The organism is Pseudomonas sp. KK4, from assembly GCF_001984065.1.
In the GTDB taxonomy this organism is placed as follows: domain Bacteria; phylum Pseudomonadota; class Gammaproteobacteria; order Pseudomonadales; family Pseudomonadaceae; genus Aquipseudomonas.
The window spans coordinates 1-56,348 of sequence record NZ_LYVP01000001.1 but is presented as its reverse complement, the minus strand read 5'-3'; the positions used below and the strand labels follow the sequence as shown (position 1 = coordinate 56,348).

Below are 56,348 nucleotides of genomic sequence, written 5' to 3'. Positions count from 1 at the left end.
TAGTAGAACCCGTCGTGGCCGCCTTCCTGGGCCAGCAGTTGGCGACCGTGGGGCTGCTTGATGCCGGCCGCGGTGGCCAGGTCCAGCTCACGTGCACCCGGGGTGCGGGTGAGGAAGGCTTCGATGACTTCGGTGTTCTCGGTCGGCAAGGTGGAGCAGGTGGCGTAGAGCAGGATGCCGCCGACTTCCAGGGTTTTCCACATCGCGTCGAGCAGTTCGCCTTGCAGCAGCGCCAGCGCACCAATGTCATCGGGTTGGCGGGTGAGTTTGATGTCCGGGTGGCGGCGGATCACGCCGGTGGCCGAACATGGCGCGTCCAGCAGGATGCGCTGGAACGGCTTGCCGTCCCACCAGGTGTCGGTGTCGCGACCGTCCGCGGCGATCAGTTCGGCGCTCAGGCCCAGGCGTTCGAGGTTTTCCCGCACCCGCACCAGGCGCTTGGCTTCCAGGTCCACGGCGACCACGCCGGCGAGGGCCGGCTCGGCTTCAAGGATATGACAGGTCTTGCCGCCCGGCGCGCAGCAGGCGTCCAGCACCCGTTGGCCCGGTGCCAGGTCGAGCAGATCGGCAGCCAGTTGCGCGGCTTCATCCTGCACGCTGATCCAGCCTTCGGCGAATCCCGGCAGGCTGCGCACGTCGGCGGCTGCGTCGAGGATGATGCCGTCGCGGCTGTAGACGCAGGGGCTGGCGGCAATGCCAGCCTGCGCCAGCAGCTGCAGATAGGCATCGCGAGAGTGATGGCGGCGGTTGACCCGCAGAATCATCGGCGGATGGGCGTTGTTCGCCGCGCAGATCACTTCCCATTGTTCAGGCCAGAAGGCCTTCAGGGATTTTTGCAGCCAGCGTGGGTGAGCGGTGCGTACCACCGGATCGTGTTCCAGCTCGGCCAGCAACGCTTCGTTTTCGCGCTGGGCACGGCGCAATACGGCGTTGAGCAAGGCTTTGGCCCAGGGTTTTTTCAGCTTGTCGGCGCAACCGACGGTTTCGCCGATGGCGGCGTGGGCCGGCACCCGGGTGTAGAGCAATTGATAGAGGCCGACCAGCAACAACGCTTCGACATCGGCATCGGCGGCCTTGAACGGCTTTTGCAGCAACTTGGCCGCCAGCGCCGACAAGCGCGGCTGCCAACGTGCGGTGCCAAACGCCAGGTCCTGGGTGAAGCCGCGATCGCGGTCCTCGACCTTGTCCAGTTGCGTTGGCAGTGAGCTGTTGAGTGAGGCTTTTCCGCTGAGTACGGCAGCCAGTGCCTTGGCGGCGGCCAGACGAGGGTTCATTGAGCGTCCGCCGCTTGACCGAGAACGGTGCCCGTGGCGAATTTCTCACGACGGCTGTTGAACAGATCGCTGAAGTTCAGCGCCTTGCCACCGGGCAATTGCAGGCGGGTCAGGCACAGGGCCTGCTCACCGCAGGCAACGAGCAAGCCATCCTTGCTGGCGCCGAGGATTTCACCCGGTGCGCCCTTCCCTTCAGTCAGGCTGGCGGCCAGGACTTTCAAGGCTTCGCCGTTCAACGTGCTGTGGGTGATCGGCCACGGGTTGAACGCGCGCACCAGGCGTTCCAGCTCAACCGCCGGGCGGGTCCAGTCGATGCGCGCTTCGTCCTTGTTCAATTTATGCGCGTAGGTGGCGAGGCTGTCGTCCTGCACTTCGCCCTCCAGGGTGCCGGCGGCGAGGCCGGCGATGGCCTGCACCACGGCCGGTGGGCCCATTTCGGCCAAGCGATCGTGGAGGCTGCCACCTGTGTCTTCGGCGCTGATCGGCGTGGTGACTTTCAGCAGCATCGGCCCGGTGTCGAGGCCTGCTTCCATGCGCATCACGGTCACACCACTTTCGCGGTCCCCGGCTTCGACGGCGCGCTGGATCGGCGCCGCACCGCGCCAGCGCGGCAGCAGGGAGGCGTGGCTGTTGATGCAACCCAGGCGCGGAATGTCCAGCACCACTTGCGGCAGGATAAGGCCGTAGGCAACCACCACCATCAGGTCCGGTTTCAGCGCGGCCAGTTCGACCTGGGCGTCTTCGTTGCGCAGAGTGGGCGGTTGCAGCACCGGGATGTCGTTCTCCAGGGCGAGCTGCTTGACCGGGCTCGGCATCAGTTTCTGCCCACGACCTGCCGGGCGATCCGGTTGGGTGTAGACCGCGACGATCTCGTAAGGGCTGCTCAGCAGGGCCTTGAGGTGTTCAGCGGCGAATTCCGGGGTGCCGGCAAAGACTATGCGCAGTGGCTCGGTCATGGGGGGCTCTCTATTGCAAAGCTTCTTGAAAAGAAAAAGGCTTGCCGCGGCAAGCCTTTGAAGAGGGGCATCAGGCGTTCTGGCGATGAAGCTTTTCCAGTTTCTTCTTGATGCGATCGCGTTTGAGCGTAGACAGGTAATCGACGAACAATTTGCCGTTGAGGTGGTCGCATTCGTGCTGGATGCACACGGCGAGCAGGTCTTCGGCGATCAATTCGTAGGGCTTGCCGTCGCGGTCCAGCGCCTTGACCCTGACCCGTTGCGGGCGATCGACGTTTTCGTAGAAGCCGGGTACCGAAAGACAGCCTTCCTGATACTGGCCCATGTCGTCGGTCAGGGGCTCGAGTTCGGGGTTGATGAACACTCGCGGCTCGGTGCGGTCTTCGGAAAGGTCCATCACGACGATGCGCTTGTGTACGTTGACTTGAGTCGCCGCAAGGCCGATGCCTGGCGCCTCATACATTGTTTCAAACATGTCATCGACCAACTGACGTACTTCGTCGTCCACTACGTCCACCGGTTTGGCGATGGTACGCAGGCGCGAGTCAGGAAATTCGAGGATGTTCAAAATGGCCATAAGCTTGATGACTGCACGTGTGAGGTAAGGTCGGGTCGGTGCCTGGCGAGTCCGAGGATGCAGGCTACCTTTGTAAAACGTAGCTCCCTTCTTTTCATAAGCAAGCCGGGAGCGAGCCACTGACGGCTCTGGCGTTTCACGCGAACGTACATAATAAAGGGATTCACCGCATGAGGAAATCACTACTCGCCCTGCTCCTTCTGGTCTCGGCAGGTTGGGCGCAGGCGCAAGTGCAACTTCGGGAAGGTTTTCCACAGCAATACACGGTGGTCTCGGGGGACACGCTCTGGGACATCTCGGGCAAGTTTCTCCGTGAACCGTGGCAGTGGCCGCAGCTGTGGCGCGCCAATCCACAAATCGAAAACCCCAATCTCATCTATCCCGGCGATACGCTGACCCTGAGCTACGTCGACGGCCAGCCACGCCTGACTCTCAATCGCGGCGCTTCGCGCGGCACCATCAAACTCTCGCCGAGTGTGCGCAGCAGTCCGGTGGCCGATGCCATCCCGAGCATTCCGCTCAAAGCGATCAACAGCTTTCTGCTGAGCAACCGCATCGTCGACAAGGTCGAGGACTTCGACAAGGCGCCGTACATTGTGGCCGGTGATGCCGAACGCGTCCTCAGCGGCATGGGCGATCGTATCTTCGCCCGCGGCCACTTCGACATGGCGCAGCCGGTCTACGGCATCTTCCGCCAGGGCAAGGTCTACACCGATCCACAAACGCGGGAATTTCTGGGGATCAACGCCGATGACGTCGGTGGCGGTGAAATCGTTGCCACCGAGGGCGACGTTGCCACGCTCGAGCTGCAGCGCACGACCCAGGAAGTGCGCTTGGGCGATCGCTTGTTCAGCGGTGAAGAGCGCTCGATCAATTCGACCTTCATGCCCAGTGCACCCAAGACTCAGGTCGACGGCCTGATCATCGACGTCCCGCGCGGTGTTACCCAGATCGGAGCGCTGGACGTTGTCACGCTGAACAAGGGCCAGCGCGATGGTCTGGTGGAAGGCAACGTGCTGGAAGTCATGAAGACCGGTGAAACCGTACGTGACCATATCACCGGCCAGCCATTGAAGATCCCCGATGAACGTGCCGGCCTGCTGATGGTTTTCCGTACCTACGACAAGCTCAGCTACGGGCTGGTGCTCAATGCAACGCGCTCGCTGGCGGTGTTGGACAAGGTGCGCAATCCGTAAGCAGGCTTCACAAGTTACCAACAGAGTTATCCACAGCTTATTCCCGCTTGGGCGGGTGCTTATAACGATCAAGGATGATCCATGTCGCAGTCTGCTGTTGCACCGGTTTCCCCATCGGAACTGGAAGCTCGTTTACGCCTGCACCGTTTGCCGGAACTCGGTCCGGCGCGGTTCAAGAAACTGCTGGAAGCCTTCGGCTCGGCGTCAAAAGCCATCAGCGCACCGGCCAGTGCCTGGCGTGCGCTGGGCTTGCCGCTGGCCTGTTCCGAGGCTCGGCGAAGCACGGAAATTCGCGATGGCGCCAGCCATGCATTGGCCTGGCTGGAGCGTCCGGCCCAGCATTTACTGATGTGGGACCAGCCAGACTACCCGGCGCTGCTGGCGGAGATCAGCGATGCGCCGCCGCTGTTATTCGTCGCGGGCGACCCTGGCATTCTGGAAAAACCGCAACTGGCGATGGTCGGCAGCCGTCGCGCTTCAAGGCCCGGCATGGACACCGCTGCCGCCTTTTCCCGCAGCCTGGCCAGCGCCGGTTTTGTCATCACCAGTGGCCTGGCCCTGGGTATCGACGCTGCTGCGCACCAAGCCGCACTGGACGTTGGCGGCCAAACAATCGGCGTGCTGGGCACAGGGCTGGAAAAGTTTTATCCACAGCGCAATCGTCGACTGGCCGACGCGATGATAGCCACCGGCAGCGCGGTCGTTTCCGAGTTCCCGCTGGACGCCGGCCCCACCGCCAGCAACTTCCCGCGGCGTAATCGAATCATCAGCGGTTTGTCCCTCGGCGTATTGGTGGTCGAGGCCAGTGTCGCCAGCGGTTCATTGATCACCGCCAAGCTTGCCGCGGAGCAGGGGCGCGAGGTGTATGCGATTCCGGGCTCGATCCATCACCCCGGTGCCAAGGGCTGTCACCAGTTGATCCGCGACGGCGCGGCGTTGGTGGAAACCGTCGAGCATATCCTCGAAGCCCTGCGCGGCTGGCAACAGACCTCCTTCTCTCTGGCCCCGGCCCCGATGGCGCGCCATCCTTTGCTGGCGTTGCTCCACGCCGCGCCCCATAGCAGTGAAGCATTGGCCGATGCCAGCGGCTGGAGCCTGCCCAAAGTGCTGGCGGCGCTGACCGAAATGGAAATGGAAGGCAGCGCCGTCTGCGAAAACGGGCGCTGGTTTGCGCGGGTGAGCTAGGTTTTACAAGGAAGATCGGTAAACTGCGCAGAGCCTTATTCTGGAGAGTTTATTCATGGTCAACAGTTGGCGTGTGCAACAAGCCGCACGAGCCGTTCGCGCCGGGGCGGTGCTTGCCTACCCAACCGAAGCTGTCTGGGGTCTGGGTTGCGACCCGTGGGACGAAGAGGCAGTGGAGCGTTTGTTGCTGATCAAGGGCCGGTCTGTGGACAAGGGCCTGATTCTGGTGGCCGATAACATCCGCCAGTTCGATTTCCTGTTCGAAGACTTCCCTGAGCTGTGGATGGACCGCATGGCCAGCACCTGGCCTGGGCCCAACACCTGGCTGGTGCCGCACCAGAATCTATTGCCGCAGTGGATTACCGGCGTGCATGAAACGGTGGCCCTGCGGGTCAGCGATCATCCGCAGGTGCGGGAATTGTGCGCTCTGGTCGGCCCGCTGGTGTCGACCTCCGCCAACCCACAGGGCCGGCCGGCAGCGCGCTCGCGGATTCGTGTCGAGCAGTACTTCCGCGGGCAGGTTGATGCGGTGCTCGGTGGGATGCTGGGTGGGCGCAAGAATCCCAGCGTGATTCGCGATTTGGCGACCGGTCGCGTTGTGCGACCGGATTAAGACCGAGCAGGCCCCATTCGCGAGCAAGCCCGCTCCCACCTCTGATCATCAGTGAACACAGAGCTTGTGTTCGAAAACGATCAAAGGTGGGAGCGGGCTTGCTCGCGAAGAGGCCCTTAGTACCGCCCCGAATCTCAGGGCAACAGCACAACCGACCCAGTCGTGCGCCGCGCTGACAACTCAGTCTGCGCCTTCGCCGCATCGGCCAGGGCAAACCGCTGGCTGATATCCACGGTCAGCTTGCCGCTGATGATCATCCCGAACAGCTCATCCGCCATCCGCTGCAGGTTCTCGGCGTTGTTGGCGTAGGTCCCAAGGGTGGGACGGGTCACATACAATGAACCCTTCGCCGCCAGAATCCCCAGGTTCACCCCATCCACCGCGCCGGACGCATTGCCGAAGCTCACCACCAGCCCGCGAGGCGCAACGCTGTCAAGGGATGTCAGCCAGGTGTCCTTGCCCACGCCGTCGTACACCACCTGGACTTTCTTGCCGTCGGTCAACTCCAGCACCCGTTGCGCGACATTCTCATGGCTGTAGTCGATGGTCGCCCAGGCACCGTTGGCCTTGGCCAGGGCGGCTTTTTCCGGCGAACTCACGGTGCCGATCAAGTTTACGCCCAAGGCCTTGGCCCACTGGCACGCCAGAGACCCGACACCGCCGGCAGCGGCGTGGAACAGGACGGTTTCGCCGCCCTTGAGCTCGTAGGTCTGGCGCAGCAGGTACTGCACGGTCAGGCCTTTGAGCATGACCCCGGCGGCCTGCTCGAAGCTGATGGCGTCCGGCAGCTTGACCAGATTGGCCTCAGGCAAGACGTGAACATTACTGTAGGCACCCAGCGGGCCGCTGCCGTAAGCCACGCGATCGCCGACCTTGAACCGGGTGACTTCGCTGCCGACCGCTTCGACCACACCGGCGCCTTCCGAACCCACACCCGATGGCAGGGACGGCGGTGGATAGAGCCCGCTGCGATAATAGGTGTCGATGAAGTTCAGGCCGATGGCCTTGTTGCTCACGCGGACCTGTTGCGGGCCGGGCTCGGCGGGCTGGTAATCCACATACTCGAGTACTTCGGGGCCGCCATGGGCGCGGAACTGGATACGCTTTGCCATCTGCCTTCTCCTTGATTCGTCGATACGAAGCGCCCTATCGGACTCCTAACCACGATCTTCGTCAACTGCGATCGGTGCACCGCCAGTGGTATGCTACGCGCCCATTTGCGCCAGCCCGCTCCGATGGAGCGTCGCGTAGCTTTGCCCGATCCAAGGTGATGTCATGACTACCCGCACCGAGGCCGTAAAAGCCTACCTGCTCGACCTGCAAGACCGAATTTGCGCCGCCCTGGAAGCGGAAGACGGCGGCACGCGCTTTGTCGAAGACGCCTGGACCCGGCCCGCCGGCGGTGGCGGACGTACCCGGGTCATCGAAAACGGTACGGTGATCGAAAAGGGCGGCGTCAACTTTTCCCACGTGTTCGGCAGCGGCCTGCCACCGTCGGCCAGCGCCCATCGGCCGGAACTGGCCGGGCGTGGCTTCGAAGCCCTGGGCGTATCGCTGGTGATCCACCCGCACAACCCGCACGCCCCGACGTCCCACGCCAACGTGCGCTTTTTCATTGCCGAAAAAGAAGGCGAAGAGCCAGTCTGGTGGTTCGGCGGCGGTTTCGACCTGACCCCGTACTACGGCAACGTCGAAGATTGCGTGCACTGGCACCGCGTGGCCGAACAGGCCTGCGCCCCGTTCGGCCCGGACGTCTACTCGCGCTACAAAGCCTGGTGCGACAGCTATTTCCACATCAAGCATCGCCACGAGCCTCGGGGCATCGGCGGTCTGTTCTTCGATGACCTCAATGAATGGGACTTCGATACCAGCTTCGCCTTCATGCGCGCCATCGGCGATGCCTACATCGACGCCTACCTGCCGATTCTGCAACGCCGCAAGAACGCTGCCTTCACCGCCCAACAGCGCGAATTCCAGGAATTCCGCCGCGGGCGCTACGTCGAGTTCAACCTGGTATACGACCGCGGTACCTTGTTCGGCCTGCAATCGGGGGGGCGTACCGAGTCGATCCTGATGTCCCTGCCACCGCAGGTGCGCTGGGGTTACGACTGGAAGGCCGAGCCCGGCAGCGAAGAAGCGCGCCTGACCGAGTACTTCCTGCAAGATCGCGATTGGTTGGCCGAGGCCTGAACGAGGAGTGTCGATGGACCGTTATGTCGTTTTCGGTAACCCGATTGGCCACAGCAAGTCGCCACTGATTCACCGTCTGTTCGCCGAGCAGACCGCGCAGCAGCTGGACTACAGCGCTTCGCTGGCACCGCTCGACGATTTTTCCGAGTTTGCCCGGGCGTTTTTCCTTGAAGGGCGCGGGGCGAATGTCACGGTACCGTTCAAGGAAGAAGCGTTCCGCCTGGCGAACAGCCTGACTGCCCGGGCGCAGCGGGCCGGTGCGGTGAATACCCTGAGCAAGCTGGCTGATGGCTCGTTGCTTGGCGACAACACCGACGGCGCCGGCCTGGTGCGCGACCTGACGGTCAACGCCGGGTTCAGCCTCAAGGGCAAGCGCATATTGCTGCTCGGCGCTGGTGGCGCGGTACGCGGTGCGCTGGAACCGTTGCTGACCGAACAACCGGCGTCGGTGATCATCGCCAACCGCACGGTGGACAAGGCCGAGCTGCTGGCGGAATTGTTCTGCGACCTGGGGCCGGTATCGGCCAGCGGCTACGACTGGTTGCAGGAATCGGTGGACCTGATCATCAACGCGACGTCCGCCAGCCTGTCGGGCGATGTGCCGCCGATTGCCGCCAGCCTGATCGAACCGGGCAAGACGCTGTGCTACGACATGATGTACGGCAAGGAGCCGACGTCGTTCTGTCGTTGGGCTACCGAGCACGGCGCGGCGGTGTCGATGGATGGCTTGGGGATGCTGGCCGAGCAAGCGGCCGAAGCCTTCTATCTGTGGCGCGGCGTGCGCCCGGATACCGCGCCGGTGCTGGCTGAACTGCGCCGACAACTGGCCGCATAACACCCCGACTGTCTGTAGGAGCGAGGCTCGCCCGCGAAGGCGTCCTCAAGTACGCCAAAAGCTTCGCGGGCAAGCCTCGCTCCTACGGAGAAAGATTCGGGTTTCAATCTTCGAAGCGAATCGGGCATTTCTCCGCGCCCTCAAGTTTCCTCAATTCTTCCACCACCTGCGGCCGTGCCTGGCGCAAGGTCAAACTGCGATCCTGCCCCAGCAACCGCCGCGCCTCCTGATGCAGCATCTCCACCCCCGAATAGTCGATGAAGTTGATCTGCTGCGCCTCGATCACCACCCGCGCGCCTTGCATCCGTTGCAGGCGCACTTGCAGGTAATGGCTGGCGCCGAAAAAGATCGAACCGCCCACCCGCAGGATATCCTCATCGCCATCGCACACATGCTGCACCCGCGGTTGCGAGGTGCGTTTCAAGTAAAAGAACAGCGACGCCAGCACCCCGGCATAGATCGCCGTCTGCAGTTCCAACAGCAACGTGGCGATGCAGGTCAGGGCCATGACCACGAACTCGGCGCGGCTGACCCGCAGCAGGGCGCGAATCCCGCGGTGGTCGACCAGGCCCCAGGCGATCAACAAAATGCTGCCGGCCATGGCCGGGATTGGAATGTGGGCAATCAATTGCGCGCCGAAGATCGCGAACAGCGACACCCACAACGCCGAAAAAATACCCGCCAGGGGCGAACAGGCCCCCGCTTCGTAGCTCAGGCCCGAGCGGGTGAAGGAACCGGCGGACAGCGATCCGGAAAAAAACGCCCCGACGATGTTGGATAACCCCTGGGCACGGACTTCCTGGTTGGCATCGAGCAACTGCTGCGAACGCGCTGACAACGAGCGGGCTATCGACAGGCTGGTGACCAGACCGAGCATGCCCACCGCTACCGCACTGGGCAGCAAACGCAGAATCAGGTCGAGGTCCAGCGGCAGCGAGCTCAAGGGCGGCAGCTTGCCGGTGAAGGCACTGACCAACTTCACGTGACCGAACATCGATGGCCACAGCCAAACCAGCAGCGCTCCCAGCACCAGGGTAATCAACAAGGTCGGCCAGCGCGGCAACCACAGTTTGAGCGTTACACCCACCACCACCGTCGCCAGCCCCAGCAGTAAGGACGGTTTGTCGATTTCCCCCAGGTGCTTGAACAAGGTGATGAAGCTGTCCAGAGCGGTGGCTTGGCTGGGCAGGTCCAGCCCCAGCAGGTTGGGCAACTGGCCAATGGCAATCACCACGGCCGCGCCGAGGGTGAAGCCGAGCACCACCGAATGCGAGACGAAGTTCACCAGCGCGCCGAAGCGCAACAGGCCCAGCAGCCATTGGAAGATACCCGCCAGAAAGGTCAGGAGCAGGATCAACGTCACGTAGTCCTGGGTCGCCGGAACAGCCAGAGGACTGACGCTGGCGTACAGGACAATCGAGATGGCCGCCGTAGGGCCGCAGATCAGATGCCACGACGAGCCCCACAGGCAAGCGATCAATACCGGAATGATTGCCGCGTACAGGCCGTACTCCGGTGGCAGACCGGCGATCAAGGCGTAGGCAATGGATTGCGGCAACGCCAGGATTGCGCCGCTGAGGCCGACGATCAGATCGCGGCCGACGCTGGCGCGGGTCTGGCGGGGCAGCCAGCTGAGGAACGGGAAGAGTGAATGGCGACTGGGAAGGGCCATGGGTCCTCTCGGTTGGGGGTTGGCGCAAGGGTATCAGGATCAAGCAATTATTGTGGCCGGCAAGCCTGGTGTTCTGAAGGCGCTGTGTGTGGCGAGGGAGCGTGCTCCCGCTGGAGCGCGGAGCGCTCCCAAACCCTTCAACATCGCTACCGAGTTGTCAGGGTTGCGTCTGCTGCGCAGCCGAGCGGGAGCGAGCTCCCTCGCCTCCGGTCATCATTGCAAGTTCTGGCCAGCGGTCATCTTCACAACTTGGCTTTGACCGCCGGCAACGCCTCCTTGCCGTCCACGGTTTTTACGCCATCAAGCCATTTATCCAGTACCGCCGGGTTGGCCTTGATCCAGGCCTTGGCCGCATCGGCATTGCTGACTTTCTTGTTCACCACCTCGGCCATGATGCTGTTCTCCATGTCCTGGGTGAAGCTCAGGTTGGTCAGCAGCTTGCCAACGTTCGGGCAGGCCTGTGCATAACCCTTGCGGGTCAGGGTGTGGACGCTGCCGGTGTCGCCGAAGTATTTCTCGCCGCCCTTGAGGTAGTGCATTTTCAGCTGCACGTTCATCGGGTGTGGGGTCCAGCCGAGGAAGGTGACGAATTTCTGTTTCTTCACCGCCCGGGACACTTCAGCCAGCATCGCCTGCTCGCTGGACTCCACCAGTTTCCACTGGCCCATGTCGAAATCGTTCTTCTTGATGATCTCTTGCAGTGAAATGTTCGCCGGCGCACCCGAGCCGATGCCGTAGATCTTGTGGTCGAACTTGTCGGCGAACTTGTTCAGGTCGGCAAAGTTATGCACACCCGCGTCCCACACATAGTCCGGGACGGCGAGGGTGAATTCGGTGCCATCGAGGTTCTTGGCCAGTTGCGTGACATCGCCCGTGGCCACGAACTTGTCATAGAAGCCCTGCTGCGCCGGCATCCAGTTACCCAGGAACACATCCACCTGGCCATCCTTGAGACCGCCAAAGGTGATCGGCACGGCCAGGGTGTCGACCTTGGCCTTGTAGCCCATGCCGTCCAGCAGAAACCCGGTGATGGCGTTGGTCGCGGCGATGTCGCTCCAGCCGGGATCAGCCATTTTCACCGTCTCGCATTGATCGGCGTAGGCCGATGCACTGCCAAGGGCCAGAAGCCCGACAGTCAGTACTGTGGATAACCTTTGCATGGACTTCCCCTTAACATTATTGGTTTTGGCAGGGTTGTGGATAACGTGCTTTACGCTCCAGATCATCGAGGTCGATATGGTTGCGCATGTATTGCTGACTGGCGTCCACCAGCGGCTGGTGGTCCCAGCTCTTCAGCTTGCCGATGGTCAGCGCGTCGGCGACGAACCGCCGCCGGCGCTGGCTCGCGAGCACCTGGTGGTGTATCGCCGGAATGTTCCATTTGGCCCGTGCTTCGGCGATAAAATCGGCGAACAGCTGGCGATGTTGCGGCGACTGGCTGAGTTCTTCCAGTTCGCGCGGATCATTGTGCACATCGAAGAGTAGGCAAGGGTCATCTTCGCTGTAGATAAATTTATAGGCGCCGCGGCGGATCATCATCAGCGGACCGATGGTGCCTTCGGCCATGTATTCACCAAAGACTTCATCGTGGCCGCCCTGCCCTTGCAGATGCGGAACCAGAGAACGGCCGTCCAGCGGCAGGCCTGGTTCCAGGGAGCCGCCTGCCAGCTCTACAAACGTAGGCAACAGGTCCGCGGTGGAGACTGAAGCGCTGACCCGACCGGCACCAAACTGCCCCGGCGCACTTATCAACAGGGGCACTCGTGCAGCCATTTCATACCAGTGCATTTTGTACCAGAGGCCGCGCTCGCCGAGCATGTCGCCGTGGTCACCGGAGAACACGATGATGGTGTCGTCGATCAGACCGGTATCTTCCAGCGTTTGCAGGAGTTTGCCGACGTTGCTGTCGATATAGCTGCAAGCACCGAAATAGGCACGGCGTGCATCGCGAATCTTATCCACAGGCAGTGGCTTGTCCCACAGGTCATACACCTTGAGCAAACGCTGGGAGTGCGGATCGAGATCCTGCTGATTCGGCGTCGCGGGCAACGGGATATCGGCGTCGTCATACAATTCCCAGAACGCCTTGGGAATGGTGTACGGGTCGTGGGGATGGGTCATGGAAACGGTCAGGCAAAACGGCTGGTCGCCATCCTCGCGGATGTGATCGAAGAGGTATTGCTGGGCCTTGAACACCACCTCTTCGTCGAAATCCAGCTGATTGGTCCGCACGCAAGGTCCTGCCTGCAGCACCGATGACATGTTGTGGTACCAACTCGGCCGTACGTCTGGCTCATCCCAGTTCACCGCCCAGCCGTAATCGGCCGGATAAATGTCACTGGTCAGGCGTTCTTCGTAACCGTGGAGCTGGTCCGGGCCGCAGAAATGCATCTTGCCCGACAGCGCGGTGCGGTAGCCGAGGCGACGCAGGTAGTGGGCATAGGTCGGCACGTCGGCCGGGAAATCCGCGGCGTTGTCGTAGGCGCCGATCTTGCTCGGCAACTGGCCGCTGACCAGGGTAAATCGCGACGGCGCGCACAGTGGGCTGTTGCAGTAAGCGGAGTCGAACACCACGCCTTGGGCGGCGAGGCGGCTCAAATTGGGCAGTTTGATGGGCGAAGGGCCGTAGAACGGCAACATTGGCGCGGCCATTTGATCGGCCATGATGAAAAGAATGTTCTTGCGCTTCATGTGATCGCGGCATTCCATAGTGGATATTTATGCGAGAGTGCTGTGATCGAGGATGTAATCCTCACACTCTGCGGTAAAGCCCATGCGCGACAATGACTAGGATAAGCACAGCTTATGTATGACGCCCTCGGTGACCTGTCCCTGGATCTGCTCCGCGCCTTTGAAGCGGCGGCGCGACAACGCAGCTTCACGGCGGCAGCCGTTGAACTGGGTACCACGCAACCGGCGATCAGCCAGCAGATCAAGCGGCTGGAGGAGCAACTGGCGACTCGCCTGTTCGACCGTATCTACCGTGGCATCGAACTGACCGAGGCCGGGATGATCCTTTTCGAGCAGGTTCAACTCGGTTTGCAGAATATCGACGCAGGATTAAGCGCAATCAGTGCACAGGATCAGCATGAGGTGCTGCAGGTCGCCACCGATTTCGCCTTCGCCGCCTACTGGCTGATGCCACGTTTGCACCGCTTTCACGCCGCTAACCCGCAAGTGGACGTCAGCCTGGTGACCAGTGAGCGCAGCCACAACATGTTGCGCACCGATATCGATGTGGCGGTGTTGTTCGGCGATGGCCGCTTCAAGCAGGGGGAAAGTCATTGGTTGTTCAGCGAGGAAGTCTTCCCGGTGTGCAGCCCGCAGCTGCTCAATGAACGCCCCCTGCCCTTGCCGGCCAAGGCGTTGCTGGAGCTGCCGTTGTTGCATTTGCGGGGTGAAAACAGCAGCAACTGGTTCGACTGGAGCGGCGTGTTTCGCCAATTGGGCATCACCTCGCCGCCCGCCCCGGGCCAACTGCGATTCGATAACTACACCTTGCTGATCCAGGCCGCGATTGGCGGGCAAGGCGTGGCGATAGGCTGGCGGCATCTTGTGGATAACTTGCTGGCGCAGGGTTTGCTGTGCCGGCCGATTGCCGAGAGCGTGATGTCGCGGCTGGGATACTACGTGGTACTGCCGCAGCGCAAACGGCGCGGTGCCTTGATCCAGCGGTTTGTCGATTGGTTGATGGCGGAGCAGGCGAGCAGCGCGCAATCGCTCAATGGATTGGCGCTGCCGTCCATTGCAGTGTGAAAGATTTCAAAACGCGGATGCCGCGACGAAATTCACGTGTTCCCCGATATGCAGATTCAAACGCAATTCATCGGCAATCCCGGTTGCCGTGCGCATCAAGCGCTCCAGCGGTTCTTTCAGGCCGGGCTCAAGGGAGCTGCTGACCTGGCTGAAATGCTCGATGGTCAAACCGGGGACACCTCTAGGCGCATTCACCAGGGTCCACTGCAAGGCGCTGCTTTGCAGGGCTTCGCGGATTTCCTCGGCGGCGTGACGCTGCAGGGGATCAAAAGTCTCCGGATCGTCCAGGACGTCGAAATCGCCAACCAGAAACAACCGGTTAATGCCCGCAGCCTGCATCCCGTCGATCAACGCATCGGCCGCGAGTACCTGCTCCACCGGCCCCGGAACGATGGATTTTTCCACGTATTCGCTGTTTAACGGCAACCCGGGTGCGTCGAGTAGGCAAATGACCGCCGAGCTGCCGGCCACGCTTTGCTTGACGCGTTCAGCATCGAACAGATTGCCGCTCTTGGTGCGCAGACCCGGGCGTGGCGCGAGCGCCGTCAGGTCGTCGAGAATCGCGATCACTTCATGCTGGCGCCGCAGCATTTCAGCCATCAGCGCACTGCCCAGGCTACTCATGGCACCATAAAGCACCACTTTGACCACCGGGGTTTCGGCATTTTTCATGGCTGAGCTCCACACTTTCCTGTGTATATGGCGTGTGACCTGTAGGAAACGGTGAGGGTTCTACTGGGTTTTGGAGGGATTGAGATGCAACAGATCAAGGGCTATCACGCCCACGTGTATTTCGACGCCGACAGCATCGATCAGGCCCGATCACTCTGTGAGCAGGCTGCGAGCCTGTTCCCGTTGAAAATGGGCCGCGTTCACGAGCGCGCCGTGGGCCCGCACCCGGACTGGAGCTGCCAATTGGCTTTCGGACCGGAGCTGATCGGCGAGGTGCTGCCGTGGCTGGCGCTCAACCGCAAGGGGCTGGTGGTGTTCCTGCACCCGGACACCGGCAACGATCTGCTGGACCACAGCGAGCACGCGATCTGGATGGGGGCGATCCGGCCGCTGAACCTGTCTATTTTTTGATCACAACGATTCTTCGGCTTCACCCGGCAGGTGTTCGTCCAGGTGCAACCAGGGCAAACGGCTGTCGGTCCAGATGTGGCGCTCGGCAGCTGCCTGCTCGGGGTGGTCGAGGGTGGCGATGGTCACGTCGATGCTTTCGGGGCTGAGTTCGGTGATCAATGCCAGTTGCGCCCCGCAGTGTTCGCAGAAATAGCGTTGGCAGGTGGAGGACGAGTCGTACCGCTTGGGCGTCCCGGCCAGCCATTGAAAAGTTGAAGCGGGGACGGTGATCCAGGTGGTGACGATGCCGCCGCTGACTCGGCGGCAAATCGAACAGTGGCAGTGGGCGATGTCGTGCAGCGGCCCGTTGAACTGATAGCGCAGCTGTCCGCAATGGCAGCCGCCTGTGTGGATGTCAGCCATTCTGGTGCCTCCTGATGTGTCTGGAACAACGCCTTCGCGAGCAAGCCCGCCCCCACATTGGTATCCGTACCCTGTGGTAGCGGGTTTGCTCGCGACGGTTCCGGCCCGGTGTGCCGCCCTGCCCTGTCCGACGACCGGTTGTACTTCCGGTCAACGCTTTCATCGGCGAAAGCTGGCTGAAAGCTTGCGCGATTAGGATCGCCCTCACTGCCGGCAACAGACCGGTTGGCCAATGCGAGCGTTCGATTGCTCGCCAGGTCCATTTAACAACAACAATGGTGATCCTGATGTCCTTTGCTACCCGCCGCTTCGCCGCTACTCCATCCGTACGTCTCGTGCTTCCCGTTCTGCGCTGATCGACCCGGTCCGCTCATTCCCTAGCCGCGCTACGCCTGGAGTATTCCCATGCTGACTTTCCTTGGCTTTGCCATGGTCATCACGTTCATGTTCCTGATCATGACCAAGCGCCTGTCCGCGCTGATCGCCCTGATCCTGATCCCGATCATCTTCGCCCTGTTCGGCGGTTTCGGCCCGAAAATCGGCCCGATGATGCTCGAAGGCATCACCAAACTCGCGCCGACCGGCGTGATGCTGATGTTCGCCATTCTGTACTTTGCCCTGATGATCGATTCCGGCCTGTTCGACCCGGCCGTGCGCAAGATCCTGAAAATGGTCAAGGGCGACCCTTTGAAGGTGTCGGTCGGTACCGCCGTGCTCGCACTGGTCGTGTCCCTGGACGGTGACGGCGCAACCACCTACATGATCTGTGTGGCCGCGATGCTGCCGCTCTACAGCCGCATCGGCATGAGCCCGCGGATCATGGCGGGTCTGATCATCCTGGCCGGTGGCGTGATGAACATGACCCCTTGGGGGGGGCCGACCGCCCGTGCCGCCAGTGCGCTGCACGTGGACCCGTCGGCCATTTTCGTCCCGATGATTCCGGCGATGGCTGCCGGTGTTCTGGCGATCCTGGCCATTGCCTACTTCTACGGCAAACGTGAACGTGCGCGTCTGGGTGAACTGCACTTGATCGGTGATGAAATCGATCACAGCGAAATCACTGTTTCGCAGTTCCCGGACGCCCGTCGTCCGAGCCTGATCTGGTTCAACGGTGCCCTGACCCTGGGCCTGATGTGCACCCTGGTCGCTGGCCTGCTGCCGCTGCCGGTACTGTTCATGGTGGCTTTCAGTATCGCCATGATCGTCAACTACCCGAACCTGCAACACCAGAAGGACCGCATCGCGGCCCATGCCGGCAGCGTGCTGGCAGTGGTCGGGCTGATCTTTGCCGCCGGTATCTTCACCGGTATCCTTTCGGGCACCGGCATGGTCGATGCCATGTCCAAGAGCCTGTTGGCGGTAATCCCTGATTTCCTGGGCCCGTACCTGGCGGTGATCACGGCGCTGGTGAGCATGCCGTTCACGTTCTTCATGTCGAACGATGCATTTTATTACGGCGTGTTACCGGTACTTGCCGAAGCCGCCAGCCACTACGGTATAACCGCGGTGGAAATGGCACGTGCCTCGATCGTCGGTCAGCCCGTCCACTTGCTGAGCCCGCTGGTACCATCGACCTACCTGCTGGTGGCCCTGGCCGGTATCGATTTCGGTGATCACCAACGCTTTACCCTCAAGTGGGCAGTATTGGTGTGCATGTGCATACTGGTTGCAGCATTGCTGATGGGGATTTTCCCGCTGTTCAGCACTCTATAAGCCCAAGACTCACCGCATCGGGTCCAGGCTTCGCTGTTCGAAGTCGGGGCCCGTTGTGGTTTAACAATCGCTCAAAGGAATACACATGGAATGGCTGACCAACCCTGAAATCTGGGTTGCCTTCTTTACCCTGACCGCCCTGGAAATCGTTCTGGGTATCGATAACATCATCATGATTTCGATCCTGGTCAGCCGCATGCCCAAGCACATGCAGGCGCGCACCCGAATCTTCGGTCTGGCGCTGGCCATGGTCACGCGGATTCTGTTGCTGCTGTCGATCACCTGGGTCATGCGCCTCACGGCCGATCTGTTCGTGGTGTTCGGCCAGGGCATTTCCGGACGAGACCTGATCCTGTTCTTCGGTGGCCTGTTCCTGCTGTGGAAAAGCTCGCAAGAGATGTATCACGCGCTGGAAGGTGAAGACGAAACCAGCGAAGAGCCGAGCGGCAAGGGCGGCAACTTCCTCTACACCATCATCCAGATCGCGATCATCGACATCGTGTTCTCGCTGGATTCGGTGATCACCGCTGTCGGCATGGTTTCCCACGTTCCGGTCATGGTCGCGGCAATCATCGTCGCCGTACTGGTGATGATGTGGGCGTCGGGCACCATCAGCGAGTTCATCGACAAGCACCCGTCGCTGAAGATGCTGGCGCTGTCGTTCCTGCTGATCGTCGGTACCGTGCTGATCGCCGAGTCCCTGGATGTCCACGTACCTAAGGGCTATGTCTACTTCGCCATGGCGTTCTCGCTGGCGGTGGAAGCGATCAACATCAAGATGCGCACTGCCATCGCGAAAAAGAAAAAGCAGCAGGATCCGGTGAAACTGCGCAAGGACATTCCAGGGCAATAACCCGAATGCTGTAACGCAGCAAGACCTGTGGGAGCGGGCTTGCTCGCGAAGAGGGAGTGTCAGTCGACATCATTGTTGCCTGATACACCGCTTTCGCGAGCAAGCCCGCTCCCACATTTGTTTTGCGTGATGGCATGAAGCTGTTTTCATGACAGTTTTGTTTCAACTCGCTGTTTAGCTATGCGATGCTGGCGCCCAGACCGTTAGCCAACTACAGCTTAAGTACAAGACGTAGAAACTCGCGCGGTACCGTCAACTTGCTCCTTTGGGGCGCTACACCACAGGGGGCCCTTATGCTCACCCTGCTCAATTTGCTTTCCGCCGTGGCCTTGCTGATCTGGGGCACGCACATCGTCCGAACCGGCATCCTGCGGGTCTACGGTTCCAACCTGCGCCATGTCATTGGCCAGAACATGTCCAAGCGCTGGCTGGCTTTTATCGCAGGGATTGTCGTGACCGCGATGGTCCAGAGCAGCAACGCCACGGCAATGCTCGTCACCTCCTTTGTCGGTCAAGGCCTGATGGCGCTGACGCCGGCGCTGGCGACCATGCTCGGGGCCGATGTCGGTACGGCGCTGATGGCGCGGGTGCTGACCTTGGACCTGTCCTGGCTGTCACCACTGCTGATCTTCCTTGGGGTGATTTTCTTCCTGTCACGCAAGCAGACCCGCCTGGGCCAGATGGGCCGCGTCAGTATCGGCCTGGGGTTGATCATCCTGGCGCTGCAACTGATCGTCGAAGCGGCTGCGCCCATCACCCACGCCCAAGGGGTGAAGGTGATCTTTGCCTCGCTGACCGGCGACATCCTGCTCGATGCCCTGGTCGGTGCGCTGTTCGCGATGATTTCCTACTCAAGCCTGGCGGCGGTATTGCTGACCGCCACCCTGGCCGGCGCCAGCGTGATCAGCCTGCCGGTGGCCATCGGCCTGGTAATCGGCGCCAATATCGGCAGTGGCGTGCTGGCGTTTCTCAGTACCAGCATGCAGAACGCCGCCGGACGTCAGGTGGCGTTGGGCAGCCTGCTCTACAAACTGATTGGCCTGTTGCTGATCATTCCGGTACTCGACCCCTTGGTGCACTGGATCGACAGCCTGGATTACAGCCCGCAGGAAATGGTCATTGGCTTCCACCTGCTCTACAACACCGTGCGCTGTTTGATTTTGCTGCCCAGCGTCGGGCCGATGGCCAGGCTCTGCGCCTGGTTGCTTCCGCAGCGCCCGGAAACCAATGGCACGGCCAAGCCGCGACACCTTGACCTGACCGCGCTCGTCACCCCTAGCCTGGCGCTGGCCAATGCGGCCCGGGAAACCCTGCGCATGGGCGACCTGATCGACAACATGCTCGAAGCCATGCTCGACGTGCTGCGTGGCAAGCAAACCGCCGTCACCCAGGAAATGCGCCGCCTGACCGATGACGTGGAGGCGCTCTACAGCGCCATCAAGCTGTATCTGGCGCAAATGCCCCGTGAGGACCTCAGCGACCAGGACAGTCGGCGCTGGGCGGAGATCATCGAACTGGCGATCAACCTGAAACTGGCCAGCGACCTGATCGAACGCATGCTGCGCAAGGTCCAGCAGCAGAAAACCTCCCAGCGTCGCTCGTTCTCCGAAGTGGGCCTGGAAGAATTGGCGGGGCTGCACAGTCAGCTGATTGCCAACCTGCGACTGGGGTTGTCGGTGTTCCTCAGTGCCGACAAGGAAAGTGCCCGGCAGTTGCTTCGTGAAAAACGTCGCTTTCGCGCACAGGAACGCCGCCTGGCCCACGCCCATGTCAGCCGTTTGCAACGTAAGATCGTGCAGAGTATCGAGACCAGCTCCGTGCACCTGGAGCTGATTGCCGACATGAAGCGTCTGAATTCATTGTTTTGCAGCAGTGCGTATGTGGTGCTGGAAACGTCCGACACCGGGGCGTTGATTGTCGATGATTTGGCGGATACCACGCATTCGCCTTGAACGTCTTGCGGTGAGGCCAGTCAGTAACATCAGTTCGACTTGAAGGTCATTCGTGAGCGAGCCCTCTCCCACATCGGTACTGTGTACGCCGCAATCCAACTGTGGGAGCGGGCTTGCTCGCGAAGACGGCCTCACTGACGACACGGATCTCCAATCAGTCGTATGGAAGCCTGCTATGCGTTGTCTGCTGTTCGCCTGCCTATTGCTGGGCTCACTTCCCTCCTTTGCCCTGGATCGTTTCCAGGTCGAAGGCTACACCCTGCGCAACGGCCTGCAATTGCTGCTCAAGCCCGGTGCGGATCGCGGGCATGTGGCGATTCGCCTGGTGGTAGGGGTCGGTATCGATGATTTTGCCTGCGCCGACAAGGAACTGCCGCACCTGCTCGAGCACTTGCTGTTCAGCGGCATTGACGCCAGCGGCGAAGGCGGCCTGGAGGAACGCATGCAAGCGTTGGGCGGCGAATGGAACGCTTTCACCAGTAATGCCGACACCACCTTCGTGATCGAGGCTCCGGCGAAAAACCAGCGCAAGGTCCTCGATCTGCTCCTGGCGCTGCTGACCCAGACCCAATTCGACGACAACGCCATCAACGCCGCCAAGCAAGTGGTCGAGCGCGAAGACGGCGGTCATTACTCGCATCTGCAGCGTTGGCTGGATCGTCAGGATCTGGGGCACACCGCCAGTAATCAACTGGCGGTCGAGCTGGGTCTCAAATGCTCCCAACGCGCCGAGGTGGGTCGATTGACCCACGAACAATTGGAAAAGGTGCGCAAGGATTGGTACGCGCCCAACAACATGACGTTGATTGTGGTGGGTGACCTTGATCGCTTGCTGCCGGCCTATCTGGAACGGACCTATGGGGCATTGAAGCCGATCGACCCGACCCCACACCCCGAGCTGCCACAAATTCAGGCCAGTGCGGCCCATGAGCGCAGCCTGATCCGCGGCTTTGTCGGCGGCGGCGCCAAGCTGCACTGGCTGGTACCGGAACCGGTGCTGGAAAATCAGCACGACGAAACGTTCGACCTGCTCAAGGACTATCTGGACTGGGCGCTGTACCGCCAGTTGCGTCTGGCCCATGGTTTGTCCTATGGGCCATGGGCCGAGCGCGAGGTCTTCGGCGGCGTGGGCTTCATGAGCCTCAATGCTGACCTTGAGCGTGACGACGTCGATCAGGCGTTGCAGGTGCTGGATGAGCTGAAGGCCCAACTGCTCAAGGACGGCCTGAACGCAGAGACTTTCAACCGCCTCAAACAGGCGGCCATCGCCCGCCAGACCTGGGCGGTGCAAGGCAACAGCGCCCTGGCCGACTACTACTGGAGCGCCATAGGCGATTACGAGGACGGCCGTTTCGCTGACCCGGCCCGGGAGTTGCAATCGGTGACCCTGGAGGAAGCCAACAAGGCCATGCGCGAGCTGCTCCTGCAACCCGGGTACGTGCGGATTCAGAAACCGTTGCTGGGTGACGATCAACTGTTGTGGCTGATTGTCGGGGTGTTGGGGCTGATTGTTCTGATACTTTTGGGGTGGCATTTACATCGACGAGCGCGGATGTAGCCGCTGCCGAACGCAGTCTTCGGCAACTGCTACAGGTGTTTTGTGTCATGTGAACAGGCTGTAAACCCTCGCCACACCGCCCCGCCAGCGGTACCCTGTCGAGGATTTTTCCTACGACTACTGTGAGTCGCCGAATGCCGAACCTGACCCTTTTCGTACAGCGCATCCTCGAATTGATGAAGCGCTATCCAGGGGTCATCGCGCTCGGTGGTTTTATCTCCGGCGTTGGCAGTTTCATTCTGGTGGATCGGCAACAGGGCCTGGCGAGCTGGATCACCACCATCATGCTGATCAGCTGGATCTGGCTGATGCTGGAAAACAGCCTGACCAAGCTGTTCACCCGGATCTTCAAACGGGAAATTCCCCAGCCATTGCTGCGTTACGCGACGCAGATGATCCACCAGGAAAGTCTATTCTTCGTCCTGCCGTTCTTCTTCATCACCACCACCTGGAACAGCGGGCAGTTGTTCTTCACCGGGCTGTTGGGCATCGCGGCGCTGATTTCCATCATCGACCCGCTTTACTACAAATGGCTGGCACCGCGGCGCTGGGCGTTCCTGGCGCTGCATACCCTGACCCTGTTCGCTGCTCTGCTCACCGCGTTGCCGGTGATCATGCACCTGACCACCTCACAGAGTTTCAAATGGGCGCTGGGCATTGCCGTACTGTTATCGTTCCCCAGCCTGGCGTCGATCTTTCCGATCCGCACCGTGCGCAATGCCCTGGCGATCCTTTGCATCACCGTGGGCATCGGCGGCGTGGGCTGGGTGCTGCGCTCGTGGGTGCCGCCGGCGACGCTGTGGATGACCGACGTCGCCATCAGCACGCAATTGCAGGACCGCACCCCTGGCAAGAGCCTGGAACAAGTCAGTGCCGATCAGATCCGCGCAGACGGCTTGTACGCCTACACCGCGATCAATGCCCCGCGCGGCCTCGACGAGCGGATCTATCACGTCTGGCAGTTCAACGGCAAAGAGGTCGACCGCATCGCCCTGGACATCCACGGCGGCCGCAAGGAAGGCTATCGGGCCTGGACCCACAAGCAGAATTTCCCCGGCAATCCTGCTGGCAAATGGCAGGTCAGGGTCCTGACAGAAGACGGCCAGGTCATCGGCGTACTGCGCTTCGAGATCACCGACAGCACACCGACCAAAGAAAAGTGATCGGGTTCGTGCTATTACGTAGTTCTGCGTAATCATCGAAAAAGCACGGAGCCCATGACCAGCGACACAGCGCCCGGCAATGCCCTACTGGATACCTCGTACGACCCGCCTCAGATACGGGTGACCGGGGACTGGACGCTCGCCCATTACGCCGACCTCAAGCACCTGAGCGAAAAGCTCGAAGGCCAATACGACGCCAGTACCCGCATCAACCTCAACGGCCTCGGCGCCCTGGATACCGCCGGCGCCTCGCTGCTGGTGGAGATGCTGGGCTCCGAGCGCCTGGGCCGGTCCGCCGAACACCCCGATTGCACCATCTCGTCCGCCGACCGCGCCCTGTTGCAAACGGTCTACCGCTCGTTGACGGATTTCTGCGCGCCCATCAAGGAGCCGCAAATCAGCGTCGGCATTCAGTTGCTGACCCGCATCGGCCGCGCGGTCGACACGGTCTGGCAGGACACCCTGCAACTGCTGGGTTTCGTCGGCCTGATCCTGGAAACCATCCTGCGCAATCTGTTTCGCCCCAAGCGCTGGCGTATCACGCCGATGGTCGCGCACGTCGAGCAGACCGGTCTGGATGCCGCGCCCATCGTCGCCCTGCTGACCTTTCTGGTGGGCGCCGTGGTGGCGTTTCTCGGGGCGACGGTGTTGGCCACTTTCGGCGCCACGGTGTTCACCGTCGACCTGGTGTCCTTCGCCTTCCTGCGCGAGTTCGCGGTATTGCTGACCGCGATCCTGATGGCCGGTCGCACCGCCAGTGCGTTCACCGCGCAGATCGGCTCGATGAAGGCCAACGAAGAAATCGACGCCATCCGCACCCTGGGCCTGGACCCGATGGAGTTGCTGGTGGTACCGCGGGTGCTGGCCCTGCTGATCTCGTTGCCCATGCTGACCTTCCTGGCGATGGTTTCGGGGATCGTCGGTGGCGGCGTGGTGTGTGCGGTGTCGCTGGATATTTCGCCGGCAATGTTCCTCTCGCTGCTGCAGTCGGACATCGGTGTTCAGCACTTCCTGGTGGGGATCGTCAAAGCTCCGGTGTTTGCCTTCCTGATCGCGGCGATCGGTTGTCTGGAAGGCTTCAAGGTCAGCGGCAGCGCCGAATCGGTCGGTGCGCACACCACCTCCAGCGTGGTGCAGTCGATTTTCGTGGTGATCGTGCTCGATGCCGTGGCTGCGATGTTTTTCATGGAGATGGGCTGGTGAAACGTTCAATCCACATTCCTGGCGAAGCGGTGATAGAAGTCCGTGGCCTGTGCAATCGTTTCGGCCTGCAGAGCGTGCACGAGAACCTCGACCTGAACCTGTACAAGGGCGAAATCCTCGCAGTGGTCGGCGGTTCCGGCAGCGGCAAATCGGTGTTGTTGCGCAGCATTGTCGGGCTTCGTCAGCCCAGTGAAGGCGTAGTGAAGGTTTTTGGCAAAAACCTGCCGAGCCTGTCCGAACATGAGCGTTCGTTGGTGGAGCGGCGCTTTGGCGTGCTGTTCCAGAAAGGCGCCCTGTTCTCTTCGCTGACCGTGACCGAAAACGTCGCCCTGCCCCTGATTGAACACGCCGGTTTGAGTCGCGATGACGCCGAGCATCTGGCGGCGGTGAAAATGGCTCTGGCCGGGCTGCCGTTGTCGGCGGCAGACAAGTACCCTGCGTCCCTGTCCGGCGGCATGATCAAGCGTGCGGCGCTGGCCCGGGCCCTGGCGCTGGACCCGGACATCCTGTTTCTTGATGAACCCACCGCCGGCCTCGATCCGATCGGCGCCGCCGCCTTCGATCAATTGATCCTGACCCTGCGCGACGCCCTGGGCCTGAGTGTTTTCCTGGTGACCCACGACCTCGACACGCTCTACACCATCACCGACCGGGTGGCGGTGCTGGCGCAGAAGAAGGTGCTGGTGGCCGATGCCATCGATGTTGTTTCAGAAACCAACGACCCATGGATTCACGAATATTTTCACGGCCCTCGCGGCCGCGCGGCGCTGAGCGCCGCCCAACAGCTCAACGAGGTCTGACATGGAAACCCGAGCCCATCATGTATTGATCGGCCTGTTCACCGTGATTGTGGTGGCGGGCGCCCTGCTCTTTGGCCTGTTTCTGGCCAAATCCAGCGTCGACACCGAGTTCAAGGATTACGAAGTGGTGTTCAACGAGGCAGTCAGCGGCCTGTCCAAGGGCAGTTCGGTGGCGTACAGCGGGATCAAGGTCGGCGACGTGATTTCGTTGCGCCTGGACCCGAAAGACCCGCGCCGGGTGCTGGCGCGGATCCGCCTGGGCGGCGATACGCCGGTCAAGGAAGACACCCAGGCCAAACTGGCGCTGACCGGTGTCACCGGGACCTCGATCATCCAGCTCAGCGGCGGTACGCCCCAGAGCCCTACGCTAAAGGGCAAGGACGGCAACCTGCCGACCATCATTGCATCGCCCTCGCCCATCGCCCGCCTGCTCATGGACAGCAACGACCTGGTCGCGGGGGTGAACACGCTGATGCACAACGCCAACCTGATGTTTTCCACCGAGAACATCGAGCGCATCAGCAAGACCCTCGAGCACCTGGAGCAGACCACCGGGGTGATTGCCGAACAGCGCGGCGATCTGCGCCAGGCCATGCAGCAACTGGCGTCTGTGGGTAAACAGGCCAGCAGCATGATGGAGCAGACCTCAGCGCTGATGCGCAACGCCAATGGGTTGCTCAACGATCAGGGCAAACAGATGTTCGGCAGTGCCGAGCAGGCCATGAAGTCGTTGGAACAGAGCAGCGCGACCATCAGCAAACTGCTCGTCACCAATCAGGATTCACTCAACAGCGGCATGCAGGGCCTCAATGGGCTGGCGCCGGCGATCCGCGAGTTGCGTGAAACCCTGACCTCGTTGCGGACCATCTCCAATCGCCTGGAAGCCGACCCCAGCGGTTACCTGCTGGGCAGTGACAAGCACAAGGAATTCACCCCATGAAGCTGACTACCCTCGCCCTCCTTGCCAGCTTCACGCTGATCAGCGCGTGCTCGATCCTGCCCAAGCCCGAGCCGTTTGAGATCTATCGATTGCCGACGGCGCAAAGCGGCGCATCGGTCACGCACGCAGCCCCGCAACGCTGGTCGCTGCGCCTGAACAAGCCCCAGGCCAGCGAGGCGTTGAACAGCCCGAACATTGCCGTCATTCCCCAGGGCGATGTGATGAGCAGCTACAAGGGTTCACGCTGGAGCGATCCGGCACCGGTGCTGCTGCGCAATCGTCTGCTCGATGGTTTCCAGCGCGATGGCCGGGTAACGCTGCTCAGCACCGACGACAGCAATTTCCAGGCAGACCTGGAGCTGGGTGGCAGCCTGCAGGCGTTTCAGACTGAGTACCAAGGCACTGCCGCCAGTGTCGTGGTGCGCTTCGATGCGCTGCTGGTACGCGGTTATGACCAGCGACTGCTCGCCAGCAAGCGCTTTGAAGTGCGCCAGGCATTGAGCGATGTAAAGGTGCCGGCGGCGGTGTCCGGGTTTGGTCAGGCCAGCGATCGGTTGACAGCGCAGGTGGTGGCTTGGGCGGTAGAACAAGGGCAGAAATTCGCCCCGCCACCGAGACCTTGAAAACACGCTCAATCAAAATGTGGGAGCGGGCTTGCTCGCGAAAGCGGTGTGTCAGTCAGCAGAGAGGCTGAATGTGCCGACCTCTTCGCGAGCAAGCCCGCTCCCACAGGTTTTTTCGGTCAACCGAAGAACCAGTAGCACACCCCGATGGCGCCCAGCACACCCGCCAGCTCCGCGAGCAACGCACACCCCACCGCATGTCGCGCCCGCTGGATGCCCACCGCACCGAAGTACACCGCCAGCACATAGAAGGTGGTTTCGGTGCTGCCCTGAATCGTCGCCGCCACCAATGCCGGGAAGCTGTCCACGCCCGAGGTTTTCATGGTTTCGATCAGCATCGCCCGGGCGGCGCTGCCGGAGAACGGCTTGACCATGGCTGTTGGCAGCGCATCGACGAAACGCGTGTCCCAACCGGCCCATTGCACCAGATGGCGAACTCCGTCCAGGCCGAAATCCAGCGCCCCGGAGGCCCGGAGCACGCCTACGGCGCAGAGCATTGCCACCAGATACGGCAGCAGATTCTTCGCCACATCAAAACCTTCTTTGGCGCCTTCGACGAACGCCTCGTAGACCTTGACCTTGCGCATGGCGCCGATGATCAGGAACAGCATGATCAGTCCGAAAAGCGTCAGGTTGCCGAGGATCGACGACAATCCCGCCAATGCTGTCGCCGACATAGTGCCTAACAGCGCCATGAATCCACCCAGGGCAAGGGCGCCGGGAATCAGATAGGCCAGCACCACCGGGTCCCAGACCCGCAGGCGTTGCATGAAGGCCACGGCCAGGAAGCCGACGATGGTCGAGCAACTGGTGGCCAGCAGAATCGGCAGGAACACCAGCGTCGGATCCGGCGCACCTTGTTGGGCGCGGTACATGAAGATCGTCACCGGCAGCAGGGTCAGGGAGGAGGCGTTGAGTACCAGGAACAGGATCTGCGCGTTGCTGGCGATGGTCGCGCTGGGGTTGAGCTCCTGCAGTGCCTTCATGGCTTTGAGGCCGATCGGCGTGGCGGCGTTGTCCAGACCCAGGGCGTTGGCGGCGAAGTTGAGGGTGATCAGGCCGATGGCCGGGTGGCCCGGCGGCACTTCCGGCATCAGGCGCAGGAACAGCGGGCCCAGAGCCTTTGCCAGCCATTCGACGATCCCGGCTTTCTCGGCGATGCGCAGAAAGCCCAGCCAGAGGGTGAGGGTGCCGAACAGCAGCACCATGACTTCGACCGACAGCTTGGCCATGGCGAAAATACTTTCCACCATCGCCGCGAAGATCCCGGCGTTGCCACCGATCAGCCATTGCGCCAGCGCCGACACGGCCGCCACGATGAAGAAGCCAAGCCACAGGCCATTGAGCATCAGTCAAATCCCCCAAAAGATGGGCGAATGATAGCGGTGCGGCCAGAAACGACAAACCCCGGATTGCTCCGGGGTTTGTGGGTACAGCTCTGAGGGCTGGCCTGGATCTGTTGTGGGAGCGGGCTTGCTCGCGAAAGCGGTGTGTCAGTCAGCAGAGAGGCTGAATGTGCCGACCTCTTCGCGAGCAAGCCCGCTCCCACAGGGTTGTGTCAGTTTTTGGACACTTCACCCGTCGGCAGCGGCTCTTTGCTGCGCCAGTGCGGCAGGGAGTTCCAGTAGCGCTGGCCCTTGGCGTCGTCGTACATACCTTCCCAGCGAGCGATGACCAGTACGGCCAGTGCGTTGCCGATCACGTTCAGTGCGGTGCGGGCCATGTCCATGATGCGGTCGACACCGGCGATGAACGCCAGGCCTTCGAGCGGGATACCCACGCTGCCCAGGGTGGCCAGCAGCACCACGAAGGACACGCCCGGTACACCGGCGATGCCTTTGGAGGTGACCATCAGGGTCAGTACCAGCAGCAGTTGCTGGCTGATCGACAGGTCGATCCCGTAGAGCTGAGCGATGAAGATCGCCGCGATGCTCTGGTACAGGGTCGAACCGTCGAGGTTGAACGAGTAACCGGTCGGCACGACGAAGCTGCAGATGGCTTTTGGCGCACCGTAGGCTTCCATCTTCTCGATCACGCGCGGCAGCACGGTCTCGGAGGAGGCGGTGGAGTAGGCCAGCACGAGCTCATCCTTGAAGATGCGCATCAGCTTGATCACCGAGAAACCGAACAGGCGAGCGACCAGGCCCAGAACCACGAAGGCGAAGAAGGCGATGGCGACATAAACCAGGATCACCAGTTTGGCCAGTGGCAGCAGCGAGGCGAAACCGAAGTTGGCCACGGTCACGGCAATCAGTGCGAAAACGCCGATCGGGGCGTAGTTCATGATCATGTGAGTGACCTTGAACATGCTTTCCGATACACCCTGGAACATGGTGACCAAAGGGTCGCGCAGTTCAGGCTTGAGGCTCGACAGGCCCAGACCGAACAGTACTGAGAAGAAGATGATCGGCAACATTTCACCGCGGGCCATGGCCGCGAAAATGTTGGACGGAATCAGGTTGAGGATGGTCTCGATGAATGCATGTTCATGCTGAACCTCAGCGGCGGTCGCCTGATACTTGGAGATATCCACTGTACCGAGGGTGCTCATGTCGATGCCGGCACCGGGATGGAACAGGTTGGCCAGCAACAGGCCGACGACGATGGCGATGGTGGTGACGACTTCGAAGTAGATGATGGTCTTGAGGCCGATGCTGCCCAATTTCTTCGCGTCACCCACGCCGGCAATGCCGACGATCAACGAAGAGATCACGATCGGGATCACGATCATCTTGATCAGACGGATAAAGATATCGCCTGCCGGTTGCAGAACGTTGCTGATCCACCAGGCTTTCTCGGCACTGAAATGGTTGAGCAGCGCACCGATTGCAATCCCCAATACCAGACCGATGAGGATCTGCCAGGCGAGGCTAAGCTTTGCCTTCTTCATATCTTTACCCTTACTTCAGTTTGACTCGGACAGAAGCCAGAACTGGCTCGCTTGTGGCGAGAAAGCCCTGTGCCGCTGCCCCCGTATAAGGAGCCCCGGAGCGCTTGTTATGGCTCTCTGGCAGGCGAAAAAAGGCGCAACTATTCCGATGCAAGGATGCGGCGTCTAATGCCGTAAACGCCTACCCCATGCCGAATCGGCATGAGGGAATTTTGCCGAAAGCGACGTCGCAATCGGTTCGAATGCGACATTTCGGCAGGCATAAGTGCCGTGAACCGGCCATTACAGCGTGGGTTGAGTGTTTTTTGATCAAGGGTGCAGGTGAAGAATTTCAGGAAAATCCTACGCAGCGTCGGACAGATTCTTTGCAAAACGGCGGGGTTTTTTCTCGATATACGGTCGCGGGGGAAACACTGGGCAATGTTTGTTTCGGTGTTGGTCGCAGGCAAATGAGGAATGGGGAAGGGCAAGACCAGTGTCAACGGCCTGTGAAAGCTCTCCGCAAGTCCGTCGATTCTCAAAGGATCGGCGAACTTGCGTCGCAGCTGTTCCTGACCCGGCCCTTGCGCAGGCACTCCTTGTGCCCGTAGGTCACTCCGCCCCAGTATCAGGCAGAACGTCCCGACCCCTTGGTCATGCGCCTGCCTTCTTCGGGTGGCGCAGGGGAAAGAAGCAAGCCTGCCTCTTTCTTGTTACAACTCAATACCAGCGCGGATCCTTGCGCAGTTGTTCCATCAACAAATCCTGCATGCCCTGATCCGGCTTACCGAGGAATCGGTAAGTGGCGTGCCGGGTGGGCGACTTGTCTGCCGGCAGTGCGGCAGGCACGTCGACCAACATGGCGTAGGCGTCCTTTTTGTCGAAACTGACGGCGACGATCAAGCGTTGGTTCAGGCAGGTCGTCTGTGATTCACACAGCGGCCCTACCAGAAACTTGTCGCCATCCTCTTCGACGGCATTCATTTGTTCGGCATCGCCGGACAGGTTCATGACCCATTCCGGCAGGCGTTCCTCTTTCTTGACGACGCCCTGCCAGGTTTCACGGTACTGCGGGTCTGCATTGATCAACTCATTGACCCGCGTCTGGCCGTCATTGGCCGCTACCGCCGTGGCGCTTGTTCCGAGAACGGTGCCGCCCAACAGCAGGGCGGCAGCCAGTGTCTTCAAGGCTTTCACGGTCAGCCTCGACCGCGACGGCCAAAGAAGAAGGAAGCGATGAACATCACCAGGAACACGACAAAGAGAATCTTGGCGATACCCGTGGCGGTGCCCGCGATACCACCGAAGCCCAGTACCGCAGCGACAATGGCAATGATCAAGAATGTGATTGCCCAGCTCAACATGGTGATTCTCCTTACGCTTCTATTATTTAGAGGTAGTGCATTGCCCGGCGCTTGGAGCGCGCCAAGTGATAAAACCTAGAACACCCAGCGTTCCTGACGAGGCATGTCTTGCATCGTCTGGTGTTGGTCGACATCCATCATTCGCATTGCAGCGGTGTCGGCCATGCCGCTTGTGGCGGCACTGAAGTGGGTTTGAGTCGGATGTTGAAACGACACGCTTGGCCCTTCTGGCTGCTGGCTTTGCTCCCAGCGCAAGAATTGCTGACCGGCAACCAAGGTGATCAGCAGCGCCAGTACGGCAAACAGACCTTGCTGTAGATGCAATGGCGAGAGCCGCAATTGGGTTGCACGTTGGCGTTTCATCCTGAAGCTCCTCCCACGGGGGGTAATCGGTTGAGGGCGAGTTGTTATTGCCCTGCGTTGTTCAAGATATTGCAGCCGTCGTGCCAGATTTTTTATGCAAAAAAATCCTTATAAATCAACGATTTAAAATCGCGTAGCAATGTCCGTCGGACGCATCCTGCACGATGGGGCTTCGTGCGGTCGTGCGTAATGCACGATCAGCACGACGGGCGTCACAATAATTTTGAATTGAGGGAAGGGCGCAGCTGTCAGAAAAAGGCGCGATCCGGTGTTTGAAAAGCTGATGACTGTAAGAGGCTTACAAAATCAGGCGGAAATCACCGAGGCGGGAGATAAATACCCTGCCATGGCAGGAATGGATCAGAATAAACCATGCAACTTGCCCGATTTTTCCGGGACTAACCAAGATAATTCTCAAAGGAGCGTAGGAAAATGGAATCAGCCACTGAGCATCAAGGCCGAATTCTGCTGGTAGATGACGAGTCCGCCATCCTGCGTACCTTCCGTTATTGCCTCGAAGACGAAGGCTACAGCGTCGCAACGGCCAACAGCGCTGCGCAAGCCGACATGTTGTTGCAACGCCAGGTGTTCGATCTGTGCTTCCTTGATTTGCGCCTGGGTGAAGACAACGGCCTGGATGTACTGGCCCAGATGCGGGTGCAGGCGCCCTGGATGCGTGTGGTGATCGTCACCGCCCATTCGGCGGTTGATACCGCCGTGGATGCCATTCAGGCCGGCGCCGCCGACTATCTGGTCAAGCCGTGCAGCCCGGATCAACTGCGCCTGGCCACGGCCAAGCAGCTTGAAGTGAGGCAATTGTCGGCGCGACTGGAAGCGCTGGAAGGCGAGGTACGCAAACCCAAGGATGGCCTGGATTCCCACAGCCCGGCCATGAAGGTGGTACTGGAAACTGCCCGCCAAGTGGCCAACACCGATGCCAATATCTTGATTCTCGGTGAATCGGGGACCGGTAAAGGTGAACTGTCCCAGGCCATTCACGGCTGGAGCAAACGCTCGAAGAAGTCGTGCATCACCATCAACTGCCCGTCGCTGACAGCCGAACTTATGGAAAGCGAATTGTTCGGCCATAGTCGCGGCGCGTTCACCGGTGCCAGCGAGAGTACCTTGGGGCGAGTGAATCAGGCTGACGGCGGTACGCTGTTTCTCGATGAAATTGGCGATTTTCCACTGATTTTACAACCAAAGTTGCTGCGTTTCATTCAAGACAAGGAATACGAGCGCGTGGGTGACCCAGTCACTCGCCGCGCTGACGTTCGCATCCTCGCCGCCACCAACCAGAACCTCGAGGACATGGTTCGTGACGGTCGCTTCCGTGAAGACTTGCTCTACCGCCTGAACGTCATCACCCTGCACCTGCCACCGCTGCGCGAGCGTCGGGAAGACATCCTCAACCTTGCCGACCGCTTCCTGGCTCGCTTCGTCAAAGAGTATGCGCGCCCGGCCCGTGGTTTCAGTGACGAAGCCCGTGAGGCGCTGCTGGGTTATCGCTGGCCGGGGAACATTCGCGAACTGCGCAACGTGGTGGAGCGGGCGAGCATCATCTGCCCTCAGGAGCGAGTCGAAATCACTCACCTGGGGATGGCGGAAACGCCGATCAACAATGCACCGCGCATCGGCGCGGCGCTAAGCCTGGACGAGCTTGAAAAAGCGCACATCGGCGCGGTTCTCGCCACCGCCGGCACTCTGGATCAAGCCGCCAAGACACTGGGTATCGATGCTTCGACGCTTTATCGCAAGCGCAAGCAGTACAACTTATGAGTCGCCGGTCATGAAGCTGGCGATGAATCTGCGGACCCGGCTGTTCCTGAGCATTTCTGCGCTGATCACCGTGGCGCTCCTGGGGCTGCTGCTCGGTCTGGTCAGCGTGATGCAGATGGCCGGCAGCCAGGAAGCGCTGGTGCGCAACAATTTCGCCACCCTGGATATCGGCCTCAAGCTGCGCCAGACCCTGGGTGATCAGTTGATCATCATGCTCAGTGACAAGCCTGACCCCGCAGCCTTCGATGCATCCAGGCAGCAATACTTCCAATTGCTGGAACAGGGCATTGCCCAGGAACCGGCAGATGTCGGCAGTGATTACGGGTTCAGGAAAGCCAAGGCGGACTACCTGGGTTTCATCAAGGCCTACGAAGAGGCGGCCGATACGACCCGCGTGCTGAGCGGTAACGACGAACTCACCGCCAGATTCAACGCACTGCGCAGTGGGCTGATCGCCGAGCACAAGCGCTCGCTGGACAATATCAACGACATCGAGCGCCGCGGCCGTGAACGCGCATTGCTGATTGCCGGTCTGTTGGGGCTGGTCGGGTTGGCGGTGCTGATCATCGGTTTCGTGACCGCCCATGCCATTGCCCGTCGTTTCGGTGAGCCCATCGAGGCGTTGGCGCAGGCGGCGGACAACATCGGCCAGGGCAATTTCGATGTCACGCTGCCGGTTTCCTCGGCCGTGGAGCTGAACCAGTTGACCCGGCGTTTCGGGATCATGGCCGAGGCGCTGCGCGAACACCAGGCCACCAATGTGGATGAGCTGATGGCCGGTCAGCAGCGCCTGCAGGCGGTGCTCGACAGCATCGACGACGGCTTGCTGATGATCGATCGCCAGGGCTGCCTGGAGCACCTCAATCCCGTGGCGCAGCGCCAATTGGGTTGGGACAACGATCGGGTCGGGCAAGCGCTGGGCGTGGCCCTGCAACGCCCCGAACTCGATGAGCAGCTGCAAATGGTGCTGCGTGGCGGCACGCTGGAGCGAGCGCCTGAAGACCTGAGCATTGAGGTCGATGGTGAAATCCGCCTGCTGACCTTCAGCCTGACCCCGGTCATTCACACCCAGGGGCACATCCTCGGCGCGGTGATGGTGCTGCATGACGTCACCGAGCAGCGCGCCTTCGAACGAGTGCGCAGTGAGTTCGTGTTGCGTGCCTCCCATGAACTGCGCACGCCCGTCACCGGCATGCACATGGCGTTCGGCTTGTTCCGCGAACGTGCGCATTTTGCCCCGGACTCCCGTGAAGCGGATCTGCTGGATACGGTGAACGAGGAAATGCAGCGCCTGATGCAGTTGATCAACGACCTGCTGAATTTCTCGCGCTACCAGAACGGCTTGCAGAAACTCACCCTGTCGCCCTGTTGCATCGAAGACTTGCTGGAGCAGGCGCAGATACGCTTCAACGGTGCCGCCCAGGAAAAGGGCATCGAGTTGCTGGTGGAAGTGCAGGGGCCGTTACCGCGCTTGCAGGCCGATCAGCCGCAACTGGACCGGGTGCTCGACAACTTGATCGACAACGCCCTGCGCCATACCTCCGCTGGCGGTCTCATCCGCTTGCAGGCCCGACGCCACGGCGAACGGGTGATCATCAGCGTCGAAGACAACGGCGAAGGCATTGCCTACGGGCAGCAGGGGCGAATCTTCGAGCCCTTTGTGCAGGTGGGCCGCAAGAAGGGCGGTGCCGGGCTGGGGCTGGCGCTGTGCAAGGAAATCGTGCAGTTGCACGGCGGGCGGATGGGGGTTTATTCGCGGCCGGGGCAGGGCACGCAGTTCTACATGGCGCTGACGGTCTGACGCACGCTACGCTTCGTCATCCAGGCGTCGGCCAGCCAGGCGACGACCACGGGTAATCAGTTCGATGAACTGCACGGCGCTCAGTGCATGGGCGAACAGCCAGCCCTGACCGAACTTCACGCCTTCACTGCTCAGGAACGCTGCCTGGGCTTCATGCTCGATGCCCTCGGCGATGACCTTCAGGTGCAGTGATTGCGCCATGTGGATGATGTGCGGGGCAACGCCGCTGCTGGCCGCATCATGGCCGAGTGCGTCGATGAAGGCCTTGTCGATCTTCAGGCAGTCCACTGGCAGGGTCTGCAGGTAGGCGAGGCTGCAATATCCGGTGCCGAAGTCGTCGATGAGCACTTGATGGCCGACATCGCGCAGCGCTTGCAGGTTTTCCCGGGCCACCACCACGTCGATCAGCCCGCGCTCGGTGACCTCAAAGGCGATTTGCTGGGCGGCGACTCGATGCAGGGTCAGCAGCCGCGCCATCACCTGACCGATGCGCGGCACCATCACATCGCATGCCGCCAGGTTGACCGAGATGTACAGCTTGGGATTGGCCCGCAGCAATTGCCCCAGTTGCTCCAGCAACCGTTGCAGAACGAAGTCGGTCATCTGGCGGATCTGCCCGGTGTTTTCCGCCATTGGAATGAACAGATCGGGGCTGGTCAGGGTGCCGTCCGGCCGTCGCCAGCGCAGCAGGGCTTCGGCGCCGACGCAGTTGCGGCTGTCCAGGTCAAAGATCGGTTGATACAGGACCTGCAATTCGCCCCGGCGGATGGCGCCGGTCAGTTCCGCGTCCAGGGACTGGCGCTGGCGCACCAGCAGGAACACCAGAAAACCCACGCACAACGACAGTCCCAGGCAGACCGGCAACAGCCACCACCACATCAGCGGTATGTGGGTACCACCGCGGGGACTGATCAACACCAGTTGGTATTCCGGGTTGTCAGTGGGCATGCGATAAATCAATCGTGACTGGGTGACTTGCAGCGCATCGCGACTTTTCGGCGGCCAATGCTCGGTGGGTGGCCAGACCTGTGAAGAACCGAGCACCGGAATTGCCCGAGTACCGTGATCGAGCACCACCAGCAGACTGCTGCCCGGCGTCAGATCGACCATGTCGGTCAAATGCCCGCGGGAGGTCGCGACACGGAAATTACCGCGTCCGAGCATCAGCGCAGCACGGTTTTCATCGGGTTCGGTGGTGGTGTTGAGCCAGTAGCTGTAGGTGGGGCCCTTGATGTCCGGCGGTCGTATCAGCGACAGCCCTTCCTGGCGCGGCCGATTGGAGCAGATGCGCGTGGCATCCATGTAGGCGGCTTCGTAAACGAAGCGGTAATTGAAACTGACCTGCTGCAAAGTCGCGATCATTTCCTCGTCGCAGGTGCGCAGAGGCTGAGCTTCCAGGTCATCGAGGCTTTCGCGCAGCTGCCCGAACAGTTGCTCCAGACGAGCTAGAAATCGTTCGCCTTGAGCGTTCATTTCCAGGCTCTCGTTCTGTTCGACCTGATGCAGCGCAATGAACAGGCTGCCGGACATCAGCAGGGTCGCACTCAAGACAGCCGCCATCATCGCCAGGAACCATGGGCGATAGAACCAACTACGGAATGTCTCTCTGGCAGCAGGCATTGTGGATATCCGACGAATTACCAATGAGTTATAGCTGCTGAATGGCAAAGGTGCGCTGACCGTCGGGCGGGCGTCATTATTTTGTCTGATTCAGTACCTGAAGCAGCGCCGCCGTTTGCGCATCCGGCATACCGTCGAAGTGCGAGGGGCGAAAGTGCATCTGGAAGGCGGCGATCACATGGCGGGTGGCGACGTCCAGTTCCCCGGTCTGGGCAATCTCGTAACCGGCACGGGCCAATTGCGCCTGGTACCAACTGATGCTCGGCGGCTGTACTTCAAACTGTAGCTGCTGATGCGCCACGGCCTGCTCATTCGGCCAAATACCGAATCCCTCGGCGGCCAGGCGCTTCCAGGGAAACAACGGACCCGGATCAAGCTTGCGCAGAGGGGCGATGTCGCTGTGGCCAATGATGCTGCGCGGGCTGATGGCGTAGCGGGTGGTGATGTCTTTGAGCAGAACGATCAAGGACTGGATCTGGGCTTCGCTGTAGGGGTACCAGAGGCGCCCGGCAGGGGTCTCCTTGAAACCGGGGTTGACGATTTCGATGCCGATGGAGCTGGAGTTCAGCCAGGTCCGACCCTGCCATTGGCTTTCCCCGGCGTGCCAGGCCCTGAGGTTTTCGTCCATCAGCTTATAGATGGTTGCCTTCGGGTCGTCGCCGATCAGGTAATGGCTGCTGACCTCGCCGTGGGTCAGCAATTGCAGAGAACGCTCCAGAGAGGCTGAGGTGTAATGCAGCACCACGAACTGAATGCGGCTGTCGTGATTGGCCGAAGGGTGACGAGTGTCGTAGCGGGGGGCGCTGGCACAACCGGCCAGTAGCAACAGCGACAGAAGGAACGCGGAAAATTTCATGGCGGAGGCAATACACGCAGGACAGTAATGCAACAGTGTAACGTACTGACCTGCGTCCGGCGGGCAATCGCCGGGTTTTAAACAAAATGGAACACTTGTCCTCAGCCCAGCTCAACCCGGTTGCGTCCTGCATTTTTTGCACGGTAGAGCGCCTGATCGGCCCTTTTGAGTACCAGATCGCTTTTTTCGCCGGTCTTGAATACCGTCAGGCCCATGGAAATCGTCACGGTGACTCGCTCGCCCTTGAAGTGGAACGGACAGGCTTCGATGGATGCGCGCAGGTGTTCCAGGAGTTTCATCCCGGCCGCCGGTACCGTCGCAGGCAGTAACAGGACAAATTCCTCGCCCCCAAACCGGGCAATGAAATCCGTCCCGCGCAGGCGTTTGCGCAGCACCGTGGCAATGATTTTCAGCACCTTGTCGCCCGCCAGGTGGCCGTAGTTGTCGTTGATGCGCTTGAAGTGATCGAGGTCGAGCATGGCCAGCATCAAGGTATTGCCGTGTTGCTGCCATTCGCGAATTTCGTGCTCCAGTCGCTCGCTCCAGGCGGCGCGATTGGGCAGGCCGGTCAATGGGTCGATCAAGGCTTTCTGGCGCTGTTCTTCGAGGTGCTCGCGAAAGCCCAGGGCTTCCTGTTCCATGTGCGCCACCCGTTCGGCCAGGCTGTGCAGGCGGGCGGCCACTTCCTGCTCACGCTCGTCACGCTGCTGGCGATGCTGATCCATGGTGCCGAGCAGGCCTTCGAGATGGTTTTCCAGTATGACCTTGAGGTCTTCCAGGTCGGCGGCTTCATGCATGCTGGTCTGCAGGCCGTCGACTTGTTCGCGGATCTGCGTGTCCATGGCTTGGGCGGCGGAACGGCTGTCGGCATGGCCGGCGCTGGCGGCTTGCAGATTGCTCTGGAAGGATTCGAGGCGCTCGTTGAGGTGCTGCAGGTACGCTTCGAATTCATGTTGGCCGCTGTCGGAAATGGCCAGCATCAGGGTCGCCAGATCGTCGAGGATTGGCAGCAGTTCGTACCAGTTCAAGCCGTTTTTCAGACGATCGCGCATCGATTCCGCTTGCGGGCGATGGCGTTCCGGCAGTGTCAGGTCGTCGAGCAGGCCCAGCAACGTCTCTTCGATATGCTTGGCGACAGAACTGTAGGATGGCTCGGGGGAATCCGGTAGCGCGTACAGAATGTCGTGTTCGGACGCGTCGGGCTCGATTGCGGTTATAGGCTCAGGCAGCGCGGCGTGGGTCAGTTCGTCGGGATTGATGCGTGGCTCGCTCTGAGCGACGGGCGCCTCGGTGACTGTTGCAACGGCGTCGGGCGGGTCCGCTTTGTCCTGGGCTTGGGTTTGCGGCAATGACTGTACTGCTGGCGGCTCGTCCGGTGCAGCGGGTTCAGTCGCTGGAGGCTGCTGGTCCGGCAAAGGCTCGATGAGTGCTGGTTCGTCGGCCACGGCAACCAGGGCTGAGGCTTCGACGTGCGGTTCAACGCCAGCCGTTGCCGGCAACGTCGCGGCAATCGGCGCCGGCTCGATAGGTTCGGGCTGGTGTTCAGCGATAGGCGCGGCCTGTGTCGTGACCTCTTCAGCCTCTCGCTGACCGAACAACCGCTGCAGCAGGCCGGGGCGCTCGGGCTCGACCGGGGCCTCCAGCTGGCTCAGGGCCTTGCCTTGCAAGCCGCTCAGTTCGCTGAGCAGCAGCGGAATCTCTCGAGCCTGGCTGACGCGGTGATCCAGTTGTTTTGCGAAGTTTTTCAGCGGGCGACTGACGTCCCGCGGCAGCGGCAGGGTTAGCAGTTGAGTGACCAGCGCTGTCAGCGCCGCGCTGGTCTGGTTGATGCGGGTTTCCCTGCGCTGCTCGGAGTCGAGCACGGCTTTTTCCAGGCGCGGGAGCAGGGCGGCCAGACCGGCGTCCATGTCGTCGGTGCGCACGACTTCGCGCATTTCCTTCATGCATTGATCAACTGCGCGATCGGTGCCTTCGGCCGCCAGCGTGCTGCGTACCAGGCCCCGGCGCAGCAGGTCGAGGCGGGCGTCCCAGCGACGTTCGAGCTTTTCCTGTTGTTCGATGCTTTTGAGGTATTTCTCTTTCCAGCGCTGGGCTTCGTCGCTCATTCAGGGGTTCCGCGAAGGGCAGGACTCAACGCGGGCAATGCATCGGCCGTGAGCGAACCCGGCAGACGAATCTCTACCGCGACCGGCAGGTGATCGGAAATGGGTTGGGCCAGCACCTCGACCTTTTCCAGGGTCAGGGTCGGGCTCAGCAGAATGTGGTCCAGGCAGCGCTGTGGGCGCCAGCTGGGGAATGTCGCTTCCAGTTGTGGTGCAAGCAGGCCCAGGTCGCGCAATGGCGAGTTTTGCAGCAGGTCACTGGCGTGAGTATTCATGTCACCCATCAGTACCTGATGCTTGTAACCACCGATCAACTCCCGGATGTAGGCCAGTTGCATGCTGCGTGCCCGTGCACCCAAAGCCAGGTGCATCATGACCACCACCAGCGCCTCCGGACCTTCGCCGAAGCGCACCAGGATCGCGCCGCGACCCTTGGGGCCCGGCAATGGATGATCTTCGATCGCCCATGGACGCAGGCGGCTGAGCACGCCATTGCTGTGCTGGCCGAGGCGTCCGAGGTTGCGATTGAGTTGCTGATACCAGTAGGGGAAGGCGCCCAACTGGGCGAGGTGCTCGACCTGGTTGACGTAACCGGATCGCAGGCTGCCGCCGTCGGCTTCCTGAAGGGCGACCAGATCGAAGTCGCCCAGCAGGCTGCCGATTTTCTGCAGGTTGTCGGCGCGGCCGGTATGCGGCAACAGGTGTTGCCAGCCCCGGGTCAGGTAGTGCCGATAGCGTTCGGTACTGATGCCGACCTGGATATTGAAACTGAGCAAGCGCAGACGGCTGTCTTCGGGCAGGCCCGTCGACTCCAGATGATGCTCGTTGACCCGCGGATCATGCAGGCCAACGACACGTTCAGTTCCCCAGCGGCGCATGGTGGGTGCTGCCTTTTAGTTGGAGGCGGCCTTGTTGGCTGCCCGCTCTTTGTCGATCAGCTTGTCGGCCAGTTGCAGCGCTTGTTCGGCGCCACCGGCAGAGCCTACGTCGAAGCGATACTTGCCATTGACGATCAGGGTAGGAACGCCAGTGATTTCATACTTCTTGGCCAGGTCAGTGGCCTTGACGATCTGGCCCTTGATGGCGAACGAGTCGAAGGTCGCCAGGAACTTGTCCTTGTCGACGCCCTGGGTAGCCAGGAAGTCCGCCATGTCGTTCTTGTCGGTCAGCTTCTTGTGTTCTTTCTGGATGGCTTCGAACACGGCGGCGTGGACCTTGTGCTCGACGCCCATGGCTTCCAGGGTCAGGAACATCTGGCCGTGGGCATTCCACGGACCGCCGAACATGGCAGGGATACGGACGAAATTAACATCGGAAGGCAACTTCTCGACCCAGGGATTGATCACCGGCTCGAACGCGTAGCAGTGCGGGCAGCCGTACCAGAACAGCTCCACCACTTCGATCTTGCCAGGAACGGCGACCGGAACCGGATTGGCCAGTTCGACGTAAGGGGCGGCGGGTGTTTCGGCGGCCTGGGCATTCATGCCGAACAGGCTGGCAGCGACAAGTGCGGCGCTGATGATCAGATTACGCATGCTTTACTCCTGGACAAATTTTATCGCCTCGCGCGACCTGCATTAAGACAGATCGTGGCGGGCCTGAGTTCTGTAGTGTAACGGCAGCGGCCACAAAAAAGGGCGGCCTAAGCCACCCTTTTTATACTTGCTGCGACGGATTAATCGAGCGTTAACGTTGCAAGAGATGTACGCCTCGAGCCACCCTCGATTCGCCGGTCAGTGCAGGCCTTGAATGTAGCTGGACACTGCGGCGATGTCTTCGTCGCTCAGCTTCTTGGCAATGGTCTGCATTGGCTTGGTGTCGCCGTCGTTGGTCCGGCCGCCTTCTTCCTTGCGGAAGTCGGTCAGTTGTTTGGCGACGTATTGAGCGTGCTGGCCACCCAGGTGCGGGAAGCCTGCAGCGGCGTTGCCTGCGCCATTTGGCGAGTGGCAACCGGTGCACGATGGCAGGCCCTTGGCCAGGTCGCCGCCACGGAACAGTGCTTCACCGCGCGCCACGACTTTGGGGTCGGCGGCGCCGACGCTGCCTTTCTGGCTGGCGAAGTAGGCGGCGATGTCCGCCAGGTCCTGATCGCTCAGGTTGGTCAGCAACCCGGTCATTTCCAGAACGGTGCGCTTGCCCGACTTGATGTCGTGCAATTGCTTGGTCAGGTAGCGTTCACCCTGGCCCGCCAGTTTCGGAAAATTCGGCGCCATGCTGTTGCCATCCGGGCCATGGCAGGCCCCGCATACGGCAGCTTTTGCCTGGCCGGCCTTTGCATCGCCGGGCTGTACTGCCTCACCAGCGGCATTGGCCATGCCGCAGATGCCCACGGTCAACAGCAGACTCACGATCAATTTCTTCATCAGCTAATCCAACTACGGCTAAGGGTTAAAGAGTTATGGACCGGGCTTACTCGCTCATCCACTGGATGATGGCTTGGTAATCCTCGGCACTGCAGTCCATGCACAAACCACGCGGCGGCATCGCCTTGAAACCCTGGGTCACGTGTTGCACCAGCGTCTCCATACCTTTCGCCAACCTCGGCGTCCAAGCTTCCTGATCGCCTCTTCTGGGCGCCATGGGTAGTTGGCCGGAATGACAGGCACCACAAACACGGTTGTACACAGCTTCCGGATCCTGTGTAGCCTGAGCGCTGTAAAGCGGCATCAAGACACCGGCAGCTAGCAGCCATTTCGTCATAAAACGACCTTTTCAGGGTTGAGAGCGTGCTGCGTTCTAGTGCGCAATCAAGGTCTGTCGCTCTCGTGAACTTCATCCTACGCTGGGACAAAGCGCACACAAAATCTGCGGCATTATATACTGGCGTCACTGAAACGGAAGCGACACCGCTTGCCGCGCCCATTCCCGGCGCCGCCCACATCGGAAATCCCATGCAACTCAAGAATCCCATCCTCGGTCTGTGCCAACAGTCCACCTTCATGCTCAGCGCCGCCAAAGTCGACCAATGTCCGGATGACGAAGGTTTCGAAGTCGCCTTCGCCGGGCGTTCCAACGCCGGCAAGTCCAGCGCGCTCAACACCCTGACCCATGCCAGCCTGGCGCGAACCTCGAAAACCCCGGGTCGCACGCAGCTGTTGAATTTCTTCAAGCTAGACGATGAACGTCGTCTGGTCGACCTTCCGGGCTACGGTTATGCAAAAGTACCCATTCCGCTCAAGCAACACTGGCAGCGCCACCTCGAGGCCTATCTGGGTAGTCGGGAAAGTTTGAAGGGTCTGATCCTGATGATGGACATCCGTCATCCAATGACCGACTTTGACCTGCTGATGCTCGACTGGGCCATTGCCAGCGGCATGCCAATGCACATTCTGCTGACCAAGGCGGACAAGCTGACCTATGGCGCGGCCAAGAACACACTGCTCAAGGTTCAGTCGGAAATTCGCAAGGGTTGGGGCGACGCGGTGACGATCCAGCTGTTTTCGGCGCCAAAGCGCATGGGCCTGGAAGAGGCTTACACGGTGCTGGCGGACTGGATGGAGTTGGCGGACAAGGGGTCCGAGGCAGAGGCCCAGTAAGGGGCGGGAACTGTCCGGGGTGTGCCTGGGCACTTTTCTTGGGGCAAAAAAAACCCCGGACTTCTATGGGGAGGGGGAAGTTCCGGGGTTCAAGTTCCAGACCGCTAGGGCGGGGTCCAGATATCTGCCAACACTTAACACAACATAGGAGCATCGAAGGGCTTCACCAGCCATTCAGTAACTCTGAGTAGTGAATCTCCAGATTAGTTCAGAATTTCTTTCAAAGTGTTTGGAATAACCCCGTGCATTTTTCGGACTAAGGGCGTGCAGCCCCGATACCGCGGCACTTTGCCGCGGTAAACGGAATAATTTCTTCGCGGATTGAGCGGTTTTTCACCGACCAACGGCTTAATGCGCCTCATCCCAGTTGTTGCCCACACCCACTTCGACCAACAACGGTACATCCAGTTTCGCCGCGCCGCTCATGTGCACGCGAATCTCCTCGCTGACCTGCTCGACCAAATCTTCACGCACCTCAAGCACCAGTTCATCGTGCACTTGCAGGATGACTTTGGCGTCCAGGCCGGACGACGCCAGCCAGTTGTCCACAGCCACCATGGCTTTCTTGATGATGTCGGCAGCGGTGCCCTGCATCGGCGCGTTGATCGCCGTGCGCTCGGCGGCGGCGCGCTCCTGCGGCTTGTTGGAGTTGATCTCCGGCAGATACAGGCGTCGCCCGAAGAACGTTTCCACGAACCCCTGATCCGCCGCCTGGGCACGGGTGCGGTCCATGTACTCACGCACTCCCGGGTAACGGGCAAAGTAGGTGTCGATGTAAGCCTTGGCCGTCTTGGTATCGACGCCGATGTCCTTGCCGAGCTTCTGCGCACCCATGCCGTAGATCAGGCCGAAGTTGATGGCCTTGGCGCTGCGACGCTGATCAGAGGTCACGTCCGCCAGTTCCACCTTGAATACCTCGGCGGCCGTCGCGGTGTGCACGTCCAGATTGTGACGGAAGGCGTTCATCAACCCTTCGTCCCGGGACAGGTGCGCCATGATCCGCAGTTCGATCTGCGAATAGTCCGCCGCCAGCAATTTGTAGCCGGCCGGGGCCACGAAAGCCTGACGAATGCGCCGCCCTTCGGCGGTGCGCACTGGAATGTTCTGCAGGTTCGGATCGCTGGAAGACAAGCGCCCAGTGGAAGCCACGGCCTGATGGTACGAGGTGTGGATACGCCCGGTGCGCGGGTTGATCTGCTCCGGCAGGCGGTCGGTGTAGGTGCTTTTGAGCTTGCTCATGGAACGGTATTCCATCAGCACCTTGGGTAGCCGGTAGTCTTCCTCAGCCAGTTTGGCCAGCACCTCTTCGGCGGTGGACGGCTGACCCTTGGCGGTCTTTTTCAGCACCGGCAGGCCAAGTTTCTCGTAAAGAATCACGCCGAGCTGCTTGGGCGAACCCAGGTTGAATTCTTCCCCGGCGATCTCGAAGGCTTCACGTTCCAGCGCGACCATCTTGTCGCCCAGTTCGATGCTCTGCACACCGAGCAGCGCGGCGTCGACCAAGGCGCCCTGACGTTCGATGCGTGCCAGCACCGGCACCAGCGGGATCTCGATGTCGGTCAGCACGCTGGCCAGGCTCGGGATGGCGTTGAGCTTGTCGAACAACGCCTGGTGCAGGCGCAGGGTGATATCGGCGTCTTCGGCAGCATAGGGGCCGGCCTGTTCGAGGGCGATCTGATCGAAAGTCAGCTGCTTCACGCCTTTGCCGGCGATGTCCTGGAAACTCACCGTGGTGTGGTCCAGGTACTTCAGGGCCAGGCTGTCCATGTCATGACGGGTGGCCGTGGAGTTGAGCACGTAGGATTCGAGCATGGTATCGAAGGCGACGCCGCGCACGGTGATGCCGTTGGCCTGATCGCCGCCGATGGCGCAGTTGGCCAGGATGTTCATGTCGAACTTGGCATGCTGGCCGACCTTGAGTTTGTTCGGGTCTTCCAGAATCGGCTTGAGCGCGCGCAGCACGGTGTCGCGGTCCAGTTGCTCGGGCACGCCGATGTAGGAATGGGTCAGCGGGATGTAGGCCGCTTCGTTGGCCTGTACTGCAAACGACAGCCCCACCAATTGCGCCTGTTGCGCGTCGATGCCGGTGGTTTCGGTGTCGAAGGCGAACAACTTGGCGTTGTTCAGTTTTTCCAGCCAGACGTCGAAGCGAGCCTGGTCGAGGATGGTTTCGTAGGCGGCTTCAGCCACGGCCACCGGCGCTTGGGCCTCGGGCGTGCTGAACAGATCGGCGGCCGGTGCGGGTTCGGCGGCGCTGCTCAGTTCCTGGCGTTTGGCGTCACGGTCGAGATCGTTCAGCCAGCTCTTGAATTCCAGCAGGGTGTAGAGCTCGTAGAGCTTGGCCGGATCTTCCGGGCCCATTTGCAGGTCATCGAGACCGATATCCAGCGGCACATCGACCTTGATCGTCGCCAATCGATAGGACAGGAATGCCATCTCCTTGTGCTCTTCAAGCTTGGCCGGCAATGTTTTCGCGCCACGGATCGGCAGGGTCGGGACGATGTCGAGTTGCGCGTAGAGCTCGGTCAGGCCGCCGTTCACACCCACCAGCAGGCCGGACGCGGTCTTCGGACCGATGCCGGGCACGCCCGGGATGTTGTCGGAAGAATCGCCCATGAGCGCCAGATAATCGATGATCTGCTCGGGAGCGACGCCGAATTTCTCCTTCACGCCTTCCACGTCCATGCTGCTACCGGTCATGGTATTGACCAAGGTAATGTGGCCGTCGACCAGTTGCGCCATGTCCTTGTCGCCGGTGGAGATGACCACCGGACGATCGGCGGCGGCACTGCTGCGGGCCAGGGTGCCGATCACGTCGTCGGCTTCGACACCCTCGACGCACAGCAGCGGGAAGCCCAGGGCGATCACGCTCTGGTGCAGCGGTTCGATCTGCACACGCATGTCATCGGGCATGCTCGGACGGTTGGCCTTGTATTCTGCGTACATCTCATCGCGAAAGGTCCCGCCCTTGGCGTCGAACACCACGGCGAACGGACTGTCCGGGTACTGCTTGCGCAGACTCCTGAGCATGTTCAGCACGCCCTTGACCGCACCGGTCGGCAGGCCTTTGGACGTGGTCAGCGGCGGCAGCGCGTGAAAGGCGCGGTACAGGTAAGAAGAACCGTCCACCAGGACGAGGGGGGCTTGGCTCATGAGCAGGATCAACCTTTTCGGCGGGTCCGGCGCTAGAATAGCGGGACCGTTGACGACAAAGGGACAAGGTTATCATGCGCACACTAAATCGCCTGTTGCTGGCTGGGTTGTTTGCTATTACACCGCTGGCCGTGATGGCAGCGGACGATGCGCCTACACCGGAGCCTGAGGTCACGATCCGCACCGAAGGAGACAAAGTCATTCAGGAGTACCGCCAGAACGGGTTCCTGTATGCGATCAAGGTCACGCCGAAGGGCGCACCGCCGTATTTTCTGGTGCGCGCGGATGGAACGGATGCAAACTTCATCCGCTCGGATCAGCCCGATATGCTGATTCCGTCGTGGAAAATCTTCGAGTGGAAATAGTTTCCTAATTTCAATTGGCGCTGGCTCGCGAGCGGCGCCCGTACTGGCAGTTTAAACATGTCTGTGTTCACCCCCCTGGCTCGGCCCGAGCTGGAAGCTTTTCTCGCCCCTTATGGCCTCGGCCGCCTGCTTGATTTCCAGGGGATTGCCGCCGGTAGCGAAAACACCAATTTCTTTATCAGCCTGGAGCAGGGCGAATTTGTCCTGACCCTGGTCGAGCGCGGCCCGGTCCAGGAGATGCCGTTCTTCATCGAATTGCTCGACGTGCTGCACGAGGCCGACTTGCCGGTGCCGTACGCCTTGCGCACGACCGATGGCGTGGCATTGCGTGAACTGGCTGGCAAACCCGCGCTACTGCAGCCGCGCCTGGCCGGCAAGCACATCAAACAGGCCAACGCCCAGCACTGCGCGCAGGTAGGTGAATTGCTGGCTCATCTGCACCTGGCAACCCAGGCCAACATGATCAAGCGCAAGACCGACCGTGGCCTGGACTGGATGCTGGAGGAGGGCACGCAGTTGCTGTCGCACCTCGACGCCCGGCAGAAAGAATTGCTGCAAAAGGCGCTGGATGAAATCGGTGTGCAGAAAGAAAGAATCCTCGCCTTGCCCCGCGCGAACATCCACGCCGACCTGTTCCGCGATAACGCGATGTTCGAAGGCACGCACCTGACCGGGTTGATCGATTTCTACAACGCCTGCTCGGGACCGATGCTGTACGACGTGGCGATTGCCTTGAACGACTGGTGCTCGGACGATGAGGGCTTGATCGACGGGCCACGGGCGCGGGCGTTGCTGGGGGCTTATGCCGGGTTGCGTCCGTTCACTGCCGCCGAGGCGGAGTTGTGGCCGACCATGCTGCGGGTGGCGTGCGTACGCTTCTGGTTGTCGCGGTTGATTGCGGCGGAGTCATTCGCCGGGCAGGACGTATTGATTCACGACCCGATGGAGTTTCAGTTGCGCCTGGCGCAGCGGCAGACCGTCAGCACACCGTTGCCGTTTGCCCTTTAAATTGTGGCGAGAGAGCTTGCTCCCGTTGGACTGCGCAGCAGGCCCATGACACGGAGGTCAGCTTCGCTGCCCGGCGGGAGCAAGCTCCCTCGCCACAGGTAAGTGCCTGTTACAACGACTCCAGACACCCTGCCAAATCATTCCCCAATTTCTCCAGCACCTGCTCATACCCCTGAGCAGTCGCGGGCGTGTAACCGCCCAGCGCATCCAGTTCCGCCAGTTTCACCGGTAGGCCGGCCACCAGGGTTTCCGCCAGGCGCGGCCGCAACGGCGGCTCGCTGAACACGCACGTCTTGCCCACTTCCTGCAACCGCGCGCGCATTGCTGCGACATGCTGGGCGCCGGGCTGCACTTCCGCCGCAACGCTGAACACGCCCGTGTGCTTGAGGCCATAGGCGTCTTCGAAGTAGTCGAAGGCTTCGTGGAACACGAAATACGGCTTGCCTGCGATCCCCGCCAGACGCGCCTTCAATCGCAGGTCCAGTGCATCCAGACGCTCATCGAACGCTTTGAGGTTGCTCTGATACCGCGTGGCGTTGGCCGGGTCGGCGGCGCTCAGGTCCTCGGCCATTTTCGCCGCGATCACTCGGGCATTCACCGGGGACAGCCACAAATGGGCGTCCAGGCTGCCCGGACGATGATCGTGATCATGTTCGTCGGCTTCTTCGGCGTGCGACTGGTTGTCTTCGGCGAAATGGCGAAGTTTCAGACCGGGCAAGTCCTGCACGGCGATGCTCGGCAGCGTGCGGCCGTTCAGCACACGGGGCAGGAAACCTTCCATGTTCGGCCCGATCCAGTACAGCAAGTCCACCGACTGCACCTTCCGTACGTCGGAAGGGCGCAACGCGTAGTTATGCGGCGAAGCGCCGGGCGGCAGCAACACCTCCGGGATCGCCACGCCGTCCTGCACTGCAGCGGCAATCAACTGCAGTGGCTTGATACTGGTAAGGACGGTGACCTCGGCTTGCGCCGGGCCGATCAGCAAAAAACTGGCGAGAAATGCGACAAAGATAGAAAAAATTCGGGACACGATGACCACTCGAGGAGGCGAGAACGGGTAACATAATAACGTCTCTCACCAAATGCGTCGCCGCTCATGACTAAAACACCGCTTGCCAGCCGTCCCCACGATCACTCTCACTGCGTGCACAGCGCTCTGTCCGAGGCTGATGCCCTGTGCGAACGTCAGGGCCTGCGCTTGACCGCTTTGCGTCGGCGGGTGCTGGAATTGGTCTGGCAAAGCCATAAGCCGTTGGGCGCCTATGACATTCTCGCGGTGCTCAGCGAGCAGGATGGTCGTCGCGCCGCGCCGCCAACGGTGTATCGCGCCCTGGATTTCCTGCTGGAAAACAATTTGGTGCACCGTATTTCTTCTCTGAACGCTTTTATCGGCTGCAATCACCCCGAGCACGCGCACCAGGGTCAGTTCCTGATCTGCCGCGATTGCCACGCCGCCATTGAACTTGAACAAAAATCCATCAGCGACGCGATCGTCGCCAGCGCCAGTGAGGTCGGTTTTGTGGTCGAAGGCCAGACCGTCGAAGTGGTGGGGCTGTGCTCGGGTTGCCAGGGGGCTTGATGAGCAACGCGCTGATTCGCCTCGAGCAGGTTGCCGTCACTTTTGCCGGGCAGCGTGTGCTGGATAACATCGAACTGAGCGTCGAGCCGGGGCAGATCGTCACCCTGATCGGGCCGAACGGCGCCGGCAAGACCACCCTGGTGCGCGCCGTACTGGGCCTGTTGAAGCCCGACAGCGGCACGGTCTGGCGCAAGCCGAAACTGCGGGTTGGCTATATGCCGCAGAAGTTGCATGTGGACCCGACCTTGCCGCTTTCGGTGCTGCGTTTCCTGCGGTTGGTGCCGGGTGTGGACCGTGCGATGGCCCTGTCGGCACTCAAGGAGGTCGGCGCCGAACAGGTGATCGACAGCCCGGTGCAAAGTGTTTCCGGCGGCGAGATGCAACGGGTGCTGCTGGCCCGTGCGCTGCTGCGCGAACCGCAATTGCTGGTGCTCGACGAGCCGGTGCAAGGTGTCGATGTGGCCGGCCAGGCCGAGCTCTACAGCCTGATCACCCGCCTGCGTGATCGCCACGGCTGCGGCGTGTTGATGGTCTCTCACGACTTGCACCTGGTGATGAGCACCACCGATCAGGTGGTGTGCCTCAACCGCCACGTCTGCTGCTCCGGCCACCCCGAGCAGGTCAGCGGCGATCCGGCCTTCGTCGAGCTGTTCGGCAAAAATGCCCAGAGCCTGGCGATTTATCACCACCACCACGACCACGCCCACGATTTGCACGGCTCGGTGGTCAAGGCGCCCGGGTCGGGCCATACCCATGTTCACGGAGATAACTGCAAGCATGGCTGATTTTCTGCTCTACGCCCTGCTTGCAGGTTTGGCCCTGGCGGTCGTCGCCGGTCCGTTGGGTTCATTCGTGGTCTGGCGGCGCATGGCCTACTTCGGCGACACCTTGTCCCACGCAGCATTGCTGGGCGTGGCCCTGGGCTTCCTGCTGGATGTCAGCCCCACCGTCGCGGTTACCGTAGGCTGTCTGCTGCTGGCGGTGTTGCTGGTGACCTTGCAGCAGCGTCAGCCGCTGGCGTCCGACACACTGTTGGGAATTCTTGCCCCCAGCACCCTCTCTCTCGGTCTTGTCGTACTAAGCTTCATGCACGAAGTACGGATCGACCTGATGGCCTATCTGTTCGGCGACCTGCTGGCGATCAGTCCGACGGATCTGGCCTGGATTCTCGGCGGCAGCGCGGCGGTGCTGGTCTTGCTGGTGACGCTGTGGCGGCCATTGCTGGCGATCACCGTGCATGAAGAGCTGGCCAGGGTCGAAGGCCTGCCCGTGGCGGGATTGCGCATGGCGCTGATGTTGCTGATCGCCGTGGTGATTGCCGTGGCGATGAAAATCGTCGGTGTCCTGCTGATTACTTCGTTGCTGATCATCCCGGCGGCTGCGGCACAACGTCACGCCCGCTCGCCGGAACAGATGGCACTGGGCGCAAGCCTGCTGGGCATACTCGCCGTGTGTGGCGGGCTGGCGCTGTCCTGGTTCAAGGACACCCCGGCCGGCCCGTCGATTGTCGTGACGGCCGCCGCGTTGTTTCTGCTGAGTTTTGTTCTGCCCCGTCGAGGGGTGTAGACTTGCTCGTTTTTTGCGCAAATAGAGAGTCGCAGGAATGAAGTCGTTCACCTCCCGTTATCTGCTGATTGCCGCATTTTTGCTGCTGGGCGCCTGTCAGAGCACGCCGCCGGCAGCCGAGGCCCCGGATGCGCGGGCAACGGCCATTGCACAGCTTGAGCAAAGCCTGGCCAGCAGCGAACTGGCCACGGCCGAAGATCAATTGGCCGCGTTGCAGGCGCAGTCGCCCAACGATCAATCCTTGGAGCAGTATCAACGCCAGTTGGCTGAGGCCTACCTGATGCGCAGCCAGATCGTGCTGCAAAAAGGCGACGTCAACGCTGCTGCCACTGCCCTGGCCCGTGCTCGCGCATTGATGCCCAAGGCGCCGGCGCTGACCGGTGGCGTCAACGGTGCCATTGCTCAAGCGCGCAAGGCCGAACTGGAAAAAGCCGAAGCCGCGCTCAAGGCCGCTGAAGCCAAGCCCAAGGCCAAGGTCATCGACCCGACGGCCGAGAGCACCACTGTGGCGTTGAATATCACCGACATGGCGAAATTGCGCCGCCAACTGGATGCGATTGCTGCCGATGTGGTGAATTATCAGTGCGACGTGAGCATCCAGGCACCGCGTACCGATGATTACCCTTGGCTGGCCAATCTGTTGACCAAGCGAGTGAACAAGCTTGATCCGCAGTTTGATCTGAAGCTGGAGCGGCAGATTATTCGCAGTGTGCCGGCGCAGATGGTCTTGAGCCCGCGCAAACCTTAAAAGCTTCGCGAGCAAGCCCGCTCCCACATTGGTTCTGCGTTGATCGCAGATCCATGTGGGAGCGGGCTTGCTCGCGAAGGCGTCATTTCAGGCAGCGCAGAACTTCAGGCCGGAATCGCTTTGGCCTTCGGCTCCCGATCCCAAACCCGATGTTCGCCGATCGCGGCAAAAAACGCCTTGAACGACTTGGCATCAGCCGCCACGATCAACCCCGCATCCGCCTCCAGCTTCAACACGTCCAGCAACTGCTTCGCCTCGCCATGCAACGCGATCGCCTTGAGGTGCTTGTAGGCCTCCAGCACGTAATGCAACGCCACGCCGTCACCGCTCAAGGCCTTGACCGACGCCGCGCCACCGGGCACGAACACCGCATCGAACGCCACGGATGGCATGCCTTCCATCGACGCATCCACCGGCAGTGCCTTGCCGTCGGCAGTGGTCACCGGCGCCGAGGTCGGGCCAAGCAGTTTGGCGTGGGCGCCTTCTGCCTCCAGCGCTTTCTTCATTGCATCGATGGCTGCACCGTCCACACCGTTGGCCGCCAGAATCGCTACCTTGCGGGTCTTGATGTCACCCGGCAGCAAATTGGCTTGGCTAAGCGCCGGCGAGCGATCCAGTGACGTCTTCGGCACCTCGACAGTCCCGGCTTTCGGCGCCGGCAAACCGAGGTTCGCCGCCACTCGCTTGGCCAGTTCCAGATCGATATTGGCCAGGATCTCGTTCACTTGCCGCGCGCGGATGAACTCACGTTCAACCTTGCCCAACTCAAAGCTGTAGGCCGCAATGATGTGTTCCTGTTCGTGCTTGCTCATGCTGTGGAAAAACAGCCGTGCCTGGGAAAAGTGGTCGCCGAACGACTCGCTGCGCTGGCGGATCTTGTTGGCGTCGATGCGCTCCGCGTAAGTCTCGAAGCCGCCGTCCTGGGCTGCGGGCGGGGTTTCTTTTGGCCAGCCACCGTCGATGGAGTTCGGCTCATAGGCCGCGCGACCCTTGTCGATGGTGGTGCGGTGCAGCGCATCGCGTTGACCATTGTGCAAGGGGGTAATCGTACGGTTGATGGGGATCTCATGAAAATTCGGCCCGCCGAGTCGGCTGATCTGCGTATCGGTGTAGGAAAACAGCCGACCTTGCAGCAACGGATCGTTGGAAAAATCGATCCCCGGCACCACGTGACCCGGGCAGAACGCGACCTGTTCGGTTTCGGCAAAGAAGTTGTCCGGGTTGCGGTTGAGGGTCATTTTGCCCAGCGGGGTGATCGGCACCAGTTCTTCCGGAATGAGCTTGGTGGGATCGAGGATGTCGAACTCGAAGGCGTGTTCGTTTTCTTCCTCTATCACCTGAACGCCCAGTTCCCATTCCGGGTAGTCGCCCATCTCGATGGCTTCCCAGAGGTCGCGACGGTGATAATCGGTGTCCTTGCCCGCCAGCTTCTGCGCTTCATCCCACACCAGCGAGCAGGTGCCGGCGGTGGGGCGCCAGTGGAATTTGACGAACCGCGACTTGCCCTCGGCATTGATCAGGCGAAAGGTATGCACGCCAAAGCCTTGCATGCTGCGCAGGCTCTTGGGGATCGCCCGATCGGACATGGCCCAGATCACCATGTGCGCCGATTCCGGTTGCAGCGAAACGAAGTCCCAGAACGTGTCGTGGGCCGAGCCGCCGGTAGGGATTTCGTTGTGGGGCTCGGGTTTAACCGCATGCACGAAATCAGGAAACTTGATGGCGTCCTGAATGAAAAACACCGGCATGTTGTTGCCGACCAGGTCGTAGATGCCCTCGTCGGTGAAGAACTTGACGGCGAAACCTCGTACGTCACGCACGGTGTCGCCCGACCCGCGGGGGCCCTGCACCGTGGAAAAGCGTACGAACACCGGGGTCTTTTTGCCGGGATCCTGCAGGAAGCCGGCCTTGGTCAGCACGCTATGGTTCTCGTAGCTCTGGAAGAAGCCATGGGCACCGGTGCCGCGGGCATGCACGATGCGCTCGGGGATGCGTTCATGGTCAAAATGCGTGATTTTTTCACGCATGATGAAGTCTTCCAGCAGCGAAGGGCCACGTGCACCGACCTTCAGGGTGTTCTGATTGTCCGCCACCTTCACGCCCTGATTGGTGCGCAGGGCCTGACCCGTGGCGTCGGAACGAAATTTTTCCAGGCTATCGAGCTTGGCGTTGGTGTTGCTGCGGTCCAGGGTATCGGTCCCGGCCAGGTCACTCTTTGGCGTGGCAGGCTTTTTAGTACTCATCAGGCATAACTCCTCGGCTGTTTTCGCGTTGCCTAAGTAGTGACTGATGACGTTTTTGGCCGTTCCTTTTATCTGACCTTTGATCGCGTTATTGCCAAATGACTGGATGAAAGCGAAATAAATGCTAAGAACCTCTATACGGACAGGCTAAAATGCGCGCCCGGCTAACCGCTGACCCTTTTCCAACGCGCCCCACAAGGTTCGCTACGTGATCGAGTTTCAAAACGTCCATAAAACCTACCGCGTCGCCGGTAAGGATATTCCCGCCCTGCACCCGACCAGCCTGACGATTGAGAACGGTCAGGTGTTCGGCCTGATCGGCCATTCCGGTGCGGGAAAAAGTACCCTGCTGCGTCTGATCAATCGCCTGGAAAACGCCAGTGGCGGCAAGATCATCGTCGATGGCGAAGAAGTCACCGCGCTCGACGCCAACGGTCTGCGCCGTTTCCGCCAACAGGTCGGGATGATTTTCCAGCACTTCAACCTGCTGGCGTCCAAGACCGTGGCCGACAACGTCGCGCTGCCGCTGACCCTGGCCGGTGAACTGTCCCGCAGTGAAATCGACCAGCGTGTCGCCCAATTGCTGGCCCGGGTCGGTTTGTCCGATCACGCCAACAAGTACCCGGCGCAGTTGTCCGGTGGGCAGAAGCAGCGCGTGGGCATCGCCCGCGCCCTGGCCACCAAGCCGAAAATCCTGCTGTGCGACGAAGCCACCAGTGCCCTGGACCCGCAAACCACCGCGTCGGTCCTGCAACTGCTGGCCGAGATCAATCGCGAGCTGAAGCTGACCATCGTGCTGATCACCCATGAAATGGACGTGATTCGCCGGGTCTGCGATCAGGTCGGCGTGATGGACGCTGGCGTGATCGTCGAACAGGGCACGGTGGCCGAGGTGTTCCTGCACCCGAAACACCCGACCACCAAACGCTTCGTGCAAGAAGACGAGCAGATCGATGAAGGCGAACAGCGTGACGACTTCGCCCATGTGCCGGGTCGCATCGTACGTCTGACCTTCCAGGGCGAAGCGACCTACGCGCCGCTGCTGGGCACTGTCGCCCGGGAAACCGGTGTGGACTACAGCATCCTTGCCGGTCGCATCGATCGCATCAAGGATATCCCCTACGGCCAACTGACCCTGGCCGTGACCGGCGGTGACATGGACGCAGCGTTCGCCCGCTTCACTGCGGCCGACGTCCACATGGAGGTGCTGCGCTGATGGAAGCCCTGACAAGTTTCTTCTCCAACATCGACTGGTACGAGATCTGGCTGGCCACCGGCGACACGATGATGATGCTCGGCGGTTCGCTGCTGTTCACCGTGCTGCTGGGTTTGCCGCTGGGCGTGCTGCTATTCCTGTGCAGCCCGCGTCAGTTGCTGGAGGCCAAAGGCATCTACGCGTTGTTGTCGTTGATGGTGAACATCCTGCGTTCGCTGCCGTTCATCATTCTGCTGATCGTGATGATCCCGTTCACCGTGTTGATCACCGGCACCTCGCTGGGTGTCGCCGGTGCGATCCCGCCACTGGTGGTGGGCGCCACGCCGTTCTTCGCGCGGCTGGTGGAAACCGCGCTGCGTGAAGTGGATCGCGGCATCATTGAAGCGACCCAGGCCATGGGCGCCACCACGCGGCAGATCATCACCAATGCCTTGCTGCCCGAAGCCCGTCCGGGCATTTTCGCGGCGATTACCGTGACAGCCATTACACTGGTGTCTTACACGGCGATGGCCGGTGTGGTCGGCGCCGGTGGCCTGGGCGACCTGGCGATCCGTTTCGGTTACCAGCGTTTCCAGACCGATGTGATGGTGGTCACCGTGATCCTGCTGCTGGTGCTGGTACAGGTTCTGCAAACCGTCGGCGACAAGCTGGTTGTGCATTTTTCCCGTAAGTAATAATTGAGCCGGCCATTCGCTGGCAGGCGCCAGAACGGGCGCCTCACATGGAGTTAGCTGAATGAAAAAACTATTCGTCGCGTTCGCTGCCGTTGCAGCCTTTTCCGCCCACGCCGACACCCTGACCGTCGCCGCCACCCCGGTCCCGCACGCCGAAATCCTCGAATTCGTGAAGCCGGCCCTGGCCAAAGAAGGCGTGGACCTGAAGGTCAAAGTCTTCACCGACTACATCCAGCCGAACGTGCAGGTGGCCGAGAAGCGTCTGGACGCCAACTTCTTCCAGCACCAGCCGTACCTCGATGAGTTCAACAAGGCCAAGGGCACCGATCTGGTCGCCGTTACCGGCGTGCACTTGGAACCCCTGGGCGCTTACTCCAGCAAGTACAAGAAGCTGGAAGACCTGCCAGGCGGCGCCACTGTCGTGATCCCGAATGACGCCACCAACGGCGGCCGTGCCCTGTTGCTGCTGGCCAAGTCCGGCCTGATCACCTTGAAGGACCCGACCAACATCCTGTCGACCGTCAAGGACATCACCGCAAACAGCAAAGACCTGAAATTCCGTGAACTTGAAGCGGCGACCATCCCTCGCGTGCTGACCCAGGTCGACCTGGCGCTGATCAACACCAACTACGCGCTCGAAGCCAAGCTCGACCCGTCCAAGGACGCCCTGGTCATCGAAGGCAGCGACTCGCCGTACGTGAACATCCTCGTCGCCCGCCCGGACAACAAGGACAGCGAGGACATGAAGAAATTGATCGCCGCGCTGCACAGCCCGCAAGTGAAGGCCTTCATCGTCGAGAAGTACAAAGGCGCGGTAGTGCCGGCGTTCTGATCCACTGCTGTAACGAAAAGGGGCGCATCCGAATGCGCCCCTTTTTTTGCCTGAAATCCGAGCCCATGTGGGAGCGGGCTTGCTCGCGAAGGCGGTGTGTCAGTCTGCGTAATTATTGACTGACACACCG

General features: G+C 61.0%; 52 protein-coding genes (1 of these 52 running past the window's edge). 28 read left to right on the top strand and 24 right to left on the bottom strand.

Going from position 1 to position 56,348, the window contains the following annotated elements:
* The 3 genes from rsmB to def form a co-directional block, all read right to left on the bottom strand.
* On the bottom strand, positions 1–1,274 hold the 5' portion of the coding sequence (rsmB, locus tag B0W55_RS00265) for a 16S rRNA (cytosine(967)-C(5))-methyltransferase RsmB (protein WP_077044072.1). Its footprint begins 37 nt before the window's first position; only the first 1,274 of its 1,311 coding nucleotides appear in the window; the start codon lies at positions 1,272–1,274; the stop codon falls past the left edge of the window.
* On the bottom strand, positions 1,271–2,230 hold the full coding sequence (fmt, locus tag B0W55_RS00260; protein ID WP_077044071.1) for a methionyl-tRNA formyltransferase: 960 nt from the start codon (positions 2,228–2,230) through the stop codon (positions 1,271–1,273). The genes rsmB and fmt overlap by 4 nt, the downstream gene beginning before the upstream one ends.
* Positions 2,231–2,300: 70 nt before the next feature.
* Positions 2,301–2,807: a peptide deformylase gene (gene def / locus B0W55_RS00255; RefSeq protein ID WP_077044070.1), complete on the bottom strand. Its 507-nt coding sequence runs from the start codon at positions 2,805–2,807 to the stop codon at positions 2,301–2,303.
* 170 nt (positions 2,808–2,977) lie between these two features.
* Between def and B0W55_RS00250 the strand changes: the two genes are divergently transcribed.
* The 3 genes from B0W55_RS00250 to B0W55_RS00240 all read left to right on the top strand — a co-directional run bounded on the left by B0W55_RS00250 (position 2,978) and on the right by B0W55_RS00240 (position 5,801).
* On the top strand, positions 2,978–4,003 hold the full coding sequence (locus tag B0W55_RS00250; RefSeq protein ID WP_077044069.1) for a LysM peptidoglycan-binding domain-containing protein: 1,026 nt from the start codon (positions 2,978–2,980) through the stop codon (positions 4,001–4,003).
* Between the two features lie 81 nt (positions 4,004–4,084).
* Positions 4,085–5,188 carry a DNA-processing protein DprA gene (gene dprA / locus B0W55_RS00245; protein WP_077044068.1) on the top strand — a complete coding sequence of 368 codons (1,104 nt, stop codon included), beginning with the start codon at positions 4,085–4,087 and terminating at the stop codon, positions 5,186–5,188.
* A 55-nt stretch (positions 5,189–5,243) separates the two neighbouring features.
* Positions 5,244–5,801, top strand: coding sequence for an L-threonylcarbamoyladenylate synthase (locus B0W55_RS00240; RefSeq protein WP_077044067.1), 558 nt, complete (start codon positions 5,244–5,246; stop codon positions 5,799–5,801).
* Positions 5,802–5,935: 134 nt separating this feature from the next.
* On the opposite strand, the gene B0W55_RS00235 is transcribed toward B0W55_RS00240, so the two are convergent.
* The gene (locus B0W55_RS00235) at positions 5,936–6,913 is read right to left on the bottom strand and encodes an NADPH:quinone reductase (RefSeq protein ID WP_077044066.1); all 978 of its coding nucleotides are present in this window, start codon (positions 6,911–6,913) and stop codon (positions 5,936–5,938) included.
* 163 nt (positions 6,914–7,076) lie between these two features.
* On the opposite strand from B0W55_RS00235, the gene hemF reads away from it, so the two are divergent.
* Together hemF and aroE are read left to right on the top strand one after the other, a co-directional pair.
* Positions 7,077–7,991: an oxygen-dependent coproporphyrinogen oxidase gene (gene hemF / locus B0W55_RS00230; protein ID WP_077044065.1), complete on the top strand. Its 915-nt coding sequence runs from the start codon at positions 7,077–7,079 to the stop codon at positions 7,989–7,991.
* Between the two features lie 13 nt (positions 7,992–8,004).
* A complete protein-coding gene (aroE, locus tag B0W55_RS00225; RefSeq protein ID WP_077044064.1) occupies positions 8,005–8,826 on the top strand; it encodes a shikimate dehydrogenase in 822 nt (273 codons plus the stop codon).
* Between the two features lie 103 nt (positions 8,827–8,929).
* Here the strand turns inward: aroE and B0W55_RS00220 are convergent, their stop codons facing one another.
* From B0W55_RS00220 to betC, 3 genes are all read right to left on the bottom strand, one after another.
* The gene (locus B0W55_RS00220; protein ID WP_077044063.1) at positions 8,930–10,498 is read right to left on the bottom strand and encodes a SulP family inorganic anion transporter; all 1,569 of its coding nucleotides are present in this window, start codon (positions 10,496–10,498) and stop codon (positions 8,930–8,932) included.
* 242 nt (positions 10,499–10,740) lie between these two features.
* Positions 10,741–11,658, bottom strand: a complete 918-nt coding sequence (gene choX / locus B0W55_RS00215) for a choline ABC transporter substrate-binding protein (RefSeq protein ID WP_077044062.1) — start codon at positions 11,656–11,658, stop codon at positions 10,741–10,743.
* A gap of 16 nt (positions 11,659–11,674) precedes the next feature.
* Positions 11,675–13,189, bottom strand: a complete 1,515-nt coding sequence (gene betC, locus B0W55_RS00210) for a choline-sulfatase (RefSeq protein ID WP_077044061.1) — start codon at positions 13,187–13,189, stop codon at positions 11,675–11,677.
* Positions 13,190–13,303: 114 nt separating this feature from the next.
* On the opposite strand from betC, the gene B0W55_RS00205 reads away from it, so the two are divergent.
* Positions 13,304–14,254, top strand: coding sequence for a LysR family transcriptional regulator (locus B0W55_RS00205; RefSeq protein WP_077044060.1), 951 nt, complete (start codon positions 13,304–13,306; stop codon positions 14,252–14,254).
* A 6-nt stretch (positions 14,255–14,260) separates the two neighbouring features.
* On the opposite strand, the gene B0W55_RS00200 is transcribed toward B0W55_RS00205, so the two are convergent.
* The gene (locus B0W55_RS00200) at positions 14,261–14,926 is read right to left on the bottom strand and encodes an NAD(P)-dependent oxidoreductase (RefSeq protein WP_077044059.1); all 666 of its coding nucleotides are present in this window, start codon (positions 14,924–14,926) and stop codon (positions 14,261–14,263) included.
* Between the two features lie 84 nt (positions 14,927–15,010).
* Here B0W55_RS00200 and B0W55_RS00195 point away from each other — a divergent pair, with 84 nt between their 5' ends.
* Positions 15,011–15,337 carry a DOPA 4,5-dioxygenase family protein gene (locus B0W55_RS00195; RefSeq protein ID WP_077044058.1) on the top strand — a complete coding sequence of 109 codons (327 nt, stop codon included), beginning with the start codon at positions 15,011–15,013 and terminating at the stop codon, positions 15,335–15,337.
* On the opposite strand, the gene B0W55_RS00190 is transcribed toward B0W55_RS00195, so the two are convergent.
* Positions 15,338–15,739 (bottom strand): GFA family protein, encoded by a 402-nt coding sequence (locus B0W55_RS00190; RefSeq protein WP_077044057.1) that lies wholly within the window; start codon positions 15,737–15,739, stop codon positions 15,338–15,340.
* A gap of 405 nt (positions 15,740–16,144) precedes the next feature.
* Here B0W55_RS00190 and B0W55_RS00185 point away from each other — a divergent pair, with 405 nt between their 5' ends.
* The 9 genes from B0W55_RS00185 (at position 16,145) to B0W55_RS00145 (ending at position 26,544) form a co-directional block, all read left to right on the top strand.
* Positions 16,145–17,452 carry a CitMHS family transporter gene (locus B0W55_RS00185; RefSeq protein ID WP_077044056.1) on the top strand — a complete coding sequence of 436 codons (1,308 nt, stop codon included), beginning with the start codon at positions 16,145–16,147 and terminating at the stop codon, positions 17,450–17,452.
* A gap of 85 nt (positions 17,453–17,537) precedes the next feature.
* Positions 17,538–18,305 carry a TerC family protein gene (locus tag B0W55_RS00180; RefSeq protein WP_077044055.1) on the top strand — a complete coding sequence of 256 codons (768 nt, stop codon included), beginning with the start codon at positions 17,538–17,540 and terminating at the stop codon, positions 18,303–18,305.
* A gap of 293 nt (positions 18,306–18,598) precedes the next feature.
* Positions 18,599–20,257, top strand: coding sequence for a Na/Pi cotransporter family protein (locus B0W55_RS00175; protein WP_077044054.1), 1,659 nt, complete (start codon positions 18,599–18,601; stop codon positions 20,255–20,257).
* 175 nt (positions 20,258–20,432) lie between these two features.
* Positions 20,433–21,815, top strand: a complete 1,383-nt coding sequence (locus tag B0W55_RS00170) for a pitrilysin family protein (RefSeq protein WP_077044053.1) — start codon at positions 20,433–20,435, stop codon at positions 21,813–21,815.
* Between the two features lie 134 nt (positions 21,816–21,949).
* Entirely contained in the window at positions 21,950–22,978 is a 1,029-nt protein-coding gene (locus B0W55_RS00165; protein WP_077044052.1) for a DUF5924 family protein, read from the top strand.
* A 54-nt stretch (positions 22,979–23,032) separates the two neighbouring features.
* The gene (locus B0W55_RS00160; RefSeq protein WP_077044051.1) at positions 23,033–24,181 is read left to right on the top strand and encodes an ABC transporter permease; all 1,149 of its coding nucleotides are present in this window, start codon (positions 23,033–23,035) and stop codon (positions 24,179–24,181) included.
* An 8-nt stretch (positions 24,182–24,189) separates the two neighbouring features.
* On the top strand, positions 24,190–24,981 hold the full coding sequence (locus tag B0W55_RS00155; protein WP_175645447.1) for an ABC transporter ATP-binding protein: 792 nt from the start codon (positions 24,190–24,192) through the stop codon (positions 24,979–24,981).
* A 1-nt stretch (position 24,982) separates the two neighbouring features.
* Positions 24,983–25,921, top strand: coding sequence for an MlaD family protein (locus B0W55_RS00150; protein ID WP_077044049.1), 939 nt, complete (start codon positions 24,983–24,985; stop codon positions 25,919–25,921).
* Complete coding sequence (locus B0W55_RS00145; RefSeq protein ID WP_077044048.1) at positions 25,918–26,544, top strand: ABC-type transport auxiliary lipoprotein family protein; 627 nt, start codon at positions 25,918–25,920, stop codon at positions 26,542–26,544. The genes B0W55_RS00150 and B0W55_RS00145 overlap by 4 nt, the downstream gene beginning before the upstream one ends.
* A gap of 119 nt (positions 26,545–26,663) precedes the next feature.
* Here the strand turns inward: B0W55_RS00145 and B0W55_RS00140 are convergent, their stop codons facing one another.
* The 5 genes from B0W55_RS00140 to B0W55_RS00115 all read right to left on the bottom strand — a co-directional run bounded on the left by B0W55_RS00140 (position 26,664) and on the right by B0W55_RS00115 (position 31,140).
* Complete coding sequence (locus B0W55_RS00140) at positions 26,664–27,893, bottom strand: nucleoside recognition domain-containing protein (RefSeq protein ID WP_077044047.1); 1,230 nt, start codon at positions 27,891–27,893, stop codon at positions 26,664–26,666.
* A gap of 209 nt (positions 27,894–28,102) precedes the next feature.
* Complete coding sequence (gene gltP, locus B0W55_RS00130; protein ID WP_077044045.1) at positions 28,103–29,434, bottom strand: glutamate/aspartate:proton symporter GltP; 1,332 nt, start codon at positions 29,432–29,434, stop codon at positions 28,103–28,105.
* Positions 29,435–30,133: 699 nt separating this feature from the next.
* Entirely contained in the window at positions 30,134–30,610 is a 477-nt protein-coding gene (locus B0W55_RS00125; RefSeq protein ID WP_083743148.1) for an inhibitor of vertebrate lysozyme family protein, read from the bottom strand.
* A 2-nt stretch (positions 30,611–30,612) separates the two neighbouring features.
* Positions 30,613–30,777 (bottom strand): DUF1328 domain-containing protein, encoded by a 165-nt coding sequence (locus tag B0W55_RS00120; protein ID WP_003170804.1) that lies wholly within the window; start codon positions 30,775–30,777, stop codon positions 30,613–30,615.
* A 75-nt stretch (positions 30,778–30,852) separates the two neighbouring features.
* Positions 30,853–31,140, bottom strand: coding sequence for a hypothetical protein (locus B0W55_RS00115; RefSeq protein ID WP_077044043.1), 288 nt, complete (start codon positions 31,138–31,140; stop codon positions 30,853–30,855).
* A 432-nt stretch (positions 31,141–31,572) separates the two neighbouring features.
* Here B0W55_RS00115 and algB point away from each other — a divergent pair, with 432 nt between their 5' ends.
* On the top strand, positions 31,573–32,919 hold the full coding sequence (algB, locus tag B0W55_RS00110; protein WP_077044042.1) for a sigma-54-dependent response regulator transcription factor AlgB: 1,347 nt from the start codon (positions 31,573–31,575) through the stop codon (positions 32,917–32,919).
* Positions 32,920–32,929: 10 nt separating this feature from the next.
* Positions 32,930–34,720 (top strand): KinB sensor domain-containing domain, encoded by a 1,791-nt coding sequence (locus B0W55_RS00105; RefSeq protein ID WP_077044041.1) that lies wholly within the window; start codon positions 32,930–32,932, stop codon positions 34,718–34,720.
* A 6-nt stretch (positions 34,721–34,726) separates the two neighbouring features.
* On the opposite strand, the gene B0W55_RS00100 is transcribed toward B0W55_RS00105, so the two are convergent.
* The 7 genes from B0W55_RS00100 to B0W55_RS00070 all read right to left on the bottom strand — a co-directional run bounded on the left by B0W55_RS00100 (position 34,727) and on the right by B0W55_RS00070 (position 41,998).
* Complete coding sequence (locus B0W55_RS00100) at positions 34,727–36,340, bottom strand: EAL domain-containing protein (protein ID WP_077044040.1); 1,614 nt, start codon at positions 36,338–36,340, stop codon at positions 34,727–34,729.
* A 76-nt stretch (positions 36,341–36,416) separates the two neighbouring features.
* Positions 36,417–37,196, bottom strand: coding sequence for an N-acetylmuramoyl-L-alanine amidase (locus B0W55_RS00095; RefSeq protein WP_077044039.1), 780 nt, complete (start codon positions 37,194–37,196; stop codon positions 36,417–36,419).
* A gap of 101 nt (positions 37,197–37,297) precedes the next feature.
* Entirely contained in the window at positions 37,298–39,301 is a 2,004-nt protein-coding gene (locus tag B0W55_RS00090) for a GGDEF domain-containing protein (RefSeq protein WP_077044038.1), read from the bottom strand.
* Positions 39,298–40,176 (bottom strand): endonuclease/exonuclease/phosphatase family protein, encoded by an 879-nt coding sequence (locus B0W55_RS00085; protein ID WP_077044037.1) that lies wholly within the window; start codon positions 40,174–40,176, stop codon positions 39,298–39,300. Before B0W55_RS00085 ends, B0W55_RS00090 begins: the two co-directional genes overlap by 4 nt.
* A 15-nt stretch (positions 40,177–40,191) precedes the next feature.
* Complete coding sequence (locus B0W55_RS00080) at positions 40,192–40,833, bottom strand: thiol:disulfide interchange protein DsbA/DsbL (protein WP_077044036.1); 642 nt, start codon at positions 40,831–40,833, stop codon at positions 40,192–40,194.
* A gap of 198 nt (positions 40,834–41,031) precedes the next feature.
* Entirely contained in the window at positions 41,032–41,661 is a 630-nt protein-coding gene (locus B0W55_RS00075) for a cytochrome c (protein WP_077044035.1), read from the bottom strand.
* Between the two features lie 46 nt (positions 41,662–41,707).
* Positions 41,708–41,998, bottom strand: coding sequence for a cytochrome c5 family protein (locus B0W55_RS00070; protein ID WP_077044034.1), 291 nt, complete (start codon positions 41,996–41,998; stop codon positions 41,708–41,710).
* A gap of 191 nt (positions 41,999–42,189) precedes the next feature.
* Between B0W55_RS00070 and yihA the strand changes: the two genes are divergently transcribed.
* Positions 42,190–42,834: a ribosome biogenesis GTP-binding protein YihA/YsxC gene (yihA, locus tag B0W55_RS00065; RefSeq protein WP_077044033.1), complete on the top strand. Its 645-nt coding sequence runs from the start codon at positions 42,190–42,192 to the stop codon at positions 42,832–42,834.
* Positions 42,835–43,182: 348 nt separating this feature from the next.
* Here the strand turns inward: yihA and polA are convergent, their stop codons facing one another.
* A complete protein-coding gene (gene polA / locus B0W55_RS00060) occupies positions 43,183–45,987 on the bottom strand; it encodes a DNA polymerase I (RefSeq protein ID WP_077044032.1) in 2,805 nt (934 codons plus the stop codon).
* A 74-nt stretch (positions 45,988–46,061) separates the two neighbouring features.
* Here polA and B0W55_RS00055 point away from each other — a divergent pair, with 74 nt between their 5' ends.
* Complete coding sequence (locus B0W55_RS00055) at positions 46,062–46,352, top strand: DUF2782 domain-containing protein (RefSeq protein WP_046818667.1); 291 nt, start codon at positions 46,062–46,064, stop codon at positions 46,350–46,352.
* A gap of 57 nt (positions 46,353–46,409) precedes the next feature.
* Positions 46,410–47,360 carry a homoserine kinase gene (locus tag B0W55_RS00050; protein ID WP_077044031.1) on the top strand — a complete coding sequence of 317 codons (951 nt, stop codon included), beginning with the start codon at positions 46,410–46,412 and terminating at the stop codon, positions 47,358–47,360.
* 109 nt (positions 47,361–47,469) lie between these two features.
* Here the strand turns inward: B0W55_RS00050 and B0W55_RS00045 are convergent, their stop codons facing one another.
* Complete coding sequence (locus tag B0W55_RS00045) at positions 47,470–48,390, bottom strand: zinc ABC transporter substrate-binding protein (RefSeq protein WP_077044030.1); 921 nt, start codon at positions 48,388–48,390, stop codon at positions 47,470–47,472.
* Between the two features lie 66 nt (positions 48,391–48,456).
* Here B0W55_RS00045 and zur point away from each other — a divergent pair, with 66 nt between their 5' ends.
* From zur to B0W55_RS00025, 4 genes are read left to right on the top strand one after another with little or no spacing between them, the layout of a single operon-like run.
* Complete coding sequence (gene zur, locus B0W55_RS00040; protein WP_077044029.1) at positions 48,457–48,939, top strand: zinc uptake transcriptional repressor Zur; 483 nt, start codon at positions 48,457–48,459, stop codon at positions 48,937–48,939.
* Entirely contained in the window at positions 48,939–49,724 is a 786-nt protein-coding gene (znuC, locus tag B0W55_RS00035; RefSeq protein ID WP_077044028.1) for a zinc ABC transporter ATP-binding protein ZnuC, read from the top strand. Before zur ends, znuC begins: the two co-directional genes overlap by 1 nt.
* The gene (gene znuB / locus B0W55_RS00030; RefSeq protein WP_077044027.1) at positions 49,717–50,505 is read left to right on the top strand and encodes a zinc ABC transporter permease subunit ZnuB; all 789 of its coding nucleotides are present in this window, start codon (positions 49,717–49,719) and stop codon (positions 50,503–50,505) included. Before znuC ends, znuB begins: the two co-directional genes overlap by 8 nt.
* Positions 50,506–50,542: 37 nt before the next feature.
* The gene (locus B0W55_RS00025) at positions 50,543–51,253 is read left to right on the top strand and encodes a PA5502 family lipoprotein (RefSeq protein WP_077044026.1); all 711 of its coding nucleotides are present in this window, start codon (positions 50,543–50,545) and stop codon (positions 51,251–51,253) included.
* A 104-nt stretch (positions 51,254–51,357) separates the two neighbouring features.
* Here B0W55_RS00025 and katE read toward each other — a convergent pair whose 3' ends face one another.
* On the bottom strand, positions 51,358–53,496 hold the full coding sequence (gene katE, locus B0W55_RS00020; protein WP_077044025.1) for a catalase HPII: 2,139 nt from the start codon (positions 53,494–53,496) through the stop codon (positions 51,358–51,360).
* Positions 53,497–53,704: 208 nt separating this feature from the next.
* On the opposite strand from katE, the gene B0W55_RS00015 reads away from it, so the two are divergent.
* From B0W55_RS00015 to B0W55_RS00005, 3 genes are all read left to right on the top strand, one after another.
* Positions 53,705–54,712: a methionine ABC transporter ATP-binding protein gene (locus B0W55_RS00015; protein ID WP_077044024.1), complete on the top strand. Its 1,008-nt coding sequence runs from the start codon at positions 53,705–53,707 to the stop codon at positions 54,710–54,712.
* The gene (locus tag B0W55_RS00010) at positions 54,712–55,386 is read left to right on the top strand and encodes a methionine ABC transporter permease (protein ID WP_077044023.1); all 675 of its coding nucleotides are present in this window, start codon (positions 54,712–54,714) and stop codon (positions 55,384–55,386) included. Before B0W55_RS00015 ends, B0W55_RS00010 begins: the two co-directional genes overlap by 1 nt.
* 61 nt (positions 55,387–55,447) lie before the next feature.
* Positions 55,448–56,218 (top strand): MetQ/NlpA family ABC transporter substrate-binding protein, encoded by a 771-nt coding sequence (locus B0W55_RS00005; RefSeq protein WP_077044022.1) that lies wholly within the window; start codon positions 55,448–55,450, stop codon positions 56,216–56,218.
* Positions 56,219–56,348: the final 130 nt, after the last annotated feature.

What these genes read in the sequence shown, in the direction of transcription:
- fmt (WP_077044071.1), bottom strand. Translation starts at nt 2,230, where the DNA reads ATGACCGAGCCACTGCGCATAGTCTTTGCCGGCACCCCGGAATTCGCC.
- def (WP_077044070.1), bottom strand. Translation starts at nt 2,807, where the DNA reads ATGGCCATTTTGAACATCCTCGAATTTCCTGACTCGCGCCTGCGTACC.
- B0W55_RS00250 (WP_077044069.1), top strand. Translation starts at nt 2,978, where the DNA reads ATGAGGAAATCACTACTCGCCCTGCTCCTTCTGGTCTCGGCAGGTTGG.
- dprA (WP_077044068.1), top strand. Translation starts at nt 4,085, where the DNA reads ATGTCGCAGTCTGCTGTTGCACCGGTTTCCCCATCGGAACTGGAAGCT.
- B0W55_RS00240 (WP_077044067.1), top strand. Translation starts at nt 5,244, where the DNA reads ATGGTCAACAGTTGGCGTGTGCAACAAGCCGCACGAGCCGTTCGCGCC.
- B0W55_RS00235 (WP_077044066.1), bottom strand. Translation starts at nt 6,913, where the DNA reads ATGGCAAAGCGTATCCAGTTCCGCGCCCATGGCGGCCCCGAAGTACTC.
- hemF (WP_077044065.1), top strand. Translation starts at nt 7,077, where the DNA reads ATGACTACCCGCACCGAGGCCGTAAAAGCCTACCTGCTCGACCTGCAA.
- aroE (WP_077044064.1), top strand. Translation starts at nt 8,005, where the DNA reads ATGGACCGTTATGTCGTTTTCGGTAACCCGATTGGCCACAGCAAGTCG.
- B0W55_RS00220 (WP_077044063.1), bottom strand. Translation starts at nt 10,498, where the DNA reads ATGGCCCTTCCCAGTCGCCATTCACTCTTCCCGTTCCTCAGCTGGCTG.
- choX (WP_077044062.1), bottom strand. Translation starts at nt 11,658, where the DNA reads ATGCAAAGGTTATCCACAGTACTGACTGTCGGGCTTCTGGCCCTTGGC.
- betC (WP_077044061.1), bottom strand. Translation starts at nt 13,189, where the DNA reads ATGAAGCGCAAGAACATTCTTTTCATCATGGCCGATCAAATGGCCGCG.
- B0W55_RS00205 (WP_077044060.1), top strand. Translation starts at nt 13,304, where the DNA reads ATGTATGACGCCCTCGGTGACCTGTCCCTGGATCTGCTCCGCGCCTTT.
- B0W55_RS00200 (WP_077044059.1), bottom strand. Translation starts at nt 14,926, where the DNA reads ATGAAAAATGCCGAAACCCCGGTGGTCAAAGTGGTGCTTTATGGTGCC.
- B0W55_RS00195 (WP_077044058.1), top strand. Translation starts at nt 15,011, where the DNA reads ATGCAACAGATCAAGGGCTATCACGCCCACGTGTATTTCGACGCCGAC.
- B0W55_RS00190 (WP_077044057.1), bottom strand. Translation starts at nt 15,739, where the DNA reads ATGGCTGACATCCACACAGGCGGCTGCCATTGCGGACAGCTGCGCTAT.
- B0W55_RS00185 (WP_077044056.1), top strand. Translation starts at nt 16,145, where the DNA reads ATGCTGACTTTCCTTGGCTTTGCCATGGTCATCACGTTCATGTTCCTG.
- B0W55_RS00180 (WP_077044055.1), top strand. Translation starts at nt 17,538, where the DNA reads ATGGAATGGCTGACCAACCCTGAAATCTGGGTTGCCTTCTTTACCCTG.
- B0W55_RS00175 (WP_077044054.1), top strand. Translation starts at nt 18,599, where the DNA reads ATGCTCACCCTGCTCAATTTGCTTTCCGCCGTGGCCTTGCTGATCTGG.
- B0W55_RS00170 (WP_077044053.1), top strand. Translation starts at nt 20,433, where the DNA reads ATGCGTTGTCTGCTGTTCGCCTGCCTATTGCTGGGCTCACTTCCCTCC.
- B0W55_RS00165 (WP_077044052.1), top strand. Translation starts at nt 21,950, where the DNA reads ATGCCGAACCTGACCCTTTTCGTACAGCGCATCCTCGAATTGATGAAG.
- B0W55_RS00160 (WP_077044051.1), top strand. Translation starts at nt 23,033, where the DNA reads ATGACCAGCGACACAGCGCCCGGCAATGCCCTACTGGATACCTCGTAC.
- B0W55_RS00150 (WP_077044049.1), top strand. Translation starts at nt 24,983, where the DNA reads ATGGAAACCCGAGCCCATCATGTATTGATCGGCCTGTTCACCGTGATT.
- B0W55_RS00145 (WP_077044048.1), top strand. Translation starts at nt 25,918, where the DNA reads ATGAAGCTGACTACCCTCGCCCTCCTTGCCAGCTTCACGCTGATCAGC.
- B0W55_RS00140 (WP_077044047.1), bottom strand. Translation starts at nt 27,893, where the DNA reads ATGCTCAATGGCCTGTGGCTTGGCTTCTTCATCGTGGCGGCCGTGTCG.
- gltP (WP_077044045.1), bottom strand. Translation starts at nt 29,434, where the DNA reads ATGAAGAAGGCAAAGCTTAGCCTCGCCTGGCAGATCCTCATCGGTCTG.
- B0W55_RS00120 (WP_003170804.1), bottom strand. Translation starts at nt 30,777, where the DNA reads ATGTTGAGCTGGGCAATCACATTCTTGATCATTGCCATTGTCGCTGCG.
- B0W55_RS00115 (WP_077044043.1), bottom strand. Translation starts at nt 31,140, where the DNA reads ATGAAACGCCAACGTGCAACCCAATTGCGGCTCTCGCCATTGCATCTA.
- algB (WP_077044042.1), top strand. Translation starts at nt 31,573, where the DNA reads ATGGAATCAGCCACTGAGCATCAAGGCCGAATTCTGCTGGTAGATGAC.
- B0W55_RS00105 (WP_077044041.1), top strand. Translation starts at nt 32,930, where the DNA reads ATGAAGCTGGCGATGAATCTGCGGACCCGGCTGTTCCTGAGCATTTCT.
- B0W55_RS00100 (WP_077044040.1), bottom strand. Translation starts at nt 36,340, where the DNA reads ATGCCTGCTGCCAGAGAGACATTCCGTAGTTGGTTCTATCGCCCATGG.
- B0W55_RS00095 (WP_077044039.1), bottom strand. Translation starts at nt 37,196, where the DNA reads ATGAAATTTTCCGCGTTCCTTCTGTCGCTGTTGCTACTGGCCGGTTGT.
- B0W55_RS00090 (WP_077044038.1), bottom strand. Translation starts at nt 39,301, where the DNA reads ATGAGCGACGAAGCCCAGCGCTGGAAAGAGAAATACCTCAAAAGCATC.
- B0W55_RS00085 (WP_077044037.1), bottom strand. Translation starts at nt 40,176, where the DNA reads ATGCGCCGCTGGGGAACTGAACGTGTCGTTGGCCTGCATGATCCGCGG.
- B0W55_RS00080 (WP_077044036.1), bottom strand. Translation starts at nt 40,833, where the DNA reads ATGCGTAATCTGATCATCAGCGCCGCACTTGTCGCTGCCAGCCTGTTC.
- B0W55_RS00075 (WP_077044035.1), bottom strand. Translation starts at nt 41,661, where the DNA reads ATGAAGAAATTGATCGTGAGTCTGCTGTTGACCGTGGGCATCTGCGGC.
- B0W55_RS00070 (WP_077044034.1), bottom strand. Translation starts at nt 41,998, where the DNA reads ATGACGAAATGGCTGCTAGCTGCCGGTGTCTTGATGCCGCTTTACAGC.
- yihA (WP_077044033.1), top strand. Translation starts at nt 42,190, where the DNA reads ATGCAACTCAAGAATCCCATCCTCGGTCTGTGCCAACAGTCCACCTTC.
- polA (WP_077044032.1), bottom strand. Translation starts at nt 45,987, where the DNA reads ATGAGCCAAGCCCCCCTCGTCCTGGTGGACGGTTCTTCTTACCTGTAC.
- B0W55_RS00055 (WP_046818667.1), top strand. Translation starts at nt 46,062, where the DNA reads ATGCGCACACTAAATCGCCTGTTGCTGGCTGGGTTGTTTGCTATTACA.
- B0W55_RS00050 (WP_077044031.1), top strand. Translation starts at nt 46,410, where the DNA reads ATGTCTGTGTTCACCCCCCTGGCTCGGCCCGAGCTGGAAGCTTTTCTC.
- zur (WP_077044029.1), top strand. Translation starts at nt 48,457, where the DNA reads ATGACTAAAACACCGCTTGCCAGCCGTCCCCACGATCACTCTCACTGC.
- znuC (WP_077044028.1), top strand. Translation starts at nt 48,939, where the DNA reads ATGAGCAACGCGCTGATTCGCCTCGAGCAGGTTGCCGTCACTTTTGCC.
- znuB (WP_077044027.1), top strand. Translation starts at nt 49,717, where the DNA reads ATGGCTGATTTTCTGCTCTACGCCCTGCTTGCAGGTTTGGCCCTGGCG.
- B0W55_RS00025 (WP_077044026.1), top strand. Translation starts at nt 50,543, where the DNA reads ATGAAGTCGTTCACCTCCCGTTATCTGCTGATTGCCGCATTTTTGCTG.
- katE (WP_077044025.1), bottom strand. Translation starts at nt 53,496, where the DNA reads ATGAGTACTAAAAAGCCTGCCACGCCAAAGAGTGACCTGGCCGGGACC.
- B0W55_RS00010 (WP_077044023.1), top strand. Translation starts at nt 54,712, where the DNA reads ATGGAAGCCCTGACAAGTTTCTTCTCCAACATCGACTGGTACGAGATC.
- B0W55_RS00005 (WP_077044022.1), top strand. Translation starts at nt 55,448, where the DNA reads ATGAAAAAACTATTCGTCGCGTTCGCTGCCGTTGCAGCCTTTTCCGCC.